This window comes from Shewanella sp. Scap07, assembly GCF_013394145.1.
In the GTDB taxonomy this organism is placed as follows: Bacteria; Pseudomonadota; Gammaproteobacteria; order Enterobacterales; family Shewanellaceae; genus Shewanella; species Shewanella waksmanii.
Genome location: NZ_CP041329.1, coordinates 4,243,262 through 4,299,800, shown reverse-complemented (window position 1 = coordinate 4,299,800; position 56,539 = coordinate 4,243,262). Strand labels below are relative to the sequence as shown.

Below are 56,539 nucleotides of genomic sequence, written 5' to 3'. Positions count from 1 at the left end.
ATTGTGTTATATCGGCGATTGCTGATAAAGAACCTAGGGGTTTTAAGTTGCTGTGTATATAGGGGCAATATACTAGTTCTTTTAGATATTTAGCTCGGGCATGAGACTGACTATGAGCACGAGTACAGTGATGTTTCGGGTAAACGTTGCTGCTTTCTTAAGCTCATAAATCGTAAAAAGCCAATATTTAAGATCAATCTAAACGAGGTGAGCGGTGCTAAGTATGTAGTGATGAGATGATGGCAGTCTCCTTGCCAATTATGGCATGAGTCATTGCTGATACAGCTAGTAAGTTTGGTGGCATTTATGTTGCTGGCTGTTGTTTTGTGTTGGGGGTGATGGGTGCGATTTTTAATTGTTATTTAACAATGAGTTAAATAAGTTTGCTGTCATCAAACTGTAAGCCGTTGTACGCAAATCTTTCATATTAGCGTTCTAACCTTGCGCCACTTTTAGCTGCAACGGGAAAATCTCAAGTGAAACTTAAACTTAGCGCTTTGTGCGTATCAATGGCTATTTTGGCTGGTTGTTCGTCAGATTCAGATGATACGGTGGTGGTTGAGCCACGTGAAGGTCAATGGTTGACTGGTGACTTGCACGTACATAGTGCGGTATCAAACGATGCCCGCGACACCATGGTGAATATTCTCTACCATGCGTTTGATGAGTTCGATATTGACTACGTGTTCTTCTCAAACCATATGCGTGTACGTGGTAACGATCACCAAGACAATGACATTGGCGAAGTCCTTTACGCCAATCGACTTGAGCAGTATGAGCTACCTGAAATTCGTTCGCTACAAAATCGCTATTATCAAGACAAAATCATCACCACAACGTTTGAGTGGGATTTCCCTGGCTTTGAGCACTACAATATCGGCATCATTGGTACTGCTGATGAACAAGCTGACATCTTAGAAGCGGTTAAACTATTCGAATACAAGTTCAGCAATGAAAACACCCTAGCGCATTTTGATCCTAAAGATGTGGCCCGTTGGCAAGCACAGGGGATTGAGCGTTATAACACTGAGGCCGATGCGGCTAAAGCGTTAACTTGGCTACAAGATAACTACCCAAATACTAGCTACGGCATGCTCAATCACCCTCGACGCTATGCCAATACCTATACCTTGGCCGATGTGCGCGATCTCAACAGTACAGCTCCTGATATCTTCTTTTTAATGGAAGGGATGGTGGGCGGACAATTCCACCCTTATGACCGTGGTGATTATGCCAGCAGTAGTGCCGGCCTTTATGGTGGTGCCGACCCTATGTTAGCTCATGTGGGTGGCTGGTGGGATGCACTGCTCAGTGAAGGACGTCAAATCTGGAATGTTTCCAACTCTGATTACCACTTTAAAATCAGTGATGGTGGCCAATATACCAGTGGTTATTTCCCCGGTGAATACTCTAAAAACTATGCCTATGTAACCCAAGGTGATGATGAACTGGCCGTGCTAGCAGCTCTGCGCTCTGGTGAGATGTTTGGTGTAACGGGTGAATTGATCAATCAGTTAGATTTTAACATTAGCGCCAATGACAACACTGCCTATATGGGACAGCAGGACTTTAGTGTGGCTCAAGGTGATGAAGTTACCGTTAACATCCGCTTCCAAAGCCCTGAGTTTACCAACCAAGAGATAGTTGTCGGCGACGGTATATTTGGCAGTGCAGTAAATCCTGGCGTACATCATATCGACCTTATTGCCGGTTCAGTTACTGGCATGGTATCGCCAAGCTCGGCGCAATATGACAGCACTGAAAACAGTGATGCCAGCGTAATTAAAAGCTTCACTGCTGCGGATTGGCAGCTTGATGATGAGGGCTTCTACGCAATGTCTTATACCTTTACTGCCGAAGCTAATCAGTACTTCCGCTTACGGGGTACCGCACTCGATTATAACGAAGCGGGCTTAACGGTCGACGGTGAACCGCAAAAGTGGCAGTCGATGAGTAAAGATGAAGGCGAGACTGACCATCAGATCCAAGATAGAGCTAATAAGCTTATTTACCGCGATGTGTGGTTCTACTCTAACCCTGTGTATGTCAGCGTTAACTAACTTAACCTAACAAACTAAGGGCAGTGCTAGCACTGCTCTTAGTTCACGATTCGGAGAGCGTATGCGTATATTGATAGGGTTAGTTTTACTCCTGAGTTTTCATGCTTACAGCTGTGAGCAACACGGTGACCACGCACACCATCATCACCATGAAGCTAAGTTGCCAACAGGCCTAAAAGTACAGATCCCCACAGTAGTTGAGCGTAGTCAGGATACGGTGCCTGTCAGCTTTAGTTTTAGTGTGCAAAGTCAGTTAGAGCTTGCCGACCTGCAGATTGAAATCAAACCCAATCCAAAGGTTAACATTATTGGCGATGGTGCCCGTTGGGATGAGACGAGCGAGCAGTATCAGGTGACAGCGCAGCTAGTGTCGGCGCAACGTGGTGCACTGCGAGTATTGATATCGGGCAAGGTCAATGGTGAGCCATTCTTGTTAAGTCGTTTTGTGATGATTGCCTAGTGCCGTAATCGCTGTGTAAGAGTAAAGAGGGTGCTCGCTGGGGGCGATTTAACCTGGATGTCATAGCGATTTTTTGCCAATTAGTGTTAGTATCAAAGTTCTAACAAAAAAGCATCAATAGCGTTACTTTTGTCTGTTGATTTGATGTTTGGCAAAATATAAAAATAAAATGATATACAACATAAGGTTGCAGGATTGCGTCATGGCTTTGCTGTGCTTTCTGATGGGCTGCTGCCTATTAGTTAGCCCGCTTACTCGCGCAGATACCATCAATATCCCCGCTTTTGCGCAAGGCAGCGTTGGTACTCATACCCAGTATTTTAGAGAGCGGGATGGGGTTTTGGTACTGAGCGAAGCACAACAAAGGTTTGCAGCAGGCCCGTTGACAACAGGTAGTAGTAACTCAATTTCATTGGGGATCAGTGTCGATCCTGTGTGGATGACGTTTACCGTCAGTAACACCGCCCAATTTGCCAAAGCCTATCGTCTGTCAGTGGAAACACCGTGGATTGATTATATTGATACTTGGTTGATTCAAGATGGCATCGTAAAAAAGCGTATTACAGGTGGTGATGCCTACGCGTTTGACAAGCGGCCGATGGCTTACCGTTATTATGCCTTTGAATATGCTTATCCTCCGGGGTTAACTCAAGTGATCATGCGGGTTGAAACTAAAGGCCCTATGGCGCTACCAGTGCAATTTAACTCTGTGAACCATGCCATTGCGCGCGACATTAATAGCGGCTATCAGTATGGTGCGTTGTACGGCATTATGGTCGCGTTAGCACTCTATAATTTGGTGTTATACTTTTTCGTTCGTCGGCGTGAATACGGGCTTTACGGACTGTATTTGCTCGGTTTTGTCATCAATAGCCTGTCTTATACAGGCCAGTTGCATACGATTATCACCTATGATTTTGGCGCTTATTTTCAAGACTGGTTAGATATTTTCTTGATGATTACCTATAGCGTTGCTGGGCTGCATTTTGCGCGTACCTTGCTGCAAACGAAAGACTATGCCCCCGTTTTAGATAAAATTGTGTTGCGTACCACGTTATATATTCCGCTAGGAATGCTCGCCGGTTTTGCCTTTAATCATCTGTTTTTCTCTATGGTATTGGCCTTCTTACTTAACACCTGTTTTGTGGTGTTATTTATTGCTATGGGCGTGAAAGCTCTGCAAGCCAAAAAGCCATTTGCGCTGATATTTATTTTGTCGTCGGTAACCGCGGCTATCTGTATAGCGGTGTCGACTTTAGCCGTTGCCGGTATCTTGGTGCCTTATAACGACTACACCTTTAAGGCCATTGAAGTTGGTATGACTTTTGAGGCGATATTACTCGCTTCAATTCTCGGCAGCCAATTTAGAGTGGCGCAAGTCGATAAGATTATGGCGCAAAAATACGCCTGCACCGATCCGCTGACTCAGCTGAATAATCGTCGAGGTTTTCAAGAGCTGACCAGTCCGATTGTCGAACGTATTATCAATACCAAAGCAGATGTCTCAGTTGTACTCATTGATATCGATTTGTTTAAGAACATCAATGATGTTTATGGCCATCAAGTTGGCGATGAGGTGCTAAAAAAGGTGGCTGCGGCCATTAAGCTGGCTTGTAGAAAGCAAGATGTCTGTGCGCGTTGGGGCGGTGAAGAATTTATTGTGTTTTTGCCCAATAGCAGTCAGTCAGTCGCTGTTGAACAAGCCGAGAAAGTGCGCCGCGCGATCGAAGTGACACACTTTAGCGATTTGAATATTGCACTGTCGCTGACTGCCAGTTTAGGGGTTGCCGGCACACATAAAGCAAAGTTTCAGCAGCAAGAGATACAAGCAAACTCAATTGAAGCGTTAATCAATCATGCTGACAAAGCCCTTTATGATGCGAAACAAAGTGGCAAAAATCGGGTGATCGTTGCCAACTAAGTAAGCGTGCTAATTACACCATTGGCGCTCGCAGGGAATACCATCTTTATCACCGTCCATTTTGGTATTTGGGCAATGTTTAATGTAAAACATGGCTTCTTCACATGATCGCATTTGACTGCAGTGTTGTTTGCCTGTTTCACAGCGAAAAGCAGGCAGGTTTGAGCTGGTATCTGCTGAATTGTGAAATTGTTGACTAACGGGAATTTGCGGTTCAGGTTCAGGCTTATTGAGTGGACGATCCATCCCAATGACTATCAGTGCAAGGATTAATAGCATCGGCAGCCAACGTAAAATAGGCGATCTTTGCGGAGTATGTCGTCGCCGCCCAGGCTTAGTTTGACGTCGTGCGACACCAACAATATTGGCATTGCATGCACGGCTTTTTCCATCGGCTTGTTGGGTAATTTGATAACTAATCACATCACCGATAACGGGCTTGCGCGCCATGTGTTTAAGTGCCGATATATGAATAAACACATCCTGACTATCACTGTGTTGCGGCTTAATAAACCCAAAGCCTTTATCATCGTGCCAGCGAACTAACTTTCCCTGTTCAATCTGCATAAACTATCCATTGTGGTTGTAAAAAACATCATCACTACTGGGTATTAAAACTGAGGTTGGCAGTAATGTCATTGTTGTCTATCAAGTTTATGCATTCATCTTTAGGCATTACTTTTTAGCCACAACCCATTCGCCAATAAGTAAACTGACTTAGCCGGCTTGTTCCATCCAATTTAACTTCTAATACCTAGAACACGTAAGCATAACGAATTTTGAAGGTCGCTTCAGTGCCAGTGACATAACCTGCAATGGGAGAATTTTCGCCAACATAACGGGTTTTCATATCCGTTGCCCGGTTGTTTACCAGAAACTGCTCGTGGACCAACATCAACTTATGGCGCTTGTTATCGGTGATGTCAAACGTGGCATTGAAGTCGAGTTTTAACGTGGAGCCTAAAGTGTCATTTTGCCAATAAGCATATTGGGGATGAAAACCAAAACTGAGGCGCGGATGAACACGGTAGTCGAGCTTAATATTCAGCTGTGCGCCATGGCTATTTAGGGTGCTGCCATCGGCTAATTTATTGCTAATAGCCGCAACAGCCGGGTTGATTCGCAACGACAAGTCTTGCCAGCGCTGTTTATAGGCGTATCCAAGAGCGCCAATAACTGGACCTTTTCCCGACCAGTCGCCTTTTACCACATCAATTGACAGGCCGTGGTGTTGATTGAAATAGCCAAATGCCCAATTACGAGCGACTGAAATATTACCGTTTCGCCATTTGGCAGCGGTGGTGTTGTCCCATGTTAGCCCTGCAAATTCAAGCTGATTGCCCTGCAATATCGTTTCCAATTGGCGTACATCAGACTTGGAGGTTGGCTGCACGGTTCTGGCTTGTTCATGGCCAACAATCCCTACCCAAGTTGCACTTGCTTGTGAAGATATGAGTAGTGTACAAGCCGCCAAAATTTTAAAGAGATGAGCGGATAATGGTGGATGGGATTGCATTATGTTGTCCAGCGATAGTCATTCTGATAGCGCATATTGTGCTGGAGATGTTGCGATGCTTTAAATCAATAGCTATTCGATTTAGCTATAGGTGGGGGGGGGAGGATTAAGTCGACAGGGGAAAAGTTGATAAGTTACTGATTATGGTAACACCAGTTAAGCCACTGGCTAACTGGTGTCGCCTCTACACTTTACGAATTAAATTCGCGGATCGTTGCCTTGGCTTTCTACCTGACCAATCACTTTGATGTTATCTAAGGTCGATAGCGTTCCCCATTGCTGAATGGTCATCATGCCTTTGACTTCTTTACTGCTAAAACTCAACCTTAAGCCATCTTTACGGTGCTCACTTGGGAGGTTTTCAGGCAATATTTTACGGCCATCATCGGTGATAATTCCCCAGAAACCACCTTCAAGGTTGAGATAGCGAACTGTACCTTGGTTCATAATGACTCCTTTCGATAGCTCCACAGGTTGAATGACCACTTCTTGTGCTGCAGTAGAGTGTGGTTTTGCACTCTTGGCGTCAACTTGTGCCGGCTGTTGAGCGCTTACTGCAGATGACTGCTGCTCTTGGGTGTCGTTGGTACAAGCACTGATTAATAGCGCCGTTGCAATCGTCAGTGAAGTTGTTAGTGGAGCGCGCATCAATTTATCCTTGTATAAATGTGTCTATATACCCACTGTAGCAGATTTTGTTGTTTGACCAAGCTTTTAGCTGCGGGCTGTACGGCAACTGATGATGAATGATGCAAAGGTACTCAGTGATCAATAGCGTTTTACCTTGATGATTTTGAAGTCGTTATCAGGTATGTTGAGACGAGCATGGGGTTGGAAATGTAATTAATTAAGATTAAAAGGATTATGCTTCTCAAATGGATATTGAAATGAAAGTTGAACAAACGCAGCAGCATGCGGACTATTATGATGCTATTTATGCTCGTCTTAATAGTTTTAAAGCTTATATTGTCGCAAACCCCGGCCTCATCGTTTCACTATTTTATCTATTTTCGACCATTATAGGTCTGACATACACCTACAATTTGCTGGCTAACTTTGGCCTGAATGTATTGCTGCATTTAGATTTAAGTGACTTTATTCTGTCTGCGGTTCATCACCCGCAGGCTTTCATTGTCACCTTTGTTGTAGTTTTAGCCTTAGCTGTTTTCACTTTTTACATTGATCCATGGTTAATGGAGCGCTTTCCTAAGTATCGTCATGGTAATAATGACACCTTAAGAAAAATTAAAATCGATCCTGCTTTGCTACTACTGATTGTCACCATGATGTTGATTTTTAGTATGGTAGAGCTAGTGGCGAAAGTCGACTATCGAAAATTTAGCCAAGGGCAGTATGTGCCTTATCGGGTAACCCTAATTTACCCTATTACTGAGTTGCCACGCCAACCAATCGACAGTGCCATTCCACACGACACAATAGGTGCAACACCAGTGCTGAAACCAACAAAACTGATTTTAGATCGAGTTGGCATTATCAGCAGCACGGCTCGTTATTTGTGGTTATATCAAGGCGAAGGCGTGCCGGTACAGATGGTGTCCCATGACAATGTGGCATCGATTTTACCACTAGAAGATACTGTTATGATGGCGCAAAGTGGCGCGAATACTGCCAATGAAAGTCGATCAACTAGTCAAACTATTAAACCTCAACCAGCGCTCCCTGTTACTTCACAGACGATATCAGCTGAAAAAGCTGAAGCCAGTTTACACTAGCAGTGTGTTTGATGGGATATTTAGAACTAAGAGGTTTTTTCACTGGATAATTAGTGGTTGGTGGTTTGTTATAGTGAATGAATGTGATTCAAGTGTTTGATTTGACATCAAAAATTAATGAGGCTAACTTGTCAGTCGAATGCTTTTAATATGACAAGGATGTGTGATGAACGTGACAGGACGACTCATTGCTTGCGGTTTGCTTACGCTCAGCTTTAGTACAGTAGCTGATATCGATGAGCAGATTGAATTCGAGCAACTTGATTTTGAACTCGTGAGCCTCTCAGAAACCGACACTCGGGTAGTTAGATGGCGAGACGAGCAAGGTCAGCCATTGACAGCAGCTCATTTAAGCCCCAAAGCACACCAAGGTAAGCAAGCATTACTGCTTAAAAGTGATGGAGAAAAGCGTAATTTTATCCAATCCATAGAGACCAGCTTTGTTGGTGAAACCTTAAATCTGAGCGGGTACATTCGTACTCAAGATATTAGCCAGTTAGCTGGGCTGATGATTCAGCAGTTTGATTTTCGTGGAAATGCCATCGGATTTGAATTTCTAAAAGGCCTCACAGGCAGCACTGATTGGCAACAATATCAGATCTCAACCGCATTAAATGAAAATACCAGTAGCATCAGAATTGGTGGTTTTGTAGTTGGCGCCGGACAAGCGTGGTTTGATGATTTGTCGGTTACCGTTGACGGTCAAGATATTGCACTCGCGAAACCTTATAAGCCTACACTGCTGGCAGCAGATACAGATACCGAGTTTCATTCAAGTTCGCAAATCAACTTTGACAATGTTAGTCAGCTGCAAATCGATAACCTCAGCAAACTTGCTCAAGTCTGGGGGCTTGTTAAGTATTATCATAATGCGGTCGCTGCAGGCGAATACAATATGGACGCTGAGCTGTTCCGCGTGATGCCTGCTGTCTTATCGGCCACCAATGCAGACCAAGCCAATCAGCATATGAGCGATTGGTTAGCGAAGATGACAAAGGTCGAAGCTTGTCAACCAAGCTGCGTAAAACGCGACACTAATGTTGCGCTACGGATTGACCTAAGTTGGATAAATGATAGTGCGCGTTTTGGAACTAAATTAAGCCAGCAGCTACAACACATAGTCGCCAATCGTCGTTTTGAAAGTCACTACTATTTTGGGTTTAATAGCTCCATGGGCGTAGCCGTAAACAATGAGCTTAGCTATGGGCAAGCTCACCAAGATACCGGTTATCGTCTGCTCGCTTTGTTTCGAGTTTGGAACTTAGTCAACTATTTTGCCCCCTATAAATCACTCACTACTAGTCCATGGCAACAGGTACCGCAGAAATTCATTGGTCAATTTGTTGCCGCCAAGGATAAAAAACAGTACGAGCAGGCACTGTCTGAGTTGTTAAGCCAACTTGATGATGGCCATGCCTACTTGATGGGGGATAGAGGTAATCAGTTGGTTGACTTGTTTGGTGAGCAACTTGCGCCGGTCAAACTGCAGTATCTTGAGGGCCAGTGGGTAGTGAGTGCAAATTTGCAGCCTAACACCAATGAATTGCAAGTGGGGGATGTGATTACCCATATCGATGGCAAATCAGTGAAAGCCGTAGAGCAAGAATTATGGCCATTATTAGCGGCGAGCAACGATGTCAGCCGTTATTACGCGTTGCAAAGTCGCTTGCTACAAACAGATAAACCACAGCTAACATTGACGTTAGCCAGCAAGAAAGCAGTGACAGTGGCAACAGTGCCAATCGCTGAGGTTTATTTACAGGTATTGCAGCCAATTGCTCTTGCCGAGCACCATGTTATTGATGGCAAAGTGGGCTATATCAATATGACGACGCTTAAGCCCGAAGACGTTGCTCCGTTGATGCAGCAATATCAACAACTCCCACAGCTCATTATTGACCTGCGTGGCTACCCCCTAGGGTCAGTGTGGACTCTGGCGGAGCATCTGTTTGCCAAGCCGAAAGTCATTGCTAAAGCGCAATATACCAATATCAACACACCGGGTGACTTTATGTTGCAAGATGTTGAAGTGGGTATTGATAACCCCAATCCCTATCGCGGCCGTATCGTGCTATTAGCCAACGAGGAGTCGGTGAGTCAATCTGAGTTTTCACTAATGGTGCTCAGACAGGCGCCAAATGCCTTGGTAATGGGAAGCCAAACTGCAGGCTCAGACGGTGATGTTTCGCAATTTTCCATTCCCGGTGGCTATCAGTCGCAGTTTTCTGGCATTGGTATTTTAACACCTAATGAGCAACAAACTCAGCGCCTGGGTATTGTTGCTGATGTCGAGGTAACAACAACGGTTGAGGCTGTTAAGGCGGGTAAAGATGAGCAGATTGAGCAGGCTCTGATACTACTTAACTCTGACAAATTTGAGAGGCTAGTTTCAAGTAAGTCGGCACGTTTGTAGTCCAAGTCAGACCCGGCTTTGCTGGGTCTGAGCTCGTAAATATGTTAACCACCAAGCCTCATGTCAATAGCCAAGCCTAAAGACACTGGGCTTTTTCGCGCTTAGCACGTTTGTTTGATAATAGTTTTTGTATGAGTGAAGGCAATATTGACGCGGTTATCATGCTTGCCATTAGTAGATATTGATGTGCGCTGAATGACTCGCCCAGCAATAACAATCCAAAAACGATACCTGCAACGGGATTCGCAATACCACCGAAGGTGAAATCTACCACCGACATACGCTGTAACAGCCATACATAAAGGATATAGCCAAGTACCGTATTAAGCCCAATAATCCAAGCTAGCCCGGCAACATTTTGAATTGATAACTGTTGCAGTGCGTTGATGTAAGGTTGAGGGCTTATCAATCCATGAAGCAGTGCTAATACTGCTAGTATGCTCCCGCCAATAATCAATTGCCATGTCAGCACAGTCCACCAATGCAGACGACTCCCGAGACTTTTAGTTATGGTGCTGCCGACAATGATACAGCCGATTGCTGCTAACATCGCGCCCAACCCTAGGGGGTTAAGGTCGATCGCATTGGGGTCGAATAACAGCCAAGCTAGCATAATTAGCATTGCGCCTGAGCCCACTTGCAGTAAGGTTGGGCGCTGTTTACTGATAAGCCAATGAAATAACATGGCAAACACAGGAACAGATACCATTCCCACACCTGAAATCGCCGAAGGTAATGTCAATGCCATAATAAAAATTAGGCTAAAGAATGCAGAGATATTAATGGTGCCAAGCTTGGCTAAACTTAGCCACTCGTGGCGCTGTGGCATGGTAGGTTTAATCGCTAATAGTATTAAACCTGCAGGCAACGCGCGCAGTGCACCCAGTAACAGTGGCGGCCAATCTGGCAAGGTATATTGGGTCATCGCATAGGTTGATCCCCAAAAGAAGGCGGGGATCATTGCCAATAGAATATTCATTTTGAGTACCTCATAAAATGAAACTATCTTCACGTAAAGATAAATAGTGATCTTGGACCTGAAAGTTGGATTTGTAAAGTATCTTTTTATAAAGTATCTTTGCATCAAGATACTTGTAACGCTTATAGGGTTATATAAATGGATGGTGTAGATAGACTTATTGGGCAATGGGCGGAGCAAAAGCCGCATCTTGATACTGCGCCAATGGCCGTGCTTGGGCGATTGTTAAGACTCACTAAGCATATTGAATCGCAACTGAGTACATGCCAGAAACAGTTTGGTCTTAACATGGGAGAATTTGATGTGCTCGCGACCTTAAGGCGTGCGGGTGCTCCCTACAGGCTAACCCCCTCAGATCTACTTGGTGCAATGATGTTGACATCTGGTGCCATGACCAATCGACTCGATAAGCTTGAAGCTAAGCAGTTGATAGAGCGTGTTCACAGTAAAGCGGATCGGCGCAGTGTTTCTGTGGCGTTGACCACCGAAGGGTTGGCTTTGATCGATAAGGCAGTTGAGGCCCATGTGGCTTTACAGCAGCAGCTGGTGAAACAGCTTTCAGCGCAAGAGTTCGGGCAGATTAATCAATTGCTAAAAGGGTGGTTACGGGGTTTTGAGAAATAGTCGTTTTCTTTTGCTGAGAAATACCGTGACCTTGGTTGGCATGGCTATTGTTTATGGCTATGGTTGTCAACAAAGCTAAAATTAGCCCTGCTAGGGTTAACAGTGCGATAGCCAATGGAGCTTAATAGCAACGGAGTTAATGTTAATGGAGCAGTAGCCAACCAAATGAGCCTACCAAAAAATTTTTTAAGATGCTTGATTTAGCAACTGTATTGAGCCCTGATAGGCACTTAATATTTACCTATTAGTGGTTCCTGATTCCAGGTAGTAAGCTTATCCTTTGGGTTCATTTTTTATCTCACAAATATTTAAATAGCGAGAGGCTGTAGGCTTTTTAATTGTGTTTTGTGATTTCAATTGTACACATAATAATCGCTGTAATTACAATACTTCTAATTTAGATTTAAGAATAACTCGTTACTCTGAATTGTCGATGTGAAAATTAAAATAACCTTAAAATTCCTTTTAATTCATCCATCTGTATTACCCCTTTTGTTTTAACTTTCATATTTATCCAGAACAAAATATGTATCAAGATGTATCTCTATTTGTAATTTTGAGTGTAATCACATTTATCATTTTTTTAAAAAACTAGTTTGTATTTAAGAAAAATGATTAGTTGTTATTGATGAATTCTTATATTGCTAAGTTAGCATTACTTTTATATTTAATATCGCCCCTGTCATATGCTGATGATGTTAAATCCTTAAAAGGGTTTACTATGGGGAATAGCTATAAAGTGACATGGCGAGAAGCGGCGATTTCTGCTGATAGAATGCATCAATTATCAACTGAAATTGACTTAAAGTTAGCGGAAATTAACGCCGCGATGTCGACTTGGGATAAGCAGTCAGAGCTGAGCCTTATTAATCAAAGTGATAAGCCAGAGCTCCCCATATCAGCAGAGCTGGCCTATGTCGTTGCGGAAGCAAAACGATTACATCAATTAACTCACGGTGCTTTAGATGTGACCCTCGCACCACTCATTCAACTATGGGGTTTTGGCGTTTCGGGGCAGATAACCCAAGCCCCCAGCCAGACTGAGATTGACGCAGCGCTTGAACGCACAGGTACCGCTAATTTCAATCTCAATAATACTGTTCTTCAGCGTGATATAAGCCAGCTGAATATCGACTTGTCATCAATTGCAAAAGGCCATGGTGTTGATGTTATAGCCAATCTATTGGAACAGCATGGCATTACGCACTATCTGGTTGATATCGGCGGGGAGTTGAAGCTAAAAGGTGAAAAGTATCCAGGTAGGCCTTGGCAAGTTGGTATCGATAAACCCTATGCATTTAGTCATGGGCAAATGGCCGTTATTACACCGGGTAATCGAGCTGTTGCTACTTCAGGTGACTATAGACGTTATTTCGAAAGTAATGGGCAGCATTTCTCGCACATCTTAGATCCAAATACAGGTAAACCCGTCAATAATAATATTGTGTCCGTTACCGTACTAGCAGATTTGTGTATGACTGCAGATGGGTTAGCGACAGCATTTATGGTGCTGCCAGTTATAGATTCACTACAGATTGCAAACAATAACCATATTCCCTTAATGATTATAAAGGAGGAACACGGAAAGCTAGTAACTCATTACTCTAATACATTTGAAAAGTATATTAATCAATAATGCATTAGTTATTTAGATATAAATAATAAAACAATATTCAGGTAGATGATTTTATCTGGGGGACTGATTATGAATAACAAATATAAACTTAGCGTGATCTGTTTAGCAGTATTAGCTTTAACAGGCTGTAATGATGACGATAACACTGACACTTCAGGCTTAGAGTCTCAAATTGCAGAATTAGAAGCGAGCAATGCAGCACTAAACTCCGCTAATGATACATTAACGGCAGAAAATGAATCCTTAACTGCTGATAACAGTGGTTTACAGGCAAAAGCAGAAAGCTATATTAGTAATTTCAGTGAGCAATGCGCCGAAGCTGGAGTGAGTTTCGACTACATTGATCCCAATGCGCCGGTTTCAGAAGAAAACGTTACGACTCAATTTATGGCGAAAGCTGCCGATGAGACAGATTGTATGTCTTGTCACACCTACGAAGAGCCTATTAAGGTACCTCATACTGATTATGGTGCGAGTTGTGCACAATGCCATGACAATCCTCATGTTGACGTTCCGCCAGTGGATCCAGGTAACCCAACAGATCCTACATTCCCTCAGCCTGATAAACCAGACAGCTTAGTGGATGGTAAAACAGGCGCTTCCGGTTCTTTCTACTATTCGCCAGCCTCGTATCTTAATGCAGACTATTTAGCGTCTCGCCTTAATGGGTCAATTCATAACTATGAATGGGCTGCATCCACGGACGAAGAGCCGGGTGTTGATACGCTTGCGGCCGCTTGTCAGTTAGAAGGTAGAGAGCACATTAAAGAGATGTTCCCGACAGATGGTAAATCATATAGCCTCAACGCCTTTAGCAATCAAATGGGCGCTAAAGTGATTGCTACGGTGAATAAGTTTATCGATGACGAAACCAATGAGTTAGTTGAAACGCCTAATGTTGCAATTTTTGGTTATGGCATGAAGAAAGAGGGAGACGAGTATACTGTTTCAATGAGTATTGGTAAGAATAACACTTGCTACAATGCTGTGATGAACGGAGACGCTAGACTGTCATATTATGAGTATGATCCAATGCTGTCTGTTAAGCATGAGCGTAATCAAGGGGCAAGAATCTTAGGTACCCTAGATTATACTAAGACGTCATTAAAAGGATTTGATTGGGTTACAGAAGTGCCTGGATTAGGGGCGGGAACAAGCTTTACTCCCGAGCAAGTTGATTGGACTAAAGTGGGCGCTTGTTCATTAGTATTTAAAGTTGAAGGTATTATTCCATTGGGATAATCGTTATCAGCTGATAAATAAAGGGCTATCCAGTTGATAGCCCTATATATTATGTCAGCTATTTTTGTAACTGTGCTTTAGCTGCTTCAACTTTTTCCATATCTAGGCCGAGCTCATTGACCGCTTCTTTAATCAAATTGGGGTTTTGCATCACTAACCCCATTAATTGCTGTAATTTCTCTGGTGGAATACCTAACTGAGCAATCGTCGCCATGGCCGCCATTGGGTTAGCGGTAAGAGTTTGGAATAGCTCATTGATTTGCGCGTCACTGATATTGTGCTCTTTTAACATCGCAATAATTGGGTTCATTGCATCGCCTTAGTTAGTCTGTTAGAAAAATAGTGGCCGGATTTTATCACACTCTCCATTGCGTGCTAGCTTAGCGTGTCATTGCTGGCGGCTTTCACGTTAATGAAATCATTATAGGCTAGGGCATTATGGGCCGCTTGAGTTCAAATCGTTGCTGCTCTGAAATACCATAATAGGCCGATGGGCCGCCGGCGCGCAGTATCGGTTGGGCTTTACTGGTCATAAAGTTACCTTGGGCGTCGAGCAAAGATGGCTCAATATGTACGGCCACCACCTCACCAAGCACTAACCAAGTATCCAATTGCTCACCATCGGCTTTTTGTAGCTGAATGAGCTGACTGAGTTCGCATTCAAAATTGACCGGGCTTTGGACGACCCGATCGGCGTTTACTTTTTTTGCCGGCTCCGCCGTAAGGCCTGCAAATTCAAATTCGTCTTGTTGCGGCGCCAGCGCAGCAGAAGTGAGATTCATCTGTTCTGCTAGCGGTTTGGTGGCCATGTTCCAGACGAAGACTTTGCTGTTAGCGATATTTGCCACGCTGTCTTTCCAACCAATACTGGCGAAACCTATGATAGGCGGATGGTAGTTAAAGCAATTGAAAAAGCTATAAGGGGCTAAGTTGCGTTTGCCTTGTTGATCCCGTGAGGCTATCCAACCAATAGGCCGCGGGCCAATAATTGCACTTAGTGGATCATGCGCCAATCCATGCCCTTGCTGGGGTTCGTAATAGTATCTCGCAGCTTTTTCCATTAGCCCTTTCCTTGTCTAGCTTGTTAATTCAGTAATCCGTTGAGCACATCGAAATGCCTTCAGGTGCCAACAAGCGAGCGCTTTTGACAACCAGTTTGCATCTTTTTCGGTGTGACCTCGTCTTTATCAGCAGTTGAAACAGACCCAAAATTAATGAGAGTGTTGTCATGATTAAATTAGTTAGCTTTACCATATGTCCTTTCGTGCAACGAGTCACGGCTCAGTTGAATGCAAAGCAGATCCCCTATGAAATTGAGTATATTAGTCTCAAAGATAAACCACAGTGGTTCTTAGATATCTCACCTAATGGCCAAGTGCCAGTATTGCTCACTGAAGCTGGCGTAGCGTTATTTGAGTCTGACGCGATTGTTGAATACATCGAGGATGAGTATGGTCCACTTGAACAGGGAGTCAGTCATACTCAGCGAGCGTTAGATAGGGCATGGAGCTATTTAGGCAGTAAACACTATTTAGCGCAATGCGGTGTGATGAGTAGTAAAGATGAGCAAACGTTTATCCAGCGCGCTGAAAAGTTGCGTCAAGCTTTCGCCAAAGTGGAAGCACAGTTAACAGGTGAGAGTCCCTTGTTTAAATCAGATCGCTTGAGCAATGTTGATATCGCGTGGTTGCCGCTTCTGCACCGTGCTGCAATTATAAAAGCGCACACTCAGTACGACTTCTTATGTGGCCTGCCCAAGGTACAAGCTTGGCAAGCGGCACTGCTGGCTGTGGTGGATGTTAATCGTACTGTGGCTGACGATTTTGAGGCCAAGTTCACGGATTTTTATCTAACAGAAACTTTCTTGGCTAAGGGCACTGATATCCCCGCGCAGCAAGCCTGCCAAGCGGCCAGTTGTTGCGGTTAGTGACCCGATCTGCTTAAGTGTGCAAACAGTGTGAACTATTTAACGTGGCCTGACGTAATGCAATAGACTAATTAACAACTGAGATTGTAACATGCGATTATTGCTAGCCATGGTTTTATTAGTACTGTGCAGTGGGTGCACCACGGTGTATCCCAACCAACAAATCACTGGTCAAGATTTCCCGAGTGTCAGTGGGCAAACGTTGGAGCAACAGGCGATGCGTTTTCCAGAAGATGTACTCGGGCAACAGACCTTATTGCTTGTGGGGTACAAACAAGACTCTCAGTTTGACATCGATCGCTGGTTGATCGGCTTAGATATGACCCAGACTCAAGTCGCTGCGTATGAGCTGCCTACAATTGCAGGGTTATTGCCGAGAATGTTTCAAACCACTATTGATAATGGCATGCGAGCTGGGATCCCCAAACCCTTGTGGAAAGGCGTGGTCACCATCTATCAAGACGGTGAGTCGGTACAAGCATTTACCGGCAATCAAGCCCCAAACAATGCCAGAGTGATATTGTTAAACGCTCAGGGACAGATTAGCTACTTCTATGACCAAGGATTTTCGGTGGCGGCACTTAACAATTTACGCCAGCAATTGAGTCAAAGTTTGGCTTCGGCCAACAATCCCTAACCCTTAACCGCAAGCAATCTCATTGAGCCATTTATGATAGGCTGTGGCACAACTTACATAGACAGTTGTGCTTTTATGAAATTGCGTCAGATACTCTTTGCCTGGATAGGGTTAATAATATTACCCGCCAAGGCCAATACCTTTTACGCCAATGCTGAAATACAGCAGCAGGCCCCTAATGCTTTTGCTTTGCAATCAGTTACCGCTGATTTTTTACCTATCGCCTACCAACAAACCATACAAGATGCTGATAAGTTATTGGCGGCCATCGCCGCAGATAAGCCACTCACGGCAGCACTTGCTAACTGGTCCAACTTAAGTATTGAGCAGCAGCTGCCATGGCTTAAATTGATATTTGAACTTGAGGTACAAAGCTTTAATACACCGGCTCCTACATTGATTATCGATAGCCATAGCTACCCCGGTAAAATGGTCTATTTTGACTTTGATTTGCAACAGCCCGAAGATGCGGTTGTTTACCTCAACCCTGAAAAGCTGGCTCAGCAGCCTCCTTACGCGGCACTTGCATTCTTACTGCATGAGACCCGGCATGGGTATCAATTTCAACGTGCTATTTCTGGCGAGACGGATGTGCTTAGCCAAGGTTATTTAGCGGCCTTTACGGCGCAAAAAACACTGTCTGGCCTTGGGTTTAGTGATTTTCTCACTTTGCTTAATGAGTATGAGGCATTTCAATATGGCAACTACCTCATCGGTCAGCTGACTAACTGGCAAGTGGATATGATCAACATGGGCACCTTTGCTAGTCAATATGATCATCAGGGGCAGTTGAAAATAGATCTGATTGCGCTAACAAAAAATAGCAAAGAATTAAGTGTGTTAGAGCAATACAATCGTTTAGCTAAGGCGCAATACGAGTTGCGGCAGCAGGCGCAGTAACTCTATTTTCATGAAAGTAAACTTGAGCGCTTAACCGATAGCACAATCATATTTGCGGGTTTTGTCTCTGTTTTGGCCTATCGTTTGCCTGTTAATTAAGCCTAGATAACCTGATTTGGCTGTTGTTGCACTACAGTGAAGCTATTGTGGTGTAGCGAGGCCTTGGTGGTCCTGATCCTATCGCTAACTCTAAAGAGGTATTTTTAATCAATAACATAGCTAAATCATGGCTTATGGCTCACACTTTTTAGCATTCGCTAGGATATTGATTGTTGCTACCGAGTTAGCTAGATAAACTAGTTAAGCTGCATTTTAAATGAATCATTTAGTGGGTTTATTGAGCCAAGGAAACGTGCCTCATGTTAAATATTGATGATCCCAAGCAAGTGGAGAAAACACCCGCAATATGGCGTTTAGGTTTTAGGCCATTTTTTTTGGGTGGCGCGAGCATTGCCGCACTGTTTATTCCATTGTGGTTGCTGACTTGGTTTGTGCCTCAACTGAGCTTTTTTAGGCAGGAGTTTTGGGCCAATGTTGTGCCGCTATGGTGGCACCCCCATGAGATGTTATTTGGTTTTGCCCTGGCAATTGTGTGTGGTTTTTTGCTGACCTCAGTACAAACATGGACCAATCAGCCTAGCTTGAAAGGTTTACCACTGGCACTGACTTTTGCTTGTTGGTTACTGGCGAGAGTCTTGCTGCTAATACCGGTTGATATTCCTGTCTGGTTGCCGGCGTTGTTTGATAGTTTGTTTTTGGGGATCACCGCGCTCACCCTCTGGCGCTGCGTTTATAGAGTCAGGCAATGGCGCAATATTGGTTTTCCCATTATGTTGCTGGTGGCGCTGCTTATCAACTTGTTGAGCTACTATGCATTAGTGCAACGTGATTTCAGTTTGAGCCAGCAGATATGGCAAGCGATGCTGTGGTGGTTAGGTTTGTTGATCACCATAGTAGGCGGCCGAGTGGTGCCGTTTTTTACCGCGATGCGTGTTAAGCAGAGCAAGCCTAATCCAATCAATGCATTGGAGTGGCCACTTATTGCTGCGATGGTGCTATTGGTTGCTCAGGCCATATTAACGTTATTTACGCCTGCGATAGAGCAAGGGTTACTGTTGATTGCGGGTAGTTTACATTTGATCCGCTGGTCGCGTTGGTTCCCACACAAGACATTGAAAGAGCCGATGCTGTGGTCGTTGCATGTGGCATATGTTTGTTTGCCTATTACCTTATTTGCTTTGGCGGCTAATATTAATGATGTGAACGCTTACCGTCATTTATTGCACTTATTTGCTATCGCCTCGTTGGCGGGCATGTGTTTATCGATGATATCGCGGGTGTCGCTTGGCCACACAAGTCGCAATATCTACCAAGGCCCCAGCATGACACTCGCGTTTCTAGCGTTACCCCTAGCGGCATTTTTTAGAGCGATTATGCCCCTTGTATGGCCGACACAAATGCAGCTTTGGTTTTGGGTAGCTGGTAGCCTATGGGCCTTTGCATTTGGATTATTTGTGTGGTTCTACGCCCCTATTTTAACCCGGCCGCGCGTTGATGGACGTCCGGGGTAAGTTATATGTTGAGTATGAGAGTAAACAAAGAGATGAAGAAAATGAATAAACTTTGGGTGATGCTAAGCGCGCTGTTGATATCGGCAATATCGTTACCGATCGCAGCGAGTGCCCCGGCCAGCGATGCCGAAGCAATGAAAAAGGCTTTTCCCAATCAATATGCCAGTTGGGCTGCAACGTCAGAGCAATCACAGCGCAGTGATATGCTTGCCAGCTACCCCGCGGCAATCATATTGTGGGCTGGCTCTTCGTTTGCCAAAGAGTACTATAGTCCTCGCGGGCACCAGTTTGCCGTTGCCGATGTTACCCATACACTAAGAACCGGAGCGATGCCTGCTGCGGGTGAAAAAGGTTTGTCTGCCAGTTGCTGGACTTGTAAGTCTCCGGACGCACCTAGGTTGATGAATGAAATGGGTGTTGAGCAGTTTGCCGCTCAGAATTTTGTCGACGTTGGCACCGAAATGAAAAGTGTCGTCTATTGCACCGATTGTCATGTGCAAGGCAAAGCTGAGTTGGCTTTGCCGCGCCCCCATGCAAAAGATGCAATGAAAAAAGTCCATTTGCCTTTTGATAAACAAAACAAAACCATGCAGGGGTCACAGGTGTGTGGTCAGTGTCATGTGACCTATTATTTTCAGCCAGAGCTGAGTAACAAGGTTAACATTCCATGGATATTTGGCAGTACCGCGGACAAAATTGAAAAATACTACGACACTCGCCGCTTCTACGAGTGGATGCATCCTATCTCTAGAACGCCGATTTTGAAGGCTCGCCACCCAGAGTTTGAACATTGGAGTCGCAGCACTCATGCCAAAGAGGGTGTGGGTTGTATCGATTGTCATATGCCTCAAGCGCAAGATGAAAATGGTCAGGTCTATACCGATCATAAGGTGAGTAAAGCACTCGATCACTTTGAGCAAGTTTGTCAAAGTTGCCACAGCAATGAACAGAAACTGCTACAACGCCTAGATGAAGGCAAAGCGCAGATTGAGCGTAAAGCGCGTGAAGTAGAAGGCTTGTTGGTTAAAGCGCACTACGAAGCCGGCGCCGCTTGGGAGGCGGGGGCAAGCTGGTCAATCATGAATGACGCGATTATGGCGATTCGTCATGCCCAGTGGCGTTGGGATTTTGCGATGGCATCCCATGGTTTATATGCTCACAACCCAGATGAAGGTAATGCTCTGCTCGATAAAGCTTTGGTTCAGGCAAAGTATGCCCGCAATGCACTCGAACAGATCTTGAGCATGCTAGAAGTGAAGCAAGTCAACTATCCTGACATTTCTACCAAAGCCAGTGCGCAAAAAGCGGCCAATATTGCCTTAGATAAATTAACTGAAGAGAAGCAGCAGTTTATCGAAGAGCAGGTTAATAAGCATTGGCCTGCGGTTAGTCGACATGGATACGAGTAGGGTATTATGAAGTGACAAAAGGCAGCATAAGCTGCCTTTTTTATGCTTTTTATTTCACAATTAGTGAATAACTGGTCATTTAAAAGGCGTTTTTTATGTCGCAATATCTGTATTATTCAAACGATCGTTTATTGTCATCTAGGGTTAAAAGCGCATTAAAATGGCCGTTAAACTAAACATTTTTCGATATTCAAACGATCGCAATGATCGCTAAGATTAATTTTTATTAAATATTTACCCAGTTTGGTTTATTTTGTATACAATTTTAAATGCTTATTAAATCAACGTGTTGCGTGTATCTCTATGTGGCTTATTTTCACTCTTGGTTCATTCGTTTGACCAATATAATTGATTGACACTGGCAGTATTCGATCTTTTAATAAAATTGTAATACAGGATAAGTTATTGTTTTAGGGCTAGTTAAATACTGAATAAGTATCCGGGAATCGATTTATTCCTCAAAGCCCATTTATTAAGTCGGGAAATATTATGGAAACTAAAATGAATCACGGGTACAACCACAACGAAGTTGAGTCGTTTAATTCAATTTCATCGCAGCCAACCACGCCACGATATGATTTTTTACAAGGTGACGAAACGGATCTTAAAGACGAAGAGCCGAGTTGCTACATATTAGGTTATAACTAATCACACTGCTTGAATTGATAATCTTTGCCAGTTAAGTTGATGGCTAAATTAGCTTAACTGGGATTGATTTTATGGATTTAAGTTGTCACTGCGGTAATGTGCACATAAAAGTCACACAGCCACCGTCATCGCTTACTGCCTGCAATTGTTCTATCTGCTTTCGATTTGCCGCGCTATGGGGCTATTATCAACCTGAAGAGGTTACCGTTACGGTTAAACAGACCGTTAGCACTTATCAATGGGGAGATAGGTGTATTGATTTCTATCATTGTGATACCTGCGGTTGTGCTACTCACTACCTAACCAATAACAAAGTACCGGATACTAAATTTGGCATCAATTTTCGTATGGCAAACCGTCTAGATTGCGAGGCGATACCCAAACGCCACTTTGATGGTGCCGATACCTGGGAATTTATTGATCCGCCAAGCTAGTGCAGGCAGTGTCATGACATCGCCATTTTAATGTCACATTTTGGTTAATCTTTGCCCTTAAGTTAGCATGCAAGTCAACCTACTTGGTGAAGCTATGCTTGCGCTTAACACGTTAATCTCATCCCTATTCGAGTCGGCAAATTCCGTTGCTACGTCAGCTTCTACAGCTGTGAAGCCATCACCTCCTAGCCATTTACGGCCGAAAACAGCCTACAACGCTATCTGGATTTCTGATCTACACCTAGGCAGTAAAGATTGTAAGGCTGAGCTGTTACTGGATTTTCTCAATAGCAGTGATATTAAGCAGCTTTATCTTGTGGGTGACATCATCGATGTATGGGCCCTGAAAAAACAAGTCTTTTGGCCCGACAGTCATAATCGAGTGCTGCAGAAATTACTCAGTTTGGCAAAAGCTGGCACAAAAGTGGTTTATGTTCCAGGTAATCATGATGAGCTTGTTAAACAGTATCATGGCTTTCATCTATGGGATTTTAGTGTCGAGCGTGAATATGTTCACACCACCAAGCTTGGGCAAAGGTTACTGATAGTGCACGGGGATCAGTTTGACTCGCAAGTCTCTGTGGGAGCTTCATTAACTAAACTGGGCGATAAGCTGTATGACGTATTGCTGCTACTTAATCGACAATTGCATCTGATCCGGCAGCGACTGGGTTATCCCTATTGGTCACTAGCTAGTTATATTAAACAACGTGTCGGTAAGGCGCAGCATGCCATAGGTTTATACCGACAAGCGGTGGTACGCTTTGGCGTTGAGCGCGGTGTTGATGGCGTGGTATGTGGGCATATTCATCAGCCCGAGTTGTCACTGCATCAAGGAGTGATATATGCCAACGATGGCGATTGGGTAGAAAATTGCACGGTGTTTGCCGAGAGCTGCAGTGGCGAGCTGCAATTGCTGCGGTGGGATGAAGCAAGCCGTGCCACCGAGCTTATCAGTTCGGTAATGCTCAGTGGCCAGCGTCCGCAGCGACAAGTGGCTTAACAAGGTTAGCTGCATCAAAGGTAGACAGTTTCAACTACTTGGCACCATTGACCTTTATTTTGTCACTTATGCCGCTTATCCCAATGTATTCGCTTTATTACAGTAGACTTTTTGCTGCTATGGATTGAGCGATATCTATGATGATAAGCGAATTTGGATTGATGACGGCCAGTAAACAAGTCAGTTGGCCACTATGGGTCATGTTAGCCACCATTATGCCGATGGCGGCATTGTGGCTAGTTAATGCGGTCATGCGCGTCAGAGCTGTGGTTAAACAGCAAGTTGCCGCTGCCACGATAAAATATGCCGATGCCAGTAGTCTGCCTAACACCTTGCAGTGAGTAGGGCGTGCGGGTCTTTCGCGGTTAAATTTTGTCCGAGATACAAGCGTTTTAATCGCGACGAGCGGTTTGCCGCCTAGCATGCTAAGCAAAATACCGCTCAACAAAGAGTAAAACGCTTGTAGCCGAACCCTCCGGGCAGTGTTTGTGGCTTCTTTCTACGTCGTTATCGGCTTATCAAGTAGGTCAACTACATATCAAAGCCTCTGCCTTGTATAAATAACCCACAAACTGCTGCAAAAATCAGCTCGAAAGACCCGCACGCCCTACATAGCTACAACAACCAATTCCAGCAGCCTTTGCTGTTGCTATTGCTACTACAGTTAATTTGGTTGCTACAGCTCGATTCACCTCTGTGGCAAATAGCAAGTTGGCTATTTGTTCTTGGCCGCTATTGGCATACCTTTGAGCATCTCCATGGTCGTAATCTGCTGCGACGAACCATCGCATTTAGTTTATCAAGCATGCTGCTGTTTACTATGTGGTTGGTGTTTTTGCTGTGCCAATTGCTAGGATAATCCAGAGTAAATGTCCGCGAGATAATCATTCGCTGGCTTAATAAGCCATGATACTGTGATTTGCTTGCAGCATGACGCGGCTTTTTTTGTTAGGTTAGAGTCGTTACGCAACGATGCGTATTGAACAATGACCAACAGGATGGGTGGCATGGACGAGCATATTGTCATACTAGTAATTGCACTTATTGTGCTGTTTTACGGCTACATTTCTAAAGGATTATCACGACTTAACATCTCCGGTCCCATGGTTTTCACTGGGCTTGGGCTGCTACTATCACCACTGGGTTTGGGGATTACCCAAGTAGAAGTAGATGCCGAATTTGTGACGATTGTTGCAGAGCTGGCACTGGTGTTGGTGTTATTTTCCGATGCCGCTTTGCTGGACTTATCATTGCTGAGACGCTCGTGGCACATCCCTGCAAGATTGCTATTTATTGGTCTGCCAATAACGGTGGTGCTAGGCACATTTGTTGCGGGCTATTTCTTTCCCGAATTACCGCACACCTCGTTACTGTTATTGGCATTGTTATTAACGCCGACAGATGCTGCTTTAGGTAAAGCGGTGGTATCAGATCCTAAGGTGCCGAAGCATATTCGCTCCAGCATTAACGTTGAAAGTGGCTTAAATGACGGCATTATCTTTCCGATCTTATTGACCGTTGTCGCACTGATTATGAGTGGCCTAAGTGAGGCGCAGGATCATCAATGGATTAGCTATGTCGGCCAGCAGATTGTGTTTGGCGCTTTGGTCGGTGGGCTGGTTGGTTTCATTGGCGCTAAGCTACTTAATAAGGCGAATGCCGCCAAATTAGCAGAATCTAGCTATCAAAACTTGATTCCAATCGCCTTGGCCATATTGGGGTTCTATTTAGCAGAAACCTTATCTGGAAATGGCTTTATCGCCGCATTTTTTGCTGGATTGTATGCCGGTAACACGAGTGAAGCAGCTCGCGAACACATCGAAGATTTTGCCGAAAGTGAAGGTGAACTACTGGTGTTGGTAAGCTTCTTTATTTTTGGTTTGGCTTTTGCGCCTATGACGTTAGCGTACGTCACTGTGGATGTGTTGCTATATGCTTTGTTGAGCTTAACGGTATTGAGGATGTTACCGGTGATGGTATCGCTATTGGGGGCTAAGCTCGATCTATCAACCATGGCATTTATTGCTTGGTTTGGCCCACGTGGAATTGCATCCATTTTATACGTGCTGATAGTTGTGCATGAGATGGGGTCTATGGAGGGGCTAGAGACTGTGTATGCTGTGGTGGCGGTGACCGTACTAATGAGCATCGTCGCTCATGGACTCAGCGCACAGCCACTAGCGAATTGGTATAGCCAGCGACAAAAATCGGCAAGCTCTGAATAACTCAGCATATCGCTTGGCCTGTTCAGAGGGCCAAGCGATATTTACCTAAGACTTAACCTGCAATGGGCTTATGCCCTGAATGTAAGGTTTCTGCACTCTTAAATAACATATACAGGCAGGTAGTGATCAAGCACACTCCTAAGTAAACGATGAGCCTGTTATCTGCCTCGGTAAAAGTAGTGGCTAATAGTGGGCCTAAAACCGAGCCAACGCTGTAGCACAGCAGCATCATTTCGGTCGCTGAAACCATTTTCGCAACTGGCAGACCATCACAAGCCAAGGTAATGGCGATAGGGTAAAGTGCAAAACTACTTGCCCCTAACACCAATAAACTTGCCGCCATCATCGTTAAGTTGGTTGCCTCAAGCACACCTAAAACAGCGCCGCAGCCGAGCAAACAAAACAACGCCATTAATAGGCTTTTGCTCATGCGGGTCGACATAGCACTGGCGATTGGCTGAATGGCCATTCCACCTACAATAATACACGCCATCAACAAGCCTGTATGCTCTGCATAAGGGCTTACAAGGGTCAAATACGATGGCATTAAGCCGTATATTGGCCCCAATAGTAAACCTGACACAATACAGCCTATGATAGCGGGGCGGCTAATATGGCGCACTTCTTTACGGCTTATGGCCTGCTGATCATGACTACTTGGCTGACCCTTGCGGATAAATACCGGCACTAAAATAGCAGCGCATAATAAGGCCAATACCGACACAAAAGGCAATAGCCCGTTGGTCCCTAGCGCTGAGATAGCGAGCTGACCCACAGCACTGCCACCATAAAGTGCTGCCATATAAAGCCCTAACCTTTTTGCGCGCTGTTTGGCACAGTTTGCCATCAATAACCATGACTCAACGACAACAAATACCCCAGCTACAGCCATACCGGCAATAAACCGAGCCAGTAGCCAGGTGATCTGATGTGGCAGCACTAACATCAAAATGACAGTGCTAGCGACAATACCGAGAAACAAAATGAAGGCGCGACGATGACCGCATTTTTTAATGATTCCCTGTGTGCCAGTCGCGCCCAAAAGCAAGCCAAAATAGAACACACTCGCTAACCAAGGGGTTAATGTTGGTTCAAGGCCAAAGTAGGGTAACGATAGCGGGATCAAGCTCATTAAAAAGCCTGATGCAATGGCGAAGAAAGCCAAACCGACAACGGGAGTAATGATGGTGTTTTCTTCTAGGTGTTTTTCTACTTTTTCTGGGGTTAATGTGGCCAATTTAGTGCTACTTAATTGTTTGTTTTAGGCTATTTAATAGTTCTTGGCGTCCTAAGCGCTATTATTGCCTAGGGCTATTTGCGGCGAATGTAGAGCTGTCGGTTGATTAAGTAAAGTTAAATTTATGACTGCCAAATAGATTTGATGACTTTTTATACTGAAATGTTACTTAGATCATGCTTTTTAGGCTGTTAAAGCTGATGTTAGTAGTCCTAGTAAGGGGGAATGATCATGGCTAACTTTCAATAGCGCTGCATAATGGAGTATGAAACAAGCACAGAAAAGAGAAGTGGAGTTACAGTTATACATAGCTTATAGGCTGTAATAGTTTGATTTATGCTTGTTTGGATTGTTTTTTTGACGACTAACAGTCGATGGGTGGGTGTGTGGTGTATAAAACTAGTTTTGTCTGTGATTCGTTTCAACAAATACAGGCGAGGCAGGTGCATTAAAATCGCAGTCAACAAGAGGTATCAATAACAAGTTTGGGATTTAGTCATTAGCGGCAAGCCAACAAAAAAATGGCGATATCTTTGACTGCAGCAGCAAGATGTCGCCATGTTCAGCAGTGCTATTTTTTTAAAACAATTTTCTTGTAGCTGTATACGGCTAAAGATAACAATACTGTGATTAATATATAGCGATTAAACAGCATGAAACTGATGGGCTGCTGACCTATCTCTAATATCTCTTCCGCGCTCACGCCTATGGCGATAACGAAAATGATCTGATACAGGCGCTTAATACTCAGTGTTGCTAGCGGTACCTTAGTGCAGCCAATGTAGGCACATAGCCAACCTAGTATCGCACCAAAAGCCACATCTTCAGGCCAATGTGCACCAACTGCGATACGCGAAAGTGCCACCATAAATGCTAAAGTTAATACGGTCACTTTTGCTCCCCAGCTCTTAGCCATTAGCCACACTACACCAGCAAAAGCGAACGCTGTGGTGGTATGTCCTGATGGAAAGGAACGCTCATATTCGGCGCGGCCAACAATATGGCTAACCTCCACCAGTGCGGGAGGCCTTGGGGCATCAAAATATGTCTTAAAACAATAAACACTAATCATACATAGCGCTGAAGCGGCTAATACTTTAAATAGCCAGTGTGGCCGATAGATTAAGCAGATTAGCATTAATGCGCCAGCGGTAAGACCTTCACCAATGTCGGTAATACCCAGCAGTAACCAGTCGGGGATATGGCTTCCAAGTTGATTAAGTACATGGAAAGTTTCTACGTTGGTAGCACTACGTAAGGTCAATACGTGGATCACAAATAAGACCAGTAACATTGCTAGGGCATGATGGTTGGCATTAGTCGATATAAGTAATTGTTTTGGACTTACATTGACGGTCTTTGAAGAAGGTAACATAGCCTATGTATCTCACTGTTATTATTATTGTAAGCTGCAGGGCGATGCTTAATCATGTTGGAACGACCTGAAGCTAAATGTTAAACCAAGGCAGTTAAGAATGCCGTGTTCAAAATCCATTTCAGTGTCAATTTTGCGGCCACCTAAATCTTGGGCCAATCAGGGCATGTTTTACTAGAATAGAGGTAAAGTCAATTGTCTGGATGTAAATATTTTGTTATCAGGTCGAGGTTGAGTGTTGAAGTGATAGCTAAAGTGGCGAAATCGGTAACAGAAGTCTCTGATTATGATTGCGTTTTATGGCCAGTTCTAGCCCGAACTGGCCTGCTGTCAAGATTTGCTATCGTAGCGAAATAGCTGATTAGGAAAGCGTTAACGCGACAATTTTTAATGGGTGGTTACCGTCAAAAGACGGGAAATCTTCATGACAATCGAGCCATTGATGCTGAGTCACCTGCCTACCTTGTTTTTCTACACAGCGCAGTAAACTAGTAAACCACTGCTCACGATCCACTTTAGCAACGTTGTTGCAGCAAACAATGCTACCGCCGCTGCGGGTTGCGAGCATTGCAGGTTTAAACAAGCTCTGGTAGTCATTGATAAGATCGACGGTGCCAAATGGACTTTTGGCATAACGTGGCGGGTCGAGAAATACCAAATCAAATTGAGTGGCGTCGAGTTTAGGGTAGCGCGGCAGCTTTTGGTTGCGGCGACCACCGACTTTCAAGCCTGCCAATTGACGCATTGCAGGAAAAGCGTCACTTTGTATAAATTCACATACATCTTCAACGTGGTTGAGTTCGGCGTTACGTTGTCCGGCAGCAAGTGCGAACGACGAAAAATCGATATTGACCACCCGTGTTGCCCCGCCGACGGCTGCAGCCGTGCCGATCCCACAAGTATATGAAAACAGATTCAGTACCGTTTTGTTGGAGCTGTGAGCTTTTACATACTCTCGCCCCACGCGCATATCGAGAAACAGTAGCGGATCTTGCCCTTCGTGGCGTAGTTTACTGGTGAATTTAATATCATTTTCGTGCATCACCATTGGGGTGCTGGCGAGCTGTTCCAATTCGGCGCTGAGCGGATTAATGACACGGGAGTTTTTCTGCGAACGATCATTATAGATCACTGGCAGATCAGCTTGTTGCTTTAACTGCTCGCTGATCTCGCATTGCTGCTGTGTGGTTAAGGTTTGATGAAATGTTTGAATCAACCAAGCGCCGCCATAACGATCGACGTTAACCCCATTTGCGCCTTCAACAGTGCCGTGAAAGACACGATAGCAGTCAGTGTTTGCAAGCTTAGCTTTGGCAAGAAAATCCTGCCGTTGCTGCAGGGCATCTGTTAATAAAGACGAGATCGACATAAACTGGGTGCTCATTATATGGGGCAAATAGGGTTACCAAATAGGCATCCCCTTTCAATGGCTGGCATGATACCAAAGTTTTGCCGATAACTGGCCAATATCAAGATGATTTACTGGCTAAATGGAGCTTTTATCGATGAATATCGTTTTAGTACATGGCATTTTTAATACTGGCGTTGTGATGCGCAGGTTACAGCGAATGCTCCAAGATGCGGGTCATCAATGTTCAACGCCAACGCTGTCGCCTTTTGATGGCCGTTTGGGTATTGTTCATGCCGCTCACCAATTAGAGCGCCATATTAAAGAGACCTATGCTAATCAAACGGTAGTGTTGGTGGGCTTTAGTATGGGGGGCATAATTTGTCGTTACTATGCTCAACATGTCGCCCAAAAGGGCGATGTGAGTCATCTGTTTAGTATTGCCGCCCCTCATCATGGGAGCTATCTCGCTTATTTGCCATATCCGTCGATAACGATGAAACAGCTACGTCCTAACAGTGAGTTTTTACAGCAGCTTCGCGATGATGATGTCAATTTGGATGGGATAAAGTTATTTTCCTATCGTACCCCTTTAGATTTCACTATTATTCCAAGTCGCAGTTCAGTATGGCCTGCAGCTAGCAATCAATTGTTTTGGATCCCGTTGCACTTGAGTATGGTGTTGAGTTCGGCAGTGGGCAATGCGATAGAGCAGCAGTTAGCTCAAACCAATTAACCCCAGTAGTTGTTATACCTGTGAGTGATAGAGAGTCGTAAATGAGTAAGCTGAATCAAACAAGCGCAGCAGTAATCGATGTGTTAATGACTAAGGACGGCAGTCATACCTTAATGAGTCGCCAGTTTGATGATAGCTATCATGCCCATAACGGGGCAATGAGCGAGTCTCAGCATGTATATATTGATGCCGGTTACTGTGCACTAGCGTCACTGGTTGAACAGGTCTGTATTTTAGAGCTGGGCTTTGGCACTGGCATGAATGCCGCGTTAACTTTACAAGCCGCGCTTAAAGAAGGTGATTTAATCAGTAAGCCAATCCGCTATACCAGTATTGAAGCTTATCCCGTCCCGTTAGAAGTGATTGCACAGCTGAATTATGTCCAGCAGTGGGGAGAAGAATTGCAGTCGCTGTATCTGCGTATGCATCAAGCTCCTTGGGATTGCGATGTTGAGATTATCCCAGGATTTGTTCTGCATAAAGTTCATGGCAAGTTGGCTGATTATGTGAGCAGCCACGCGCAGTTTAATCTAGTGTATTACGACGGTTTTGCGCCTAGTAAGCAGCCTGAGTTGTGGACTGTTGATAACTTTCAACATATTTGGCCCATGCTGACCGATGAGGCTATGCTGGTGTCGTATTGTGCCAATGGTCAATTTAAACGAAATCTCAAAGCAGCGGGCTTTAGAGTGAAGCCCTACCCTGGAGCCTTAGGACGACGTGAAATGACCCGCGCGTGGAAAGGCAACCTCTCCATTGATGCAAGTTAGTTTGTAACAAGCGATTAACTGAACTTTCAATTCTTTTTAAAGTCGATAGATTAGAGGCTAAAGCTTTAGCTTAATCTATCACAGGGAGTTGTTATGCCGCTTATAAAGGCAAAGTGGCGCTATTTGTCGGGACTATTACTCGCCAGTAGTGCAATATTTTCAGCACAGGCAGCCAGCAACAATGCCGCTGTAGCGCTTGATTCATACACCATTGATGTCGATTTCAAATTGACTCATCCGATTTTACCGCTAAATCTCACTCAAGCCCCAGGTAAAGAATTGGTTCTATTTGGTGTTGATGACAAACAACAAAGATGGTTATCGGTGTTTGAAATGGATGCGACAGAGGGCTACCAACAAACTTTTAGTATCGAAGTACCCTATGGTTTTTATGGTTTCGATACCACAGAAGATACCAGTGAGCGGTCGCAACAAGACTTGTATTTTCTTTCAAGCGATGCGGTACATAAAATGGTTTTGGCCGAAGGTAAAGTGACCTTTGAGTCCTTACATGACATTGCGCCCATTACACTTAAGAAGCGCGTAGAGTTTATCACCCGCAGTGATTTTGTTCGCGATTTAAACCAAGATGGCCAGGATGATTTTTTTATTGCTGGCTTACAGCAATCTACGCTTTATATGGCAACAACTGATGGCTATGACGCAATCGAATTGCCTATTAGTCCACAGGTGGACCATTATAGTGACGGTGCGCGTTACCGTGCAGCTAAGGTGTATTTTGTCGATTTAAACCTCGATGGTTTAGATGATATTGTTAAAGTTGGTGAGGGGGAGTTTGAATATTATCCTCAACTTGCCGGAGGCCAATTTCGCACCATAGCGCAATATGTACCCGTTAGCTTAGCTATTAGTGCTATAGATTGGTGGAACAAACGTGATGCCTACGGCGAGTCACTAGATCAAAGTGATTTGATTTATCGTAAAGTTGAGCAGCTTCAAGATATTAATGCCGATGGTATGGCTGATTTAGTGATCCGTTATACCAAAAGCTCAGGGGTGCTTGATCGGGTTAACGATTATGAGATCTACCTCGGTGAGAATAAGGCCGGTTTATTGAGTTTCCCCAAGCAGCCAAGTAGTGTGATAAAAGCTGATGGTACCCTAACGGGCTTTGAATTGGTGGACATAGATGATGACGAAGTTAAAGAGGTGATGGTGGCTGGTTTCGATATCGGCTTGTCGCAAATTATTGGCGCATTGGTATCTGGCAGTATCGACCAAGATGTACACCTATTTAAAATGAACGCCAGCAATGCTTATGCGGACAAAGCCAACACCAGCAAGGAAGTTGAGCTTAGTTTCAGTTTAACTTCCGGTCAAAGTGGCACGCCGGTGGTCAAGCTGCTGGATCTTAATGGTGATGGCCTTAAAGATCTGTTGTTATCTGATGGTGATGATGAGCTGCGTTTTTATGTGGGTGAAAACTCCAGTAAATTGTTCTCTTCTCGCAGTGATAAAATCAATATTGTGCTGCCGCAAGATGGCGAAATGTTATCGAGTGCCGACCTTAATGGTGACGGCAAGCATGATTTAATGATTAAGTATGGCCGCCAAGATGACGTTGAGCTGCAAAGTCAGTTTAAAGTGATGTTATCTAACTAGTTGTAAATTGTGGCACAGGAAAAAAGTAGCCTGCTACCTTTTTCCTGTGGTTACAGTCAATTCATCTTAGCTTTGGCGGGTGAACCGGTAGGACTGGATTTGTACATCCTCACCTTTTACTTGTGTGTAAGTATCAACCAAAATAATATCACTGCCCGCGAACCTAAGCTCAATACGCATATTCTCTCTCGCTTGCCCATTTAGGGTGCTACCCGCGACTTTGACCGGGTAGTATTGGTATCGAGCAGTCGCTTGATTAAATTCGCCAGCAAAATGCATATCAGGGTTATTGTCGAACGAAGTCATTAGCTTGTAACCCGATTCTGGCGTATAGCTCAGCTGAACTTGACCATTTACGTTGTGGGCTTTGCCATTAACTAGTAGGTCATCTACTTGCAATTGTGCTGCGGTGGTTTTGGCTAAGGAGCCAGAGGCCTTGCCTGTTGCTTCAATGCGCTCGCCATTGCCGTCCATTGCCCAAATGTTCACGCGCCACTGGCCACTGAAATTATCCAGTGCTTGCCATGTTTGCGCAGCGGAAGCTGTTTGATTTTGAGCAGGTAGGCCATTAATGTTGATGTTTTTACTCGCATTTTCGTTGCGATAGTCTTCTCTGTCATTGTGGTAATCTGCTGCCGCACCTGCTGCAGCGCCAGTTGCAGCTCCTACCATAGCGCCTTTAGCGGCCAATCCAGCATCACCGGCTGCAGCACCCAGTGCCAGCCCGACAAGTGCGCCGCCAGCGGCTCCTGTTTTAAGGCCCCTGTGCTCGCTCGTTTCACTATCACCGGTGGAGGCACAACCGCTCAAGCCGAAAATAAGTATTGATGTAAATAATGAAGTTTTGATCGCAGTCATAGCATTACCTTAATAGTGTGAAACTGTTCATTGGCGTCTATTTAACCAAAGTCTCAGTTGCTACTTAAGGGCAAGCGAGTCAAAAAATATCTATACTATGCCTATAGTTAACTTGTTATCTTGTACAGCTAACATTCAGTTTATATCGATTAATTGGGGGGATTGATGGCTAACTCAAGCTATACCGGAATAGATGAGTATTTGTTTCAGAAACGTACTCAGCTTGGGTTGTCACAAGATGGATTGGTGCAGGCATTGCAGCAATTTAGCCCTTTGTTCAATGAAATAGATGTGCTGACGGTGAGTCGTTGGGAGCGAGGTAAGGTGAGCCCTAATATTCGTCGACAAGTTGCGCTGATGGCTTTTTTTGGCGATGAACCACATCTCTTGCTCACGAACCCAGAGTTTAATCTTAAACAGCTACCGTCTTTGACAGCCTTTCAACAAATGTTAGATAAGCAGATGAATGTCAATCATGTGATGGGTGCCCACCCTTACATTCCCCATGAAGAGCAGTTATTTGAGAAGGCAGGTAAACAGGTGGATAACCTGTCACAGCGCCTGAGGTGGATTTGCCATTACCACCAAAATTTAACCGGACAAGGCGCTGATTGGTCAGAAGCTTGGTTAGCTCAGCTAGTGGCACACCCGTCAACGGAAGTATTGTTTTATCAACATGATGATATGTTATTAGGCCATGCTATCTATGTGCGGGTCTCTCAAGTTACTTTGATGGCGTTGCTTAGTGGCGACTTAAAGGAAAGTCAGTTAGAGGTGGCGCACCTCGTTACCAAACAGCAAGCGGGTTGTTTGTTTTTATTAAGCTCGTATGTTGGGGGCCGATTTGTCGCTGAAGACTATTTAATGTGGCAGATATTTACCTTGTTAGAGAACCCTTTGAATTTGGCTTTGGGTTATAAAGCTCATAGTGACTTTGGGATTAAGTTAGCGGAGTTCTTAAACAGTAAAAAAATAGCCCAAGGGCCTCAAGTAGCAGGCCATCTACAGGGGGCAAAGTATCTCGGCAAACGCTATGGCTATGTGTCATTTTTACTTGAACGTGAAGAGGTGCTCTCATCACCTGTGATACTAAAAATGATGCGCGACACCCATACTATTTAATGTGTTTATCCATAGGTGCTATAACACTTTGGCTTTGTATCTTCGCTGCTGTTTAAGGGCAGATTTAAATGGTGAAATTTTTGTTAATGTGGCTGCAATTATTGTGTCCATTCTGTTTTGTGTGGCGATCAGCTAATTTACAACCCTGCGCAACCTCTCTTTTTTTAATATTATTTCAAATTGATACCATTTAGCTTGTTTCGCACATTTTAATATTCAAGTGTTTGTTTATAAATATTATTTTATTTATTCCACAACTACTTTTTCTCCGCGACACGACCCCATTAATATTCGATTAATTTATCACCATTAAGATCTCATTCAGATTTGTCGTTGTATATAAGTGGCGTATTGATCCAGTGCTATTTTAGATAGTCAGCTGGAGCCATTTATTGAATATGACCAGTATTGAAATGTTTTGGGGGATATATGATTGGTTTAACAAGTCCAAATAGTGAAGCAAGTGCTACTCTTGCTGCGCAAGTGATTACATCTATTGGCGCCTTGGTATTACTTGTCACCCTCGTTGCCTTTGTGATTGCACTTTTTGAAGAATGGAAAGTGGTGCGTGACTACAATGAAAAAAAGCGCAACTGTAAGTTTTTTGAAAGCATGTCTCGCGTCAAACCTAAGTTCCGCTAACGCTATTAAATCAGCAGTGTTATCTCAATAAGCTTTAAGCATGCCATAAAACAAGAAAAGTCGACCTGACATTAGCTGATGGCATTGGTGTTAAAGCGTAGACGAGCAATACAACCACCTGTTTTAGCATCAGCTAAGTCAAACTCCCACCCGTAACGTTGACATAAGGCGTTGACGATTAACAAGCCTAACCCATGGCCTTGTTGATGGATTTCGCTCTCTGTTAAGCCGCGTCCTTGGTCGACCACATCAATATAATCGTCGCTGACGGTAACGATGATTTTTCCACCATCACTGGCGTTGATTGCGTTGTTAATCAAGTTGGATATTAGCATTCTTAACACGGCTTCAGGTGGAGTGATTTGTGGTTGAGATTGCATATTTAGTTCGATTGATACCGCCTTTTTACTCGCTAATTCACTGACCGTTGAGATGAGTGTTTCCATTTCCGCTTGGGTGAGCTTTCTTTGGGGTTGCGGCTCGGATTGTCGACTTTCTTGCTTCACTAGGCTGAGTAGGGCATCTACCGTATTTTGCATGTCTGCGGCCGCTTTAATAATGCGTTGCTGTTGCCGCTGCTGAAAGTCAGGTGATTGATCATGTTGCAGTAGATGACTTGCACCATGGATAATGGTCAATGGCGTGCGCAGTTCATGACTCGCATACCGAGAGAAAGTATGTTCTTGTTCTATCAACTGGGCTATTTGAGCCTGGTAGCTATTGAGGCTTGCAGTTAAATGGTGGAACTCTTGGACAGCTCCGTCTGGTACTTGAAAGCGCTGCTGAGGTTGGCCGTTATGTAGCTGGTCGCTGAGCTGGCTGATGGGTTGTATCATGCGCTTGGTTAATTTAATCAATGCGTAGCCGAACAACAAAAACAGCGTCGAAGTGATGCCAAATACGAACAAGCTAATACGTCGCCACTCATTCTCTGTTAACTCTGCGGTTTCGGCATTCATGACTAACAACAATGGATGGTGACTTTGCATCGCAACGTAGTCGGTGCGGTACACAAAAATATCACCTTGTTCACTTGCATTGGTCATTTCATTTAGAAAGCCTGAAGGTAAATCGGCTAATCCTTGGTACTGCTCCGGCAGCTGACTGAGATCGTTATAAGCTGTGATGCTATTTGTCATCGTTAGCGGCGAGGGGGCACCCGCATTGAAGTCACTGACTGCTGTCACACTTGCGGCATAGAGAAGACGAGTGTTCACTTCATCTTCCAACCAGTAAAGCATACTTAAAGACAGGCCGTAAATAATCACCCCGACCATCAATGCAATCGAGGTAAAGTAGATGGTGAACTTGCGGGTGAGGCTTTCTGCACTACTTGTTGACATTAGTGGCCACTTAATTCCAGTTTGAAGCCAATTTTGGGCACTGTCATGATCATTGGTTGCTCAAAAGGTTTGTCTATTTGATTTCGTAACTGGTACATGTGACTGCGCAAAATATCATTGCTAGGTGGTGAGTCGCCCCAAAGTTCATGGACAATTTCCTCTCGCTTTAACACTTGCGGGGCACGATTAATCAGCAACAACAAAATTTGATAACAGGTCGGGGTTAATACTAGTTTCTTACCGCTGCGGGTAACTGAGTATTCAGCAGTATTAACTTGGAGTGGACCATAGTTAATGATGTTCTGGGCGACTTGGCCTTTATGTCGATTAATCAGTGCGATGAGACGCGCTTGCAACTCATCAAAATCAAATGGTTTAGCTAAATAGTCATCGGCGCCAGCGGCAAAGCCTTTAAGCAAGTCTTGTTTTTCATCTAAGGCGGTGAGCATTAATACCGGCGTATGACAGCCATGTTGGCGTAGCTGTTTAGCTACAGTCAATCCATCCATTTTGGGTAGCATGAGATCAAGAATAATGGCATCAAAGTGGCCATTGATTGCCAGTTCAAGCCCCAACTCTCCGTTACTGGCAAAGTCAACTTCGGCGCCTTTTGCCTCCAAAAAGTCAGCCAGAATACCGGCGACATCAGGGTTATCTTCTACCACCAATATTTGTGCGTTTTGCATGAGACCGCCTCGGTTATTAATTGTCGATATTATGCCACTAAAACGTGAAAAAAATGTCAATGAGCTTTTGTTCACAGTCACTTGTATAGGATAGCTGCATTATTTTTACCATTAAGAGTATAGCGATGAAAACCTATCAAAATGATAATCCATCTGCTGTTGAAGTCGGCTTGTCGATCATCATACCTGTTTTCAATGAACGTGCGGGTCTGTCAGAGCTGATAAGTCGACTAGATACCGTGGTCACGGGTTTAAACATCAGCAGTGAATTGGTTTTCATTGATGATGGCAGCACCGACGGTACATGGGAGGCGCTACAAGCCTTACCGACAGCAAGTTTTGCTTACCAATGCATTCGCTTGAGTCGCAACTTTGGCAAAGAAGCTGCGACGACAGCAGGGCTCGAACAAGCCCGCGGCCTGGCGGTGATATTACTTGATGCTGATTTACAGGATCCACCTGAGTTGATCCCAGAGATGATCGCAGCTTGGCGTGGCGGAGCGGATGTGGTCAATATGCGACGTCGCTCCCGCTTAGGTGAGTCTTGGTTTAAACGTTTTTCTGCTGCGGCCTTTTATCGTGTCATTAATGGCATGTCGCAGACGGATATTCCTGAGAATGTGGGTGACTTTAGATTGCTCAGTCGCCAGGTTGTTGATGCTATAAATGCGCTACCTGAAAGAAACCGTTTTATGAAAGGCCTACTGAGTTGGCCTGGTTTCAACCAAGTGACGCTCAGCTTTGACCGTGATCCGCGCTTTACCGGCACCAGTAAGTGGGGCTATGGCAAGTTACTCGGTTTAGCGATGGATGGCATTACTTCATTTAGTATCAAACCGCTTCGAATAGCGACTTGGCTAGGCCTTGCCACTGCGCTTGCAGCGTTTTGTTACGGCAGCTGGGTATTTGCAAAAACAGTCATTTGGGGGGAAGTAGTGGCGGGTTACCCGTCGTTAATGGTGGTGCAACTTGGGGTCGCAGGGATTCAACTGCTGGCGCTAGGCATGATAGGTGAGTATTTGGGAAGGGTATTTATGGAAGTAAAACAGCGACCTGTTTACCTGATTGGGGATGTTAAGTATCGCCAAAGCTACCAAAGCCGACGTACTGCATCGTCAGTAAGTGGGGCGATAGATTCGGACAATATTCGTTATTTGAAGGCTAAATTATGAAGGCTATGTCACGTTTAGCTTGGGGGTCGCTGGCGCTGTTGGTGACAATCTTAATTGTGCGCCTGGTGAGCTTGAGCTTTTATCCTTTAATGGATACGACAGAGGCTCGCTACGGTGAAATGGCGCGATTAATGGTAGAGACTGGCAATTGGTTGACTCCGTTGTTTGACTACAATGTACCATTTTGGGGCAAACCGCCGCTGCACACCTGGATGAGTGCGCTGGGTTTAACGGTGTTTGGTGATAATGAGTTTGCCGTCCGTGTGCCGCATTGGTTGGCGGCAGTGGCGACTTTGGCGCTAAGCGGCTACTTTGCCAAGCGCTTAAAGATCGATGCGATAAAGACCTGCATTATCCTAAGTACTTGTGTGGTGTTTTATGTCAGTGCTGGAGCGGTAATGACAGACATGGCACTGACTTTTGGCTTAACGCTTGCGATGGTTGGATTCTACCTATGCTGGCAAGGGGAAGTGCGCTGGGGGTATTGGGGCTTTGTGGGGTTAGCCATTGGTTTACTAGCAAAAGGTCCGGTTGTCATAGTGATCATGACCATTGGAGTCGGACTATGGCTAATTTGGTCGCAAGGGCTAATTCAACCATGGTCAAGGCTTTGGCAGAAGATACCGCTTCTTTCTGGGCTAGCATTAATGTTAGCGATTGCGGCCCCTTGGTACTTATTAGCTGAACAAGCCACTCCAGGTTTTTTGCAGTATTTCCTTGTTGGTGAACATTGGTTGCGCTTTGTTGATAGTGGTTGGACGGGCGATCTTTACGGCTCAGCCCATGATGAACCCAGAGGAACTATCTGGCTGTTTTTCGCTGTTGCAGCACTGCCTTGGAGCGCCTTTATTCCACTGGCCTTGTGGCGCATATTCAATAGCGATTCAGGGTTAACTTCGTTACACCAGTTTCTCATTTGTTGGATGGTCGCGCCTATGGTGTTGTTCACATTGGCGGGTAACGTGCTGCCTGCTTATGTATTACCGGGCATTCCCGCATTGGCTTTACTGCTTGCTAGCGCTTGGCCGAAAACTAACTTGCCAGGGCAAACAGCAATCGCCATAGCGATCCCGCTATTGATTGTCGCGACTGTGGTGCTGCTCAATAGTGGCCCGACAAAATTGAAAAGTGATAAGTGGTTGTTAACGCCTGTACCTAAAGGTGAGAGCGTATACTATTTAGGTAAAAGACCGTTTTCATCGCGCTTTTACAGCGAAGGCAAAAGCAAAACGATGACCGAAGATGAGCTATCCGCCATGGCTGCTGTCCGCTATTGGCTGGTGGTTAAACAAGCGCAAATCAGTGAGCTTAATCTAAGTTATTGCACAGCTGTGCGTGAGACGAAAGAGAAGCAGTTACTTCAATGTCAGCCTTAGCACCGTTAACGCGCCTAATTACCTCACCACTGATCAAGTTCTTATTAGTGGGCGGCAGTGCATTCTTAGTTGATTTAGGCTTGTTTTGGCTAGCGGCATTTCAGCTTGAAATGCCGATTATGTGGGCGCGATCGCTGGGCTTTATAACAGCCTTGTGCATCACATGGGGGCTTAACCGTCGATGGACTTTCGCTCATCGACATCAATCGCAAAAACGTCGGCAAGCGCCGGCGGTTTTCGTCGTGGCGCTACTGGCAATTGCTGTTAATTTGACAGCATTTTCAGTTGTTAGTACTTACTTGCCCCAGCAGGCCGCTTACCAAATGGCGGCGCTGGCATTAGGTGTCATGGCTGGAACAGTCATCAATTGGTTGGGGGCCAATTACTATGCCTATCGTGATAATCAGCAGCAAACTGTTACTGACTAGGCCTTTAATGTGGTAACTGTGGTGTGCGACAATGACGCTTTTCTTTGTCATCAAGTTATTGGTTGCGTGAAGGTGGTGAGCCTTTATGTGACTTGGAGTTAACATGATTAAATCTAAGCAGGCTATTTCTATATTGCTGGCTGGCGCGGTAATGACCGGTTGTCAGACAACCAATCCTTATACTAACGAATCTCAAAATGCCCGTGCGACAAATGGTGCCATGATAGGCGCGATTGCTGGCGCGGCAATCGGTGTGGCCTCATCAAGTAAAAGTGATCGCGGCAAAGGGGCATTAATTGGTGCAGCATCAGGTGCCGCCTTGGGTGGCGGCATTGGTTACTATATGGATGTGCAAGAAGCGGAGCTTCGTCAACAGTTACAGTCTACGGGCGTGAGTGTTACTCGCAGTGGCGACAATATTATTTTGAACATGCCAAATGAGGTTACTTTTGCCGTTGACCAAACGGATCTCAATGCTGGCGCTAAACGTGTGCTGACTAGTGTTGCATTAGTAGCGAAAGAGTATGACGAAACTCAGCTCAATGTGATGGGCTTTACTGACAGCAGCGGGGCTGAATCATACAACTTACGCTTATCACAAGTTCGAGCCTCTGAAGTAGCCAATTTTCTTATGGCGCAGCAAGTTGCAAGTCATCGTATTGCATCCCACGGAATGGGTGAATCCCGTCCTATTGCATCCAATGATACTAAAGAAGGTAGAGCGCAAAATCGCCGTGTAGAAATTGTGCTTAGTCCATTACCGCAAAGTTAGTCAGTATTAGAAATCTATCTAACTAGCAATAGGGTCGTTGCATGATGGCCTTATTGCTGGTTGTATGCCGCTATCTTTTTACATCTAAATCCAACAAAGTGGGACAGTTTGTCTCGGTTGATTTTTTTCCTCGTTACCTGCCTCCCATAGTGAAAGAAAACCCTCGTTGCAACTCTTGTGAGCCTTGGTGAATTACGGCTAAATATGGCCATTGCTAATTGACTTTGGAAACAATAATGAAATCTTGGATGATAGTAGGATTACTTGCTTGCCCAGCGATGGCGCATGCGGCAGAGCTTGAGTTTCGCGCCGCGGGTAGCTTAAAAACGGCGATGAGTGAAGTCATTGGTCAATATCAGCAACAAGTCGATGTCGATATTAATGCGCAATTTGCGCCATCGGGTTTGCTGCGTAAACGTATTGAACAAGGTGAGCAGGTTGACCTCTATGCGTCTGCCAATATGAAACACCCTAATACCCTGCACGCGGCCAACCAAGCGGGCCCAGTTGTTGAGTTTGCCGGCAATAATCTGTGTGCTTTGGCGCAGCAATCTGTGGAAGTCGATTCAAATAATTTACTTGCCGTTATGCTGAACCAGAAAATCCGTCTCGGCACTTCGACGCCGAAAGCGGACCCTGCTGGGGATTATGCATGGCAGCTGTTTAATCGTGCTGAATCTGTACAGCAAGGGGCAGAGGCGGCATTACAATCTAAAGCTCTGCAATTGACTGGCGGTGAAAATAGTGCCAAGCCACCTAAAGGTCGCAACCCTTATGGCTGGGTGATGGGCGAGCAGCAAGCGGATCTATTTTTGACCTATTGTACCAATGCAGTGTTAGCGCAAAAAGAGGTGCCAAGCCTTAAGATTATTAAGGTGCCGAGTGAGTTAGCGGTTGGGGCGACTTATGGGCTGACATTAGTAAACGATTACCACAAAGAGGCTGCAGGTCTGGCGATGTTTATTCTGTCATCACAGGGGCAAGCTATCTTGGCCAAATATGGTTTTGAAACTCGCGCAGAATAAACAGATGATTTTACTTAAATCAGCCGAATAGATAGCACTGAAACCTGGGCCTGTTTAAACGGCGAAGAGCACATTACGAGAGTGTTAAACTTGCCTGATGCGCATGATAGTGAGACCGATGAGTAGGCATAGGTAAAAAGCGATGCGCAGCAGCACGGTTTGTGTCGGTTGCATAGTGAGCTCATAGTGGTTGAGCTTGTCCTCAAAAGCATGGATATGTTTGCGCATCGAGCCCATTGTACCGCGCTCGTGAGTGTATTGGCGACTTTGTAGCAGTATTTGCAGTTCTTTGATGGTGTCACTATAGAGGCTAATTAAATGTGCCAACTCTTGGTTGTCGCTAGACCACTGCGATAGGGTCTGGACTTTATTACTTAGCAGTTGCAAGGAAATCGGGTTTTCGGAGGTAATATAGGTGAATAGATGCTGCCTGATCGCTAAGGTTTGTGCGTAGACATTGACATTATACTCACGTCCTAATAGCTCCAGTTGCTCTTGCTCATTCATCAGTCGATTAAGGATCTGCAAATCTTGCTGATTGGCCGATTTAAGCTCAGTTATCAGTCGATGAAAATCTGTCTCGTATTGACTCAGAGAGCCTTTAAGGCCTGCCATTTGTGAAGCGGTATTACGGGTCAAGCAATGGCCAAAATGATCGGTTTGCTGTTTAACTTGGGCTAAGCGCTTTTCCCAGGTTTCTTTGTATTCTATTTGCTGACGCAATAAATAATCTTTTTCATGGCGCCTAAGCATCAAGTGTTGTTGCTGCAATTTGAGCACTTGGACATAACAATCGTTTGCGCTAGCACTCCAATACTGAAAGCCCTCGAAGCCGAGGATCAATATAACCGTGATAACTATGGCGAGTGATGTCGAGCGTTGGCTACTCAAAAAAGCGCGTCCTTTGCTGGTTTATCTCATTAGTATAGCTGCTGTTTTCAATGTATTGGCCAAATTAATGTGTAAAATTAGTTTAATAGGAACACTGTTGCTAGCCCTAAGAATGCGAATAAGCCAATGACATCCGTCACGGTAGTAAGCACCATTCCTCCGGCTAATGCAGGGTCAATATTGAGCTTTTTAAGTAACAATGGAATGCTCGCGCCGGCAAAGCCTGCGACTGTCATATTGATTAGCATTGCGCCGCCAATCAGCCCACCAAGGGCGATATCACCTTTCCAAGCCCATACTGCTAGAAATACTAATACTGACCATAAAATGCCATTGAGGAAGCCAATAGCCAGCTCTTTACCGATGAGCCAGCGGGAGTTACTCTGACCAATTTGCCCCAAGGCGATACCGCGAATCACCAATGCTAAGGTTTGGTTACCGGCCACGCCTCCCATACTGGGGACAATGGTCATTAAAATCGCAATGGTAGCAAATTGCTCTAACGTGCCTTCAAACATATTACTGACAGATGCCGCTAGCAGCGCTGCAAATAAGTTAATTGTGAGCCAAAGTGAGCGTCGGAAAGTACTTTTAACCACTGGACCAAAGGTGTCCATGTCGTCATCCATACCCGCCATCCCCATCATTGAGTGCTCGGCATCTTCACGGATAACGTCAACCACATCATCAATGGTAATACGGCCGAGTAAGCGATTATCATCGTCAATAACCGGTGCCGACAGCCAATCGTGACGCTCGAACAACTGCGCCGTCTCACTGTCGGACATACCAACGGGAATACCTTCTAAATCGGCTTCCATAATATCTCGCACAGAAGCATTGGGGTCGCAGGTCAGTAGCGCCGAAATTTTTATGCCGCCTAATAAACTGTCTTGCTTGTCGACCACATAAAGCGTATCTGTTGCTTCGGGCAGCTCTCCACGAATACGTAAATATCGGAGAATCACGTCGATATTGACATCGGGACGTAAGGTCACGGTATCAGTGTTCATCAAGCTGCCAGCGGTATCATCAGGGTAAGACAGTGCTTGTTCAACTCGGGCTCTATCTTGCGAGCTCATTGACTGCAACACTTGATTGAAAACACTGTCGGGCAAGCTACGTAAGATGTAGGCGAGATCATCGGTGTCCATGTTCTGTGCTGCTTTTGCAACACGCTCGGGCGCCATTTGAGTAATGAGGGTATCTTTGAGTTCTTCGCCTAACTCGTCGAGGATTTCACCGGTATGCTCTTGGTCAATTAGCTGGAATAACACTTGGCGTGTTTTAGGGGGTGATGACTCTAAAATAAAGGCAATGTCTGAGGCGGCCATATCATGCAGCATATTGCGTACATGCACGAACATGCCGCTGCCCAATGCCTGAGTGACTTGGTTGAGGCGCTGATCATTTGTCTCATTGTCTAGTACTTCTATTGGCATTGATCCCCCCTCGAATAGTCCAAGTTAGCTGTGAAAACGTGTTAAATGATTTGAGGCGACGATGTTAATAGCATTAACTATAGGAGTGTTTGATCCTACTCGCAAAAATTGTGCCGACAGGCTATGTTAACTCAAGACTGTGACACTGTAGAGATAAATTAAAGTTAAGTGAGTAATTTGTAGATTATGCGGTGATTGTTTAATTCGCTTCGTCAAACTTAGCATCGATTAGGGCGCTAATCGCATCTAATGCGGCTTGGGCATCTTTACCTTCACTGAGTAAGGTAATGGATTTACCTTTGCCACTTTCTAGCATCAGCAAGCCTAATACACTGGCGGCAGAGGCTTGTTTTTCACCTTGGATTAAAGTCACTTCAGCATCAAATGTGGAGGCCAAAACCGCAAGTTTTGTTGCAGCGCGAGCGTGCAGCCCCAGTTGATTACAGATGGTGAGCTGTCGTTCAAGCTTTGCCATTGTTGAGCTCACGGTGCCTAGCATTAACATTGTGCTTAGAGTCATTAAATAACTTAGCTAATTGCTCTGTTACATACACAGAACGATGTTGCCCGCCTGTGCAGCCAATGGCAATAGTTAAATAACTGCGGTTGTTACGCTCTAGGTGCGGTAGCCAAGTTGCTAATAAATTCTCGATTTGCCAAATAAACTTATTCACCATCGGCTGCTGTGCAAGAAACTGCTGCACCGGTTCATCTAGCCCTGTTAGCGGGCGTAAGTTCGGCTCCCAATGGGGGTTTGGCAAAAAGCGCACATCGAACATAAAGTCGGCTTCACTCGGCATCCCATGTTTGAAGCCAAATGATTCAAAGTTGATAACTAACTCTTTGTCGACAGTGCCAAGCAGGATCTCTCTCACCCTATCACTTAGATCATAAATATTGCGATTAGAGGTATCGATATAATGATCGACCAAGTCGGCTACAGGGCTGAGTAATTTACCTTCGAGCTCAATAGCTTCTTTTAGTGATGCTTGTGAATGGGAGAGTGGGTGTAGGCGACGAGTTTCGCTGTAGCGTTTTAGCAACACTTCATCACTGGCATCGAGAAAGAAGCTCAGTAGTTCGGTGTCTGCTGGCAAATTAGCAAGCTGCTTTTCCAGCTCGATATCTTGCTCTGGCATATTACGTACATCAACACTGATGGCAACCAGTTCATTGCGGCCTTTCAGCTGCTCCAGCAGCGAGTCCATCAGTGGCAAAGGTAAATTGTCGACACAATAGTAACCTAAGTCTTCAAGTACCCTAAGTACTACTGATTTACCTGAGCCGGAACGTCCGGATACCATCACGAGTTTCATTGAGTTATCACCTGATAAAGTTCTGCTTCATCATGGGACTTTCTGAGCTGTTTGAGTATGAATTTATCATTAAGTTTTTCAGCCATGCAGGATAAAGTACTTAAATGTTGTTCACACTGATCACTGGGCACCAGTAAAGCAAATAAGATATCAACTGGCTGATTGTCGATTGAGTCAAACGCAATCGGCTCAGCACACTTGACCAATACTGCGACAGGATATTCGATATTACTCAGACGACCGTGAGGAATGGCGATACCGTTACCTATACCTGTGCTACCCATCTTCTCTCTAGCCAATAGGCTTTCAAAAATCTCTTGTGAGGAAAGGGTAGGGTACTGGACAGCAGCTAAATCGCTGATTAATTCCAGTACCTTTTTCTTACTGCCCGGTGTGGCACAGGTCGTGCACTCCGGCCGCAGGATGGTACTTAGTTCCATCGTTAATGTTTTGTCAGCTTCTCTTTATGTTTAATTACCTGACGATCGAGCTTATCTATCAGGGAGTCAATGGCGGCATACATATCTGCATTATGGGAAGTGGCAAACACTTCACCGCCGGAAAGGTGAACTTTGGCTTCAGCTTTCTGTTGCATTTTTTCTACATTCAACACAACGTGCACATTATTGATCTGATCGAAATGGCGTTCAAGCTTTGAGAACTTTTCTTGAACATAAGTTCTCAATGAATCAGTGATCTCTACATGGTGTCCAGTCAAATTAATTTGCATATAGGTCCTCCAGTGTTCAATTAACGGATCATAAACTCTTACGTTGGTTTGACGGTGGTATAAGCATTGCCTCACGATACTTGGCAATGGTCCGTCTAGCCACTTTTATTCCTTGTTCAGCCAATAGCTGTGCCATCTTGCTATCGCTTAGTGGTTTCTTCTGGTTCTCTGCTGCCACTAATTTCTTGATGAATGCGCGAATAGCTGTCGAAGAGCACTCGCCGCCATCATCTGTGCCAACATGACTCGAAAAGAAGTATTTTAGTTCAAAAATGCCACGTGGGGTGTGCATATACTTCTGTGTGGTAACTCGTGATATGGTCGATTCATGCATTTCTACCGCTTCAGCAATATCGTTGAGGACCATTGGCTTCATGGCCTCTTCACCAAACTCGAAGAATCCTTGTTGGAAATCAACGATGCAGTTAGCCACCTTTAGCAAGGTATCATTGCGACTCTCAAGGCTTTTTAAGAACCATTTCGCTTCTTGGAGGTGACCTCGAATAAATTGACTATCGGCTTGGTTTTTAGTGCTACGAGCCATAGATGCGTAGTGCTGATTGACATTGATTTTTGGCATGTAATCAGGGTTGAGTTCAACCACCCAGCGGCCTTTTTGTTTAGTGACCGTAACATCCGGAATCACATACTCATCACGGTTAGGCGCAACGGTTAACCCGGGTCTAGGGTTCAGTGATTGGATCAATGCAATGGCTTCACGTAAATCATCTTCTTTGAGCTTAGTTTTACGCATCAGCAAGCGGAAGTCTCGCCCAGCAATTAAATCTAAATGCTCTTTGATGAGTAGCTTGGCATTGCCAATATGCGGGGTACTCTCGCTAAACTGTGCCAACTGAATTGACAAGCACTCGCTTAAATCTCGGGCGGCCACGCCAATAGGGTCGAAGTGTTGAATGCGTTTAAGTACCGCTTCAACTTCATCGAGTTCTATTTCCGGATCGCCCATGGCATCGAGAATATCTTCGCAGGTTTGAGTTAAATAGCCGCGCTCGTCAATGGCGTCAATAATAGCCGTGGCGATGGCATTGTCATTGTCTGAAAAAGGCGTGAGGTTTTTTTGCCACTCTAAATGTTCATACAAGCCTTCGCTGGTTTCACCTTGGAAGGGCATATCATCATCACGCATTGCGCCAGAACTGGCATTGGGGGCTGCGGTATATACCTCATCCCACGTGGTATCAACGGGCAGTTCATCTGGCATTGATTCTTGGGTGAGGGCCTCGGATGTTTCTACTGATGAGCTATCTTGATTGCTGGCGCTGTCAGTGGTTGCGCTGTAGTCGTCAGTGTCGCTATTTTTATCATCTTGGCTGCTATCGCTGGCGTCGGTTTGCTCTTCGTCCAATTCTAATAGCGGGTTGGACTCTAATGCTTGTTGGATCTCTTGCTGCAATTCCAATGACGACAGCTGCAGGAGGCGGATGGCCTGTTGCAGCTGAGGAGTCATGGTGAGCTGTTGACCCATTTTGAGCTGGAGTGACGCTTTCATCTTACTGCTATTCCCTTCTTTGTAATTATAAAATGAGAAAGCTTGCTTGTTTTTTATGGGGTTTCTCTAATCCCCAAAATTTAATCAGGTGATGACACTGTCAACAGTCATCACCCTCACTATGGTTTAACTATAGCTTGAATTGTTCACCTAAGTACACCGCACGGACTTGTTGATTGTCCAAGATTTCAGCGGGTGTGCCTTCAGCGATAAGATTGCCATGACTCACAATATAGGCTCGCTCACAAACATCGAGTGTTTCGCGTACATTGTGGTCAGTAATTAACACACCAAGGCCGCGGTTTTTCAGTTGCTCAATGATCTTTTTGATGTCGATAACCGAGATAGGATCGACTCCCGCAAACGGTTCATCTAATAAGATAAACTTCGGGTTTGCCGCAAGTGCCCGAGCAATCTCAACTCGACGTCTTTCACCGCCCGATAGTGCCATACCTTGGCTATCGCGAATGTGAGTAATGTGGAACTCTTCCAATAAATGTTCTAACTGTTCTTCTCGCTGTGCGGTATTGAGCTCTTTACGGGTTTGCAGCACGGCCATGATGTTATCTCTAACCGATAACTTGCGGAAAATACTGGCTTCTTGTGGCAGGTAACCAATACCTTTGCGCGCACGCAGGTGCATAGGATCTAAAGTTAAATCGTCTTCATCAATAAAGATACGACCTTTATCACTCTGAACTAAGCCAACAACCATGTAGAAAGTGGTCGTTTTACCCGCACCATTTGGGCCCAGTAAGCCGACGATCTGCCCAGTTTTAACGGTTAAACTCACATCTTGAACCACAGCGCGGCTTTTGTAGCTTTTGGCTAAATTGACCGCTTTGAGCGTTTTATCGGTCATTGTTGCTCCTGAGGTTTGCTTTCAGGTTCATCAAGCTCTTGGTAGTTTTCGGGTTGGATAATCGTAATGACACGGTCATTGCCGGTACTCTCTGCAATTAACTGTTGTTGTTCAATGTTGTAACGTATTTGGTTACCGGTCACTTGGCTACCATCTTGCTCAAGTGTGGCATTGCCAATTAGGGTTAAGGTGCGGGTGGCAAGTTCATAGCGAATTTCACTGGCGCTGGCTTTTGCTGGACGACCATCTTCCATTATTTGTGAATACGTTGCCGGGGTACCGGTAGCAACCAAAATTTTGCCATTACTTTCATCTTTGGTAAACGCGCGTAGCTCATCTGCATTAATCTTGATTGAGCCTTGGGTAACCTCAACTGGGCCATTGAAGATTATTTGATTATTTTTAATATCTGCTTCTTGGCTCGCAGCGGCAATTTTGACTTCTTGCAGCAAATCGTTTTCAACCGCACCAATCTGCAAGCTAAGGACTGACAAACAAGCAGCAGCAATAAGTTTATTTAGTTTCATAAGTACCTTTTACCTGACTCGTCAGTTTTACGGTTTGCTTGTTCAGATCGCCAAACAAGCCTTCACCCGTGATGATGAAGTCGTTTCCCGTGATATTGATTGTCCTATCTGACGTCATAATCATGGTGTTTAAATCGAGTTCTAGGTATGTTGTTTCAATTGTTTGTATCGGCTCTTCAGGGCTGATGGCGTCAATGATAACATCTTTTTCTAATGTAACATGACCGCTGTTTTTATCTAATGTGCCAGTTGATGAACGCAGTCGCCATTGGGCTTTGCCTTCATCCGGGTAGAGTAGGTAGACCGGCTCCGTAAAGTAAGTCATATTGGCTTCTTCAAAGTGTTCCATATGACGAGCTGATACCCGGCTATTAATTTCACCTTGCTCATTGAACTCAATGCTTTTGAGATCGTTGATCACATAATCAGGATGTTCACTACCATCTTGAAGTTGCACATTATTGCTGCGCTTAGATTGCACTTGCCAATAGAGGATTAGCGCAGTGCCAAAAAACACGATAATAGCAATGGTGACTCTGTTCATATACTCATACCGTGGGCGGTATCGAACTTATCTTGGCTTAACAGCAACAAATCGGTAAGTTCTCGCAGTGCACCATGCCCGCCACGAATATGGGTGACCATATCGGCGCGTGCTTTCACATAAGGGTGGCCATCGGCAACACACACTGACAGACCCACTTGCTGCATGACGGGTAAATCCACCATATCATCACCGATATAAGCCACTTGCTCAGGTGTGACCTTATAGAGTGTTAATAATTCTTGGTAGGGTACCATTTTGTTGTCTATACCCTGGTATATGTGGGTAATACCCAGCGCCGTCATTCTATCTTCGACAATTTTTGATTTACGACCGGTAATAATCGCGACAGGAATATCACTACTTAGTAATGAACGTACGCCGTAACCATCGCGGGTATGAAAACTCTTAATCTCATCACCTGAATTACTCATGTAAACTAGGCCATCAGAAAATACCCCATCAACGTCACAAATAAGCAGCTTGATGTGCTGCGCTTTTTGCCAAACATGCTCGCTAATAGGGCCGTAAAATCCTTGATGAGACATGTTAAATTACTCCTGCTTTAACCATATCGAGCATATTCAATGCACCGATAGGTTGTTGCTCTTGATTGATGACGATTAGGCCGTTGATATCTTTTTCATCCATCACTTTTAATGCTTCGGCAGCGAGGATGTTGTCGCTAACAGTGACACAGCCTTTGCTCATCACATCTTCAATTGAGGTATCACGTAGGTTGACTTGGGCGTCAATCACTCGGCGTAGATCACCATCGGTAAATATGCCGACCAGTAGGCCCAGCTTATCAACTACCGCGGTCATACCTAAGCCTTTTTTGGTGATTTCATATAAGGCATCAGTGACTGAAATATGCTGCTGAACGCAAGGCAGCTCATTGCCTTGGTGCATCACATCGCTTACTTTTAGCAATAGCTTCCGGCCTAGGCTTCCACCTGGGTGTGATAGGGCAAAATCGTCTTTAGTGAAACCGCGCGCTTGCAAGAGTGCCACCGCTAAGGCATCGCCCATCACCAAGGTTGCCGTGGTACTTGAAGTGGGCGCGAGTCCTAATGGACAGGCTTCTTCAGGTACTTCAATGCATAAATGGACTACAGCATGTTTAGCCATTGTTGAGTTAGGTTTGCCAGTTACCGCAATAACAGGCAATCCCATGCGTTTGATAACCGGCATTAGGGTAAGGATCTCGCCGGCTTCACCAGAGTTTGATATGGCTAAAATGACGTCATTTTCACTCAACACGCCAAGATCGCCATGGCTTGCTTCCCCTGGGTGGACGAAAAATGCGGGGGTGCCGGTACTGGCTAACGTGGCGGATATTTTATTACCGATATGGCCAGATTTGCCCATGCCCATAACAATCACTTTACCGGTACATGCCATAATTAATTGACATGCACTGGCAAACTCTTCGGAGTCGACATATTGGTATAAATTATCGAGTGCACTTCGCTCTATATCGATAACGTTGCGACCCCATTGTCGGAGTTGATTTGCCTCTACCATAAAATTCTCTTTAGTTAATGCCGTATACGGTTAGTGAAAGAATGCACTTTTACTAGGATAGAAAAATAACCGCTTGATACGCAATAAAAGTTAATAGTAATACACCACCGTGCCAGCGCTTTAATTGACGTTGCTTACCTGTGAGCAAGATCAACACTGCTAATGCAGTACTGGTGGCCATGACCATATAAAAGTCACGTGAACTCGCTGCCGCATCGACTGCACCCGGCGCAATAAGTCCGGGTAATGCTAACACAGCAAGAATATTAAACAGGTTTGATCCAACAATATTACCGATTGCAAGATCATCTTCTTTCTTCAAAACACCGGCAACACAGGCAGCAAGCTCAGGTAAGCTGGTGCCTACTGCAATAATTGTCAGTCCAATAACTAAGTCTGAAAGTTGATAGGCTTTTGCAATTCCAACGGCGCCTTGTACCATCCAATCAGCTGATAGCGGTAATAATACCATACCCACCGCGACCCAAAATATGGCTCTTAACGTCGGCACATCTTTGGGGATTTCATTGTCAGCTTCATCAGCGAGGGCATCTTTTTGTTTATTCGTTACCGCATGCCAAATCAAATAGCCCATTAACATGAAAAACAGCACCAGTAGGAGTACGCCTTCGGTGCGGGTCAATTGACCATCATGGAGGAAATATCCTGCAATCGCGGTGGCCACTAACATCATTGGTATTTCACGCTTGAGGGTTTGTGAGCTAACCGAGATTGCGCCAAGTAGCGCAGTGATACCTAAGATCAATGTAATGTTGGCTACATTTGAGCCAAGTACATTACCAATAGCCGTATCTGTCATGCCTTCCATTGATGCTGTGGCGGCAACAAACATCTCTGGGGCTGAGCTGCCCATTGCGACAATTGTTAGACCAATGAGCATAGGAGGCAGGCCGAGATTGCGTGCAAATGCTGCGGCACCGTAGACAAACTTGTCTGCGCTCCAAACTAAGGCTCCAAGCCCCGCAATAAGCATGAAAATATTAAATAACATTTAAGTCCATTCTATTTGACAAATATGAGGCGCATTTTCGCTGGAAATGAGAGAAAATGAAAGTATTGGCGTAAGATAGTCTGGATTCAGTTGTGCACAATGCATCAATTCCGTACAATTCGCCTCTTTCCTCTTTAGCAACCATCAACCAGTTCACGGCAATGGATCTGACTATGACAACTTCATCACAGGCGCTGATAACAGTACAAAACCTGGCATTTAGTCGCGGTAATCATGTGATTTATGATGACGTCAGTTTATCTATCCCCAAAGGCCAAGTCACCGCGATTATGGGGCCTAGTGGTATAGGTAAAACCACGCTGCTTAAATTAATTGGTGGTCAGCTAACCCCTGATGCTGGGCAGATACATTTTGATGGGGTTGATGTGCATCAATGTAGCCGCAGTGACTTATTTAAACTGCGTAAACGCATGAGCATGCTATTTCAAAGTGGTGCATTGTTTACTGATATGAATGTGTTTGACAATGTGGCATTTGCCCTTCGAGAACATTCAGGCCTACCCGAACAGATCATTCGCACTATTGTGCTGATGAAACTCGAAGCCGTCGGGTTGCGTGGTGCGGCGCAAATGATGCCCAATGAGCTATCTGGCGGCATGCAGCGCCGAGCCGCTTTAGCAAGGGCTATCGCGCTTGAGCCAGAGTTAGTGCTGTATGATGAGCCTTTTGCAGGACAAGACCCCATCTCTATGGGCGTGCTGGTTAAGTTGATTCGTGAACTCAGCGACGCGTTGAATCTGACCTCGGTGGTGGTATCTCACGATGTACAAGAAGTGTTAAGCATTGCCGATTATGTCTATGTGCTGGCTGATAAGCGGGTGGTTGCCCATGGTACCCCTCAAGCGCTCAGGCTTGCCGATAATCCGCAGCTGCAACAATTTATTAGTGGTGCACCAGATGGACCTGTTCCATTTCACTTTCCCGCTCAAGATTACCGTAAGGAGATGTTAGGTGAGCTTGATTGATCATATTGCCAACCTTGGTCGTATTGCCATCGCGCTAGTAGCCGGTTTTGGCCGTGCTGGATTGATGTTGTGGGGAGCCATTGCACGGGTTCCCAATGTAGCAAAAGGCACTCCACTATTGATCCGGCAACTGTACGTTGTTGGCGTCCAGTCGATGGTGATAATTCTGGTGTCTGGGTTGTTTATCGGCATGGTGCTAGCGCTTCAGGGCTATAATATTCTAGTGGGTTTTGGTACCGAAGATAGTTTAGGTCCTATGGTTGCTCTGAGTTTACTGCGCGAACTTGGGCCGGTAGTCACGGCACTGTTGTTTGCTGGTCGCGCTGGCTCGGCATTGACCGCAGAAATCGGTTTGATGAAGAGTACTGAACAGCTATCTAGCTTGGAGATGATGGCTGTCGATCCCCTGAGGCAGATTATTGCACCACGCTTTTGGGCTGGCGTAATCAGCTTGCCGTTGCTGGCACTGATGTTTACTGCTGTGGGTATATACGGTGGCCACCTTGTAGGGGTGGAGTGGAAAGGCATTGATAGTGGCAGTTTTTGGTCAATTTTGCAGTCCTCGGTGGAATGGCGACAAGATATAGTTAACTGTTTAATTAAAAGTACCGTGTTTGCTGTGGTTGTTACTTGGATTGCGCTATATCGCGGCTATCAGGTGATTCCGAATCCTGAGGGAATTAGTAAAGCAACAACGCAAACTGTGGTGCAATCAAGTTTGGCGGTGCTAGCACTGGATTTTCTACTGACAGCGATGATGTTTGGTAGTTAATTAATTATTGTTTAGGGAAGAAGCGAGATAGCCAATTTAATGGTATCTATAACCAAGTAGAGTGGTAGGTTGAACATGGTAACACGCAAGATTGAAATTTTAGTGGGCTTGTTTTTACTGTCTGGCTTAGCGGCCTTTTTGGTGTTGGTTTTTAATGTGGCCAACGTTGATGTTAAAACTGGGCAAAGCCAATATACCTTGTATGCCAAGTTCAGTAATATTGGCGGTTTGAAAGTACGATCGCCTGTCAAAGTTGGCGGTGTCGTAGTGGGGCGGGTAAAAGCCATTACCCTTGATGAGCAAAGCTTGTTACCTGTGGTTGAAATGACCATCGACACTCAATACAACCAATTTCCTGAAACGAGCAGTCTCTCTATTTTAACTTCTGGGTTGCTCGGTGAGCAGTTCCTAGGACTCACCCCAGGTTTTTATGATGAAGATATAGCCATGCTGGTTGATGGTGACAGAATTGATGACACTCACTCCGCATTAGTGCTAGAAGATTTGATCGGACAGTTTTTGTATAGCGTAAAGTCAAAGGATGACTAATTTTAAAGGATGGGAATATGAGTAGTATAATGAAAATGTTGATGTTTACTTGGTTAGCTATTGTCAGTGTTAACGCCCTAGCTGACACTGAGATAGAACGCTCAAACCCCTACGCTATGGTTGAGCAAGTGGCCAATAAGACTTTTGCTCGTTTTCATCAGGATTTTGACACAATTCAGGCCGATCCTGACCATCTTAAGTTGATAGTATCTGAAGAGTTGATGCCATACATCGATTATAAGTATGCGTCCTACAAGGTTATGGGGTCGCACTTACGATCGACAACACCGGAGCAACGCAAGCAGTTTGTGAATGCGTTTAAAGCTTATTTGGTGGCGACTTATGCTCAGGCATTTACTGAATACACTAATCAGCAGGTCAAGTTTGAACCTGCTCGCGCGTTTGATGGCGAGAAAATGATTGATGTTCATGTACAAATAGTTGAGCCGAATCGACCACCCATTAAAGTGCAGTTCCGCGTTCGTCGACTTAAAGATGATACTTGGAAGGCATTCGATTTAGTCGCTGAAGGTGTCAGTTTGTTGTCGTCGAAAAGTAAGGAAATCAGTAATCTCATTCGCCAAAATGGTATTGATAATGTGATTGCCGACTTGCGTGCGCGTACCGATGACCATGTTGTTTTGGAAGCCGAAGGTAATTAACCGATGGCACAATTCCGTAATGATGATGGTTATTGTTACCTGACGGGGCGACTGGCACACAGTGACGTGATAACCTTATGGCCATCACGCGAGCAGCTTATTAGTGCTGACACACAATGTATTGATTGTAGCGGTTTAGATTATATCGATAGCGCTGGTGTCGCGATGTTGACACAACTGGTTGTCAAACACCAATATGCCCAGCTGACATTTAAAATGTTGCCGCTGCAAACTAAAAAATTAATAGATTTATATGACTTACAAGCCTTCTTCCCTGAAGAAGCTCAATAAAGGTTTCCCCCATGGAATGTAAAGAGATAGAAAAACTACTGACCGATGCGTTAGCGTTAGAGCAAGTGACTGTGACCCAAGATGGGACACACTATAAAATTGTTGCTGTTGGTGAGTGCTTCGATGGAATGAACCGAGTAAAACAGCAGCAGACGATTTATGGCCCAATTATGGATCATGTCACTAGTGGTGAGTTACACGCTATCACGATTAAGGCGTTTACGCCTGAACAGTGGCAGCGTGAAAAAATCTTCAACATGTAAGGTTGGAGAGAGATTTTGGATAAATTAACAATACAAGCGAGTGAGCCGCTAGCGGGCGAAGTGGTCATTTCTGGTGCCAAAAATGCCGCCTTACCCATTCTGATGGCGGGGGTGTTAGCACAAACAGATTTTGTGCTGTCTAACGTACCTAACCTTCGAGATGTAAACACTAGCTGTGAGCTGCTACGTTGCCTTGGTGCACAGGTAGCGCGCTGTGATGAGGGTGACATTACTATCTCAACAGCAACGCTAAACGAGTTTTGTGCACCCTATGACCTCGTTAAAACTATGCGAGCGTCAATATTGATATTAGGACCATTGCTCGCTCGATATGGTACCGCTGACGTATCGCTTCCGGGCGGTTGCGCCATCGGCGCTCGTCCAGTTAACTTGCATTTGCAAGGACTAGAGCAGATGGGGGCGCACATCGAAGTTGATGAGGGCTACATTAAAGCTCGCGTAGATGGACGCTTAAAAGGCGCACATATCTTTATGGATATGATCAGCGTCGGTGCCACTGAAAACCTCTTGATGGCTGCAAGTCTCGCAGACGGTGAGACTGTCATTGAAAATGCAGCCCGTGAACCAGAAGTGATTGATTTGGCAAACTGCCTCATCGCGATGGGGGCTAAGATTGAAGGGGCTGGTACAGACACGATTCGTATTCAAGGTGTTGAATCACTTAATGGTTGTCATTATCGGGTGATGCCCGATCGAATTGAAACCGGCAGTTTCTTAGTTGCAGCAGCCGTGACTCGAGGCAAAATTCGCTGTCTTAATGCGGATCCTAAAACCTTAGAAGCA

Annotated in this window: 61 protein-coding genes (1 of these 61 only partly in view); 36 read left to right on the top strand and 25 right to left on the bottom strand. The window is 44.9% G+C overall.

Annotated features, from left to right (window positions below):
* The first annotated feature begins 476 nt into the window (after positions 1-476).
* The 3 genes from FLM48_RS18960 to FLM48_RS18950 all read left to right on the top strand — a co-directional run bounded on the left by FLM48_RS18960 (position 477) and on the right by FLM48_RS18950 (position 4,441).
* Positions 477-2,060, top strand: a complete 1,584-nt coding sequence (locus tag FLM48_RS18960) for a hypothetical protein (protein ID WP_256870979.1) — start codon at positions 477-479, stop codon at positions 2,058-2,060.
* Positions 2,061-2,121: 61 nt separating this feature from the next.
* On the top strand, positions 2,122-2,520 hold the full coding sequence (locus FLM48_RS18955) for a hypothetical protein (protein ID WP_179025738.1): 399 nt from the start codon (positions 2,122-2,124) through the stop codon (positions 2,518-2,520).
* A gap of 202 nt (positions 2,521-2,722) precedes the next feature.
* Positions 2,723-4,441, top strand: a complete 1,719-nt coding sequence (locus FLM48_RS18950) for a diguanylate cyclase (RefSeq protein WP_179025737.1) — start codon at positions 2,723-2,725, stop codon at positions 4,439-4,441.
* 9 nt (positions 4,442-4,450) lie between these two features.
* Here the strand turns inward: FLM48_RS18950 and FLM48_RS18945 are convergent, their stop codons facing one another.
* The 3 genes from FLM48_RS18945 to FLM48_RS22805 form a co-directional block, all read right to left on the bottom strand.
* Positions 4,451-5,008 carry an excalibur calcium-binding domain-containing protein gene (locus FLM48_RS18945; protein WP_306294399.1) on the bottom strand — a complete coding sequence of 186 codons (558 nt, stop codon included), beginning with the start codon at positions 5,006-5,008 and terminating at the stop codon, positions 4,451-4,453.
* Positions 5,009-5,195: 187 nt separating this feature from the next.
* A complete protein-coding gene (locus FLM48_RS18940) occupies positions 5,196-5,957 on the bottom strand; it encodes a hypothetical protein (protein WP_179025736.1) in 762 nt (253 codons plus the stop codon).
* A 198-nt stretch (positions 5,958-6,155) separates the two neighbouring features.
* Positions 6,156-6,605 carry a hypothetical protein gene (locus tag FLM48_RS22805; RefSeq protein ID WP_256870978.1) on the bottom strand — a complete coding sequence of 150 codons (450 nt, stop codon included), beginning with the start codon at positions 6,603-6,605 and terminating at the stop codon, positions 6,156-6,158.
* A gap of 239 nt (positions 6,606-6,844) precedes the next feature.
* Here FLM48_RS22805 and FLM48_RS18930 point away from each other — a divergent pair, with 239 nt between their 5' ends.
* Both FLM48_RS18930 and FLM48_RS18925 read left to right on the top strand, forming a co-directional pair.
* The gene (locus FLM48_RS18930; protein WP_179025735.1) at positions 6,845-7,690 is read left to right on the top strand and encodes a hypothetical protein; all 846 of its coding nucleotides are present in this window, start codon (positions 6,845-6,847) and stop codon (positions 7,688-7,690) included.
* A 166-nt stretch (positions 7,691-7,856) separates the two neighbouring features.
* A complete protein-coding gene (locus FLM48_RS18925) occupies positions 7,857-10,103 on the top strand; it encodes a S41 family peptidase (protein ID WP_179025734.1) in 2,247 nt (748 codons plus the stop codon).
* 76 nt (positions 10,104-10,179) lie between these two features.
* On the opposite strand, the gene FLM48_RS18920 is transcribed toward FLM48_RS18925, so the two are convergent.
* Positions 10,180-11,082, bottom strand: a complete 903-nt coding sequence (locus FLM48_RS18920) for a DMT family transporter (RefSeq protein ID WP_179025733.1) — start codon at positions 11,080-11,082, stop codon at positions 10,180-10,182.
* A 138-nt stretch (positions 11,083-11,220) separates the two neighbouring features.
* Between FLM48_RS18920 and FLM48_RS18915 the strand changes: the two genes are divergently transcribed.
* The 3 genes from FLM48_RS18915 (at position 11,221) to FLM48_RS18905 (ending at position 14,584) form a co-directional block, all read left to right on the top strand.
* Positions 11,221-11,706 carry a MarR family winged helix-turn-helix transcriptional regulator gene (locus FLM48_RS18915; RefSeq protein WP_179025732.1) on the top strand — a complete coding sequence of 162 codons (486 nt, stop codon included), beginning with the start codon at positions 11,221-11,223 and terminating at the stop codon, positions 11,704-11,706.
* Positions 11,707-12,334: 628 nt separating this feature from the next.
* Positions 12,335-13,342, top strand: coding sequence for an FAD:protein FMN transferase (locus tag FLM48_RS18910; RefSeq protein ID WP_179025731.1), 1,008 nt, complete (start codon positions 12,335-12,337; stop codon positions 13,340-13,342).
* Positions 13,343-13,411: 69 nt separating this feature from the next.
* Positions 13,412-14,584 (top strand): hypothetical protein, encoded by a 1,173-nt coding sequence (locus FLM48_RS18905; protein ID WP_179025730.1) that lies wholly within the window; start codon positions 13,412-13,414, stop codon positions 14,582-14,584.
* A gap of 58 nt (positions 14,585-14,642) precedes the next feature.
* On the opposite strand, the gene FLM48_RS18900 is transcribed toward FLM48_RS18905, so the two are convergent.
* Entirely contained in the window at positions 14,643-14,894 is a 252-nt protein-coding gene (locus FLM48_RS18900; RefSeq protein ID WP_179025729.1) for a DUF2999 family protein, read from the bottom strand.
* 118 nt (positions 14,895-15,012) lie between these two features.
* Positions 15,013-15,645: a flavin reductase family protein gene (locus FLM48_RS18895; protein WP_179025728.1), complete on the bottom strand. Its 633-nt coding sequence runs from the start codon at positions 15,643-15,645 to the stop codon at positions 15,013-15,015.
* A 167-nt stretch (positions 15,646-15,812) separates the two neighbouring features.
* On the opposite strand from FLM48_RS18895, the gene FLM48_RS18890 reads away from it, so the two are divergent.
* From FLM48_RS18890 to FLM48_RS18840, 11 genes are all read left to right on the top strand, one after another.
* The gene (locus FLM48_RS18890; RefSeq protein ID WP_179025727.1) at positions 15,813-16,511 is read left to right on the top strand and encodes a glutathione S-transferase family protein; all 699 of its coding nucleotides are present in this window, start codon (positions 15,813-15,815) and stop codon (positions 16,509-16,511) included.
* Between the two features lie 91 nt (positions 16,512-16,602).
* Positions 16,603-17,148, top strand: a complete 546-nt coding sequence (locus tag FLM48_RS18885) for a hypothetical protein (RefSeq protein ID WP_179025726.1) — start codon at positions 16,603-16,605, stop codon at positions 17,146-17,148.
* A 75-nt stretch (positions 17,149-17,223) separates the two neighbouring features.
* Positions 17,224-18,048 carry a hypothetical protein gene (locus FLM48_RS18880; RefSeq protein ID WP_179025725.1) on the top strand — a complete coding sequence of 275 codons (825 nt, stop codon included), beginning with the start codon at positions 17,224-17,226 and terminating at the stop codon, positions 18,046-18,048.
* Positions 18,049-18,407: 359 nt separating this feature from the next.
* Positions 18,408-19,619, top strand: coding sequence for an NnrS family protein (locus FLM48_RS18875; RefSeq protein ID WP_179025724.1), 1,212 nt, complete (start codon positions 18,408-18,410; stop codon positions 19,617-19,619).
* Between the two features lie 41 nt (positions 19,620-19,660).
* Positions 19,661-21,028 (top strand): ammonia-forming cytochrome c nitrite reductase subunit c552, encoded by a 1,368-nt coding sequence (locus FLM48_RS18870; protein ID WP_372847203.1) that lies wholly within the window; start codon positions 19,661-19,663, stop codon positions 21,026-21,028.
* A gap of 489 nt (positions 21,029-21,517) precedes the next feature.
* Complete coding sequence (locus FLM48_RS18865) at positions 21,518-21,676, top strand: hypothetical protein (protein ID WP_157577686.1); 159 nt, start codon at positions 21,518-21,520, stop codon at positions 21,674-21,676.
* A gap of 71 nt (positions 21,677-21,747) precedes the next feature.
* On the top strand, positions 21,748-22,110 hold the full coding sequence (locus FLM48_RS18860) for a GFA family protein (RefSeq protein WP_179025722.1): 363 nt from the start codon (positions 21,748-21,750) through the stop codon (positions 22,108-22,110).
* 94 nt (positions 22,111-22,204) lie between these two features.
* The gene (locus tag FLM48_RS18855; RefSeq protein WP_179025721.1) at positions 22,205-23,113 is read left to right on the top strand and encodes a UDP-2,3-diacylglucosamine diphosphatase; all 909 of its coding nucleotides are present in this window, start codon (positions 22,205-22,207) and stop codon (positions 23,111-23,113) included.
* A 137-nt stretch (positions 23,114-23,250) separates the two neighbouring features.
* Positions 23,251-23,454 (top strand): hypothetical protein, encoded by a 204-nt coding sequence (locus tag FLM48_RS18850; RefSeq protein ID WP_179025720.1) that lies wholly within the window; start codon positions 23,251-23,253, stop codon positions 23,452-23,454.
* Between the two features lie 194 nt (positions 23,455-23,648).
* On the top strand, positions 23,649-23,972 hold the full coding sequence (locus FLM48_RS22905) for an MAPEG family protein (RefSeq protein WP_372847487.1): 324 nt from the start codon (positions 23,649-23,651) through the stop codon (positions 23,970-23,972).
* Positions 23,973-24,120: 148 nt separating this feature from the next.
* Entirely contained in the window at positions 24,121-25,338 is a 1,218-nt protein-coding gene (locus FLM48_RS18840) for a sodium:proton antiporter (protein ID WP_179025718.1), read from the top strand.
* Positions 25,339-25,390: 52 nt separating this feature from the next.
* Here FLM48_RS18840 and FLM48_RS18835 read toward each other — a convergent pair whose 3' ends face one another.
* The 3 genes from FLM48_RS18835 to FLM48_RS18825 form a co-directional block, all read right to left on the bottom strand.
* Complete coding sequence (locus tag FLM48_RS18835; RefSeq protein WP_256870977.1) at positions 25,391-26,575, bottom strand: MFS transporter; 1,185 nt, start codon at positions 26,573-26,575, stop codon at positions 25,391-25,393.
* 571 nt (positions 26,576-27,146) lie between these two features.
* Positions 27,147-27,950 (bottom strand): phosphatase PAP2 family protein, encoded by an 804-nt coding sequence (locus FLM48_RS18830; protein ID WP_179025717.1) that lies wholly within the window; start codon positions 27,948-27,950, stop codon positions 27,147-27,149.
* A 361-nt stretch (positions 27,951-28,311) separates the two neighbouring features.
* A complete protein-coding gene (locus FLM48_RS18825; RefSeq protein WP_028774946.1) occupies positions 28,312-29,319 on the bottom strand; it encodes a class I SAM-dependent rRNA methyltransferase in 1,008 nt (335 codons plus the stop codon).
* A 136-nt stretch (positions 29,320-29,455) separates the two neighbouring features.
* Between FLM48_RS18825 and FLM48_RS18820 the strand changes: the two genes are divergently transcribed.
* From FLM48_RS18820 to FLM48_RS18810, 3 genes are all read left to right on the top strand, one after another.
* Complete coding sequence (locus FLM48_RS18820; RefSeq protein ID WP_179025716.1) at positions 29,456-30,034, top strand: triacylglycerol lipase; 579 nt, start codon at positions 29,456-29,458, stop codon at positions 30,032-30,034.
* A gap of 41 nt (positions 30,035-30,075) precedes the next feature.
* Positions 30,076-30,804 (top strand): tRNA (5-methylaminomethyl-2-thiouridine)(34)-methyltransferase MnmD, encoded by a 729-nt coding sequence (mnmD, locus tag FLM48_RS18815; RefSeq protein ID WP_179025715.1) that lies wholly within the window; start codon positions 30,076-30,078, stop codon positions 30,802-30,804.
* A gap of 93 nt (positions 30,805-30,897) precedes the next feature.
* Positions 30,898-32,427 carry a VCBS repeat-containing protein gene (locus FLM48_RS18810; protein ID WP_179025714.1) on the top strand — a complete coding sequence of 510 codons (1,530 nt, stop codon included), beginning with the start codon at positions 30,898-30,900 and terminating at the stop codon, positions 32,425-32,427.
* A 66-nt stretch (positions 32,428-32,493) separates the two neighbouring features.
* Here FLM48_RS18810 and FLM48_RS18805 read toward each other — a convergent pair whose 3' ends face one another.
* The gene (locus FLM48_RS18805; protein WP_179025713.1) at positions 32,494-33,285 is read right to left on the bottom strand and encodes a glycine zipper domain-containing protein; all 792 of its coding nucleotides are present in this window, start codon (positions 33,283-33,285) and stop codon (positions 32,494-32,496) included.
* Between the two features lie 165 nt (positions 33,286-33,450).
* Between FLM48_RS18805 and FLM48_RS18800 the strand changes: the two genes are divergently transcribed.
* Complete coding sequence (locus tag FLM48_RS18800) at positions 33,451-34,407, top strand: DNA-binding transcriptional regulator (RefSeq protein WP_179025712.1); 957 nt, start codon at positions 33,451-33,453, stop codon at positions 34,405-34,407.
* A gap of 429 nt (positions 34,408-34,836) precedes the next feature.
* On the top strand, positions 34,837-35,049 hold the full coding sequence (locus tag FLM48_RS18795) for a hypothetical protein (RefSeq protein ID WP_179025711.1): 213 nt from the start codon (positions 34,837-34,839) through the stop codon (positions 35,047-35,049).
* 71 nt (positions 35,050-35,120) lie between these two features.
* Here the strand turns inward: FLM48_RS18795 and FLM48_RS18790 are convergent, their stop codons facing one another.
* Positions 35,121-36,392 carry a HAMP domain-containing sensor histidine kinase gene (locus tag FLM48_RS18790; protein ID WP_179025710.1) on the bottom strand — a complete coding sequence of 424 codons (1,272 nt, stop codon included), beginning with the start codon at positions 36,390-36,392 and terminating at the stop codon, positions 35,121-35,123.
* A complete protein-coding gene (locus tag FLM48_RS18785; RefSeq protein WP_179025709.1) occupies positions 36,392-37,078 on the bottom strand; it encodes a response regulator transcription factor in 687 nt (228 codons plus the stop codon). Before FLM48_RS18785 ends, FLM48_RS18790 begins: the two co-directional genes overlap by 1 nt.
* 125 nt (positions 37,079-37,203) lie before the next feature.
* Between FLM48_RS18785 and FLM48_RS18780 the strand changes: the two genes are divergently transcribed.
* From FLM48_RS18780 to FLM48_RS18760, 5 genes are all read left to right on the top strand, one after another.
* Positions 37,204-38,250, top strand: a complete 1,047-nt coding sequence (locus FLM48_RS18780) for a glycosyltransferase family 2 protein (protein ID WP_179025708.1) — start codon at positions 37,204-37,206, stop codon at positions 38,248-38,250.
* Positions 38,247-39,626, top strand: a complete 1,380-nt coding sequence (locus FLM48_RS18775) for a glycosyltransferase family 39 protein (protein ID WP_179025707.1) — start codon at positions 38,247-38,249, stop codon at positions 39,624-39,626. The genes FLM48_RS18780 and FLM48_RS18775 overlap by 4 nt, the downstream gene beginning before the upstream one ends.
* The gene (locus FLM48_RS18770; protein WP_179025706.1) at positions 39,614-40,054 is read left to right on the top strand and encodes a GtrA family protein; all 441 of its coding nucleotides are present in this window, start codon (positions 39,614-39,616) and stop codon (positions 40,052-40,054) included. Before FLM48_RS18775 ends, FLM48_RS18770 begins: the two co-directional genes overlap by 13 nt.
* A gap of 103 nt (positions 40,055-40,157) precedes the next feature.
* Positions 40,158-40,826, top strand: coding sequence for an OmpA family protein (locus FLM48_RS18765; RefSeq protein WP_179025705.1), 669 nt, complete (start codon positions 40,158-40,160; stop codon positions 40,824-40,826).
* A gap of 236 nt (positions 40,827-41,062) precedes the next feature.
* Entirely contained in the window at positions 41,063-41,851 is a 789-nt protein-coding gene (locus FLM48_RS18760) for a molybdate ABC transporter substrate-binding protein (protein WP_179025704.1), read from the top strand.
* A gap of 84 nt (positions 41,852-41,935) precedes the next feature.
* Here FLM48_RS18760 and FLM48_RS18755 read toward each other — a convergent pair whose 3' ends face one another.
* The 13 genes from FLM48_RS18755 to FLM48_RS18695 form a co-directional block, all read right to left on the bottom strand.
* On the bottom strand, positions 41,936-42,742 hold the full coding sequence (locus tag FLM48_RS18755) for a hypothetical protein (protein WP_179025703.1): 807 nt from the start codon (positions 42,740-42,742) through the stop codon (positions 41,936-41,938).
* 77 nt (positions 42,743-42,819) lie between these two features.
* Positions 42,820-44,184: a magnesium transporter gene (gene mgtE / locus FLM48_RS18750; RefSeq protein WP_028774930.1), complete on the bottom strand. Its 1,365-nt coding sequence runs from the start codon at positions 44,182-44,184 to the stop codon at positions 42,820-42,822.
* A 199-nt stretch (positions 44,185-44,383) separates the two neighbouring features.
* Positions 44,384-44,659, bottom strand: a complete 276-nt coding sequence (locus tag FLM48_RS18745) for an HPr family phosphocarrier protein (protein WP_028774929.1) — start codon at positions 44,657-44,659, stop codon at positions 44,384-44,386.
* Entirely contained in the window at positions 44,646-45,500 is an 855-nt protein-coding gene (gene rapZ / locus FLM48_RS18740; protein WP_028774928.1) for an RNase adapter RapZ, read from the bottom strand. The genes FLM48_RS18745 and rapZ overlap by 14 nt, the downstream gene beginning before the upstream one ends.
* Positions 45,497-45,940, bottom strand: coding sequence for a PTS IIA-like nitrogen regulatory protein PtsN (ptsN, locus tag FLM48_RS18735; RefSeq protein WP_028774927.1), 444 nt, complete (start codon positions 45,938-45,940; stop codon positions 45,497-45,499). The genes rapZ and ptsN overlap by 4 nt, the downstream gene beginning before the upstream one ends.
* A gap of 2 nt (positions 45,941-45,942) precedes the next feature.
* On the bottom strand, positions 45,943-46,230 hold the full coding sequence (hpf, locus tag FLM48_RS18730) for a ribosome hibernation promoting factor (RefSeq protein WP_028774926.1): 288 nt from the start codon (positions 46,228-46,230) through the stop codon (positions 45,943-45,945).
* Positions 46,231-46,258: 28 nt separating this feature from the next.
* Complete coding sequence (locus FLM48_RS18725; protein ID WP_028774925.1) at positions 46,259-47,740, bottom strand: RNA polymerase factor sigma-54; 1,482 nt, start codon at positions 47,738-47,740, stop codon at positions 46,259-46,261.
* A 130-nt stretch (positions 47,741-47,870) separates the two neighbouring features.
* Complete coding sequence (lptB, locus tag FLM48_RS18720; RefSeq protein WP_028774924.1) at positions 47,871-48,602, bottom strand: LPS export ABC transporter ATP-binding protein; 732 nt, start codon at positions 48,600-48,602, stop codon at positions 47,871-47,873.
* Entirely contained in the window at positions 48,599-49,129 is a 531-nt protein-coding gene (gene lptA / locus FLM48_RS18715; RefSeq protein WP_179025702.1) for a lipopolysaccharide transport periplasmic protein LptA, read from the bottom strand. Before lptA ends, lptB begins: the two co-directional genes overlap by 4 nt.
* A complete protein-coding gene (gene lptC / locus FLM48_RS18710; protein WP_028774922.1) occupies positions 49,116-49,673 on the bottom strand; it encodes an LPS export ABC transporter periplasmic protein LptC in 558 nt (185 codons plus the stop codon). The genes lptA and lptC overlap by 14 nt, the downstream gene beginning before the upstream one ends.
* Positions 49,670-50,221 (bottom strand): 3-deoxy-manno-octulosonate-8-phosphatase KdsC, encoded by a 552-nt coding sequence (kdsC, locus tag FLM48_RS18705; protein ID WP_028774921.1) that lies wholly within the window; start codon positions 50,219-50,221, stop codon positions 49,670-49,672. The genes lptC and kdsC overlap by 4 nt, the downstream gene beginning before the upstream one ends.
* 1 nt (position 50,222) lies before the next feature.
* Positions 50,223-51,200, bottom strand: coding sequence for a KpsF/GutQ family sugar-phosphate isomerase (locus FLM48_RS18700; protein WP_179025701.1), 978 nt, complete (start codon positions 51,198-51,200; stop codon positions 50,223-50,225).
* A 52-nt stretch (positions 51,201-51,252) separates the two neighbouring features.
* Entirely contained in the window at positions 51,253-52,212 is a 960-nt protein-coding gene (locus tag FLM48_RS18695) for a calcium/sodium antiporter (RefSeq protein ID WP_179025700.1), read from the bottom strand.
* A gap of 173 nt (positions 52,213-52,385) precedes the next feature.
* Here FLM48_RS18695 and mlaF point away from each other — a divergent pair, with 173 nt between their 5' ends.
* From mlaF to murA, 7 genes are all read left to right on the top strand, one after another.
* Positions 52,386-53,198, top strand: coding sequence for a phospholipid ABC transporter ATP-binding protein MlaF (gene mlaF / locus FLM48_RS18690; RefSeq protein ID WP_028774918.1), 813 nt, complete (start codon positions 52,386-52,388; stop codon positions 53,196-53,198).
* Entirely contained in the window at positions 53,185-53,970 is a 786-nt protein-coding gene (mlaE, locus tag FLM48_RS18685; RefSeq protein ID WP_179025699.1) for a lipid asymmetry maintenance ABC transporter permease subunit MlaE, read from the top strand. Before mlaF ends, mlaE begins: the two co-directional genes overlap by 14 nt.
* Before the next feature lie 75 nt (positions 53,971-54,045).
* Positions 54,046-54,519 carry an outer membrane lipid asymmetry maintenance protein MlaD gene (gene mlaD / locus FLM48_RS18680; protein WP_028774916.1) on the top strand — a complete coding sequence of 158 codons (474 nt, stop codon included), beginning with the start codon at positions 54,046-54,048 and terminating at the stop codon, positions 54,517-54,519.
* A 17-nt stretch (positions 54,520-54,536) separates the two neighbouring features.
* A complete protein-coding gene (locus FLM48_RS18675) occupies positions 54,537-55,181 on the top strand; it encodes a phospholipid-binding protein MlaC (protein ID WP_179025698.1) in 645 nt (214 codons plus the stop codon).
* Between the two features lie 3 nt (positions 55,182-55,184).
* A complete protein-coding gene (locus tag FLM48_RS18670; RefSeq protein ID WP_179025697.1) occupies positions 55,185-55,472 on the top strand; it encodes a lipid asymmetry maintenance protein MlaB in 288 nt (95 codons plus the stop codon).
* A gap of 11 nt (positions 55,473-55,483) precedes the next feature.
* The gene (locus FLM48_RS18665) at positions 55,484-55,735 is read left to right on the top strand and encodes a BolA family protein (RefSeq protein WP_028774913.1); all 252 of its coding nucleotides are present in this window, start codon (positions 55,484-55,486) and stop codon (positions 55,733-55,735) included.
* Positions 55,736-55,750: 15 nt separating this feature from the next.
* A protein-coding gene (gene murA / locus FLM48_RS18660; RefSeq protein WP_028774912.1) for a UDP-N-acetylglucosamine 1-carboxyvinyltransferase crosses the window boundary here: on the top strand, positions 55,751-56,539 show its 5' portion. 471 nt of this gene lie beyond the right edge of the window; only the first 789 of its 1,260 coding nucleotides appear in the window; it begins with the start codon at positions 55,751-55,753; its stop codon lies beyond the right edge, outside the window.

Bases quoted from the DNA above. Each gene is read 5' to 3' on its own strand.
- FLM48_RS18955 (WP_179025738.1), top strand. From the start codon at position 2,122: ATGCGTATATTGATAGGGTTAGTTTTACTCCTGAGTTTTCATGCTTAC.
- FLM48_RS18950 (WP_179025737.1), top strand. From the start codon at position 2,723: ATGGCTTTGCTGTGCTTTCTGATGGGCTGCTGCCTATTAGTTAGCCCG.
- FLM48_RS18945 (WP_306294399.1), bottom strand. From the start codon at position 5,008: ATGCAGATTGAACAGGGAAAGTTAGTTCGCTGGCACGATGATAAAGGC.
- FLM48_RS18940 (WP_179025736.1), bottom strand. From the start codon at position 5,957: ATGCAATCCCATCCACCATTATCCGCTCATCTCTTTAAAATTTTGGCG.
- FLM48_RS22805 (WP_256870978.1), bottom strand. From the start codon at position 6,605: ATGCGCGCTCCACTAACAACTTCACTGACGATTGCAACGGCGCTATTA.
- FLM48_RS18930 (WP_179025735.1), top strand. From the start codon at position 6,845: ATGAAAGTTGAACAAACGCAGCAGCATGCGGACTATTATGATGCTATT.
- FLM48_RS18925 (WP_179025734.1), top strand. From the start codon at position 7,857: ATGAACGTGACAGGACGACTCATTGCTTGCGGTTTGCTTACGCTCAGC.
- FLM48_RS18920 (WP_179025733.1), bottom strand. From the start codon at position 11,082: ATGAATATTCTATTGGCAATGATCCCCGCCTTCTTTTGGGGATCAACC.
- FLM48_RS18915 (WP_179025732.1), top strand. From the start codon at position 11,221: ATGGATGGTGTAGATAGACTTATTGGGCAATGGGCGGAGCAAAAGCCG.
- FLM48_RS18910 (WP_179025731.1), top strand. From the start codon at position 12,335: ATGAATTCTTATATTGCTAAGTTAGCATTACTTTTATATTTAATATCG.
- FLM48_RS18905 (WP_179025730.1), top strand. From the start codon at position 13,412: ATGAATAACAAATATAAACTTAGCGTGATCTGTTTAGCAGTATTAGCT.
- FLM48_RS18900 (WP_179025729.1), bottom strand. From the start codon at position 14,894: ATGAACCCAATTATTGCGATGTTAAAAGAGCACAATATCAGTGACGCG.
- FLM48_RS18895 (WP_179025728.1), bottom strand. From the start codon at position 15,645: ATGGAAAAAGCTGCGAGATACTATTACGAACCCCAGCAAGGGCATGGA.
- FLM48_RS18890 (WP_179025727.1), top strand. From the start codon at position 15,813: ATGATTAAATTAGTTAGCTTTACCATATGTCCTTTCGTGCAACGAGTC.
- FLM48_RS18885 (WP_179025726.1), top strand. From the start codon at position 16,603: ATGCGATTATTGCTAGCCATGGTTTTATTAGTACTGTGCAGTGGGTGC.
- FLM48_RS18880 (WP_179025725.1), top strand. From the start codon at position 17,224: ATGAAATTGCGTCAGATACTCTTTGCCTGGATAGGGTTAATAATATTA.
- FLM48_RS18875 (WP_179025724.1), top strand. From the start codon at position 18,408: ATGTTAAATATTGATGATCCCAAGCAAGTGGAGAAAACACCCGCAATA.
- FLM48_RS18870 (WP_372847203.1), top strand. From the start codon at position 19,661: ATGAATAAACTTTGGGTGATGCTAAGCGCGCTGTTGATATCGGCAATA.
- FLM48_RS18865 (WP_157577686.1), top strand. From the start codon at position 21,518: ATGGAAACTAAAATGAATCACGGGTACAACCACAACGAAGTTGAGTCG.
- FLM48_RS18860 (WP_179025722.1), top strand. From the start codon at position 21,748: ATGGATTTAAGTTGTCACTGCGGTAATGTGCACATAAAAGTCACACAG.
- FLM48_RS18855 (WP_179025721.1), top strand. From the start codon at position 22,205: ATGCTTGCGCTTAACACGTTAATCTCATCCCTATTCGAGTCGGCAAAT.
- FLM48_RS18850 (WP_179025720.1), top strand. From the start codon at position 23,251: ATGATGATAAGCGAATTTGGATTGATGACGGCCAGTAAACAAGTCAGT.
- FLM48_RS18840 (WP_179025718.1), top strand. From the start codon at position 24,121: ATGGACGAGCATATTGTCATACTAGTAATTGCACTTATTGTGCTGTTT.
- FLM48_RS18830 (WP_179025717.1), bottom strand. From the start codon at position 27,950: ATGTTACCTTCTTCAAAGACCGTCAATGTAAGTCCAAAACAATTACTT.
- FLM48_RS18825 (WP_028774946.1), bottom strand. From the start codon at position 29,319: ATGTCGATCTCGTCTTTATTAACAGATGCCCTGCAGCAACGGCAGGAT.
- FLM48_RS18820 (WP_179025716.1), top strand. From the start codon at position 29,456: ATGAATATCGTTTTAGTACATGGCATTTTTAATACTGGCGTTGTGATG.
- mnmD (WP_179025715.1), top strand. From the start codon at position 30,076: ATGAGTAAGCTGAATCAAACAAGCGCAGCAGTAATCGATGTGTTAATG.
- FLM48_RS18810 (WP_179025714.1), top strand. From the start codon at position 30,898: ATGCCGCTTATAAAGGCAAAGTGGCGCTATTTGTCGGGACTATTACTC.
- FLM48_RS18805 (WP_179025713.1), bottom strand. From the start codon at position 33,285: ATGACTGCGATCAAAACTTCATTATTTACATCAATACTTATTTTCGGC.
- FLM48_RS18800 (WP_179025712.1), top strand. From the start codon at position 33,451: ATGGCTAACTCAAGCTATACCGGAATAGATGAGTATTTGTTTCAGAAA.
- FLM48_RS18795 (WP_179025711.1), top strand. From the start codon at position 34,837: ATGATTGGTTTAACAAGTCCAAATAGTGAAGCAAGTGCTACTCTTGCT.
- FLM48_RS18790 (WP_179025710.1), bottom strand. From the start codon at position 36,392: ATGTCAACAAGTAGTGCAGAAAGCCTCACCCGCAAGTTCACCATCTAC.
- FLM48_RS18785 (WP_179025709.1), bottom strand. From the start codon at position 37,078: ATGCAAAACGCACAAATATTGGTGGTAGAAGATAACCCTGATGTCGCC.
- FLM48_RS18780 (WP_179025708.1), top strand. From the start codon at position 37,204: ATGAAAACCTATCAAAATGATAATCCATCTGCTGTTGAAGTCGGCTTG.
- FLM48_RS18775 (WP_179025707.1), top strand. From the start codon at position 38,247: ATGAAGGCTATGTCACGTTTAGCTTGGGGGTCGCTGGCGCTGTTGGTG.
- FLM48_RS18770 (WP_179025706.1), top strand. From the start codon at position 39,614: ATGTCAGCCTTAGCACCGTTAACGCGCCTAATTACCTCACCACTGATC.
- FLM48_RS18765 (WP_179025705.1), top strand. From the start codon at position 40,158: ATGATTAAATCTAAGCAGGCTATTTCTATATTGCTGGCTGGCGCGGTA.
- FLM48_RS18760 (WP_179025704.1), top strand. From the start codon at position 41,063: ATGAAATCTTGGATGATAGTAGGATTACTTGCTTGCCCAGCGATGGCG.
- mgtE (WP_028774930.1), bottom strand. From the start codon at position 44,184: ATGCCAATAGAAGTACTAGACAATGAGACAAATGATCAGCGCCTCAAC.
- FLM48_RS18745 (WP_028774929.1), bottom strand. From the start codon at position 44,659: ATGGCAAAGCTTGAACGACAGCTCACCATCTGTAATCAACTGGGGCTG.
- rapZ (WP_028774928.1), bottom strand. From the start codon at position 45,500: ATGAAACTCGTGATGGTATCCGGACGTTCCGGCTCAGGTAAATCAGTA.
- ptsN (WP_028774927.1), bottom strand. From the start codon at position 45,940: ATGGAACTAAGTACCATCCTGCGGCCGGAGTGCACGACCTGTGCCACA.
- hpf (WP_028774926.1), bottom strand. From the start codon at position 46,230: ATGCAAATTAATTTGACTGGACACCATGTAGAGATCACTGATTCATTG.
- FLM48_RS18725 (WP_028774925.1), bottom strand. From the start codon at position 47,740: ATGAAAGCGTCACTCCAGCTCAAAATGGGTCAACAGCTCACCATGACT.
- lptB (WP_028774924.1), bottom strand. From the start codon at position 48,602: ATGACCGATAAAACGCTCAAAGCGGTCAATTTAGCCAAAAGCTACAAA.
- lptA (WP_179025702.1), bottom strand. From the start codon at position 49,129: ATGAAACTAAATAAACTTATTGCTGCTGCTTGTTTGTCAGTCCTTAGC.
- lptC (WP_028774922.1), bottom strand. From the start codon at position 49,673: ATGAACAGAGTCACCATTGCTATTATCGTGTTTTTTGGCACTGCGCTA.
- kdsC (WP_028774921.1), bottom strand. From the start codon at position 50,221: ATGTCTCATCAAGGATTTTACGGCCCTATTAGCGAGCATGTTTGGCAA.
- FLM48_RS18700 (WP_179025701.1), bottom strand. From the start codon at position 51,200: ATGGTAGAGGCAAATCAACTCCGACAATGGGGTCGCAACGTTATCGAT.
- FLM48_RS18695 (WP_179025700.1), bottom strand. From the start codon at position 52,212: ATGTTATTTAATATTTTCATGCTTATTGCGGGGCTTGGAGCCTTAGTT.
- mlaF (WP_028774918.1), top strand. From the start codon at position 52,386: ATGACAACTTCATCACAGGCGCTGATAACAGTACAAAACCTGGCATTT.
- mlaD (WP_028774916.1), top strand. From the start codon at position 54,046: ATGGTAACACGCAAGATTGAAATTTTAGTGGGCTTGTTTTTACTGTCT.
- FLM48_RS18675 (WP_179025698.1), top strand. From the start codon at position 54,537: ATGAGTAGTATAATGAAAATGTTGATGTTTACTTGGTTAGCTATTGTC.
- FLM48_RS18670 (WP_179025697.1), top strand. From the start codon at position 55,185: ATGGCACAATTCCGTAATGATGATGGTTATTGTTACCTGACGGGGCGA.
- FLM48_RS18665 (WP_028774913.1), top strand. From the start codon at position 55,484: ATGGAATGTAAAGAGATAGAAAAACTACTGACCGATGCGTTAGCGTTA.